Origin of the sequence: Stieleria sedimenti (assembly GCF_025060895.1) — a bacterium.
GTDB lineage: Bacteria > Planctomycetota > Planctomycetia > Pirellulales > Pirellulaceae > Stieleria > Stieleria sedimenti.
Genome location: NZ_JANZKV010000073.1, coordinates 1 through 43,010, shown reverse-complemented (window position 1 = coordinate 43,010; position 43,010 = coordinate 1). Strand labels below are relative to the sequence as shown.

The following is a 43,010-nucleotide window of genomic DNA, read 5'->3' as shown; positions in this document are numbered from 1 at the left end:
AGCGGTCGCAAATGGGCCAAGGGGCACCGGCAAGTCTCCGAGTGCTTCGCTTCCTAATTCTGATTCGGTCGGTGTAGCAAAGGACGTTGAGTCGAGCACACAACAGGTGCTGTTTGGCGTCTCGGCTCGTGGGCAGTTGACAGTTTCGTAAAAATCGCTCGTTACCGCGAACGCAAATATCAGCGACTCCGTCCGCAATGCCCCTGTCAGTTCGTGAGATCGGACGGTGTGCTCACAGCACCAAGTACACTTCTCAATAAAATGATGGGTGGTAGCAAACAGGGGTGCAATGAAGGTGGGTGGCACCAATTAAGCCTTTATTCCCGCACCGGGGCCGGTGTCCTTTAATCGAGACACGACTTTGGACGGTGGTCAGCGCAACAACTCCCACCGGCGACTACACCAACATGTCCTTGAGGACATGCGCCTTTTCCACGCCGGTCAACCGCACATCAAGTCCCTGGAATCGCACGCTCAGTCGCTCGTGATCCAGTCCCAATTGGTTCAAGATCGTCGCGTGAATGTCTCGCACGTGACACGGATTCTCGACCGGACCGAAACCGAACTCATCCGTCTCGCCGTAGACATAACCTGGCTTGAATCCGCCTCCGGCGAACCACATCGTGAAGGCATCGATATGGTGATTGCGCCCCGTCGATTGACGCACTTCACCCATCGGTGTCCTGCCGAACTCACCACCCCAGATGACGAGCGTCTCGTCAAGCAAACCACGCTGCTTGAGGTCCGCAATCAAACCTGCGGTCGACTTGTCGATCTCTTCGCAAATCTTCGGTAGGTGTGTCTCCAGATTCTCCGTCGGCCCGCCGTGATGGTCCCAATTCGTATGATACAACTGCACAAACCGCACACCGCGTTCGACTAACCGACGTGCGAGCAAACAGTTGCGCGCATAGCTCGATTCATTTGCATCCTTGATGCCATACAGCTCAAACGTCTCGGCTTTTTCATCGCTCGTGTCCATCAACTCCGGTGCACTCGATTGCATTCGGTAAGCCATTTCGTAGGCATTGATGCGAGTTCCAATTTCCGGATCACCGGTTTCCACAAGACGCTTGAGATTCAATTCTTTCAGCGTGTCAACAAGTTGTCGTTGCTGGGTTTGGGTGACCGAATCAGGTGTTGAGAGATTCAAGATGGGTTCGCCTTGATTTCGTAGCGGCACGCCCTGATAAGTGGTGGGCAACATACCGCTACTCCAGTGAACCGCTCCACCGCGCGGGCCACGTGGACCACTCTGCAAAACAACAAACCCGGGTAGGTTGTCGCATTCGCTGCCCAAGCCGTACGTCGTCCAAGCCCCCAAACTCGGCCGACCGAACTGGCCGGTTCCCGTGTTCATGAACAATTTTGCCGGCGCATGGTTGAACAAATCGGTGCTGCAAGTTTTCACGATACTCAGCTCGTCAACAACACCGGCCGTATGCGGCAAGTAATCGCTGACCCAAATTCCGTTTTCGCCATGCTGTTTGAATTTCGGTCGAAACCCGAGCAGGTCCGTGCGATGGCTGCTGCTCATGAACGCAAATCGCTTCCCCTTGGTGAAACTTTCGGGGATCGGTTGGCCACTGAGCTCGTTCAGTTTCGGCTTGTAGTCGAACGTTTCAAGCTGTGACGGCCCGCCGGCCATGAACAGAAAGATCACGCTCTTCACTTTCGGCGGAAAATGTGCCACGCGAGGCTCGAGTGGATTCTTGATCGCAGCCATCGGATCGCTGCCGAGTGACTTGTCGGCCATCAAGGATGCCAAGGCGATCGAGCCAATCCCCATCGCGCAGTCGCTGAAGAAATGGCGTCGCGTCGAGGCCTGAAGTTCGGAGTCTTGCTGATGATGCATGTACTTATTCGCGATTGATGGTTTCATCGAGGTTCAAGAGAGCCCGCGCAGCGCCGAGCGAATCGAGTTGTCCGAGCAGTTCCAGTTCTTCCTGCGTCGGCTTGCGTGTGGTGCAGCGGATGAAGGCAGACTCGAGTCCTTCGTCTTCGATCCGCCTTTGTAGAGCCTGGGCGAATTCGTAGAACGCGGCATCATTGAGCAACGTGAGTGCTTGCAGTGGCGTATTGCTGCGAATCCGACGCGTGCAACTGCTTTGCCCGTCAGGAGCGTCGAACACGTTGAGCGCCGGTGGTGGCGTGGCCCGATAGACGAACGTGTACAGGCCGCGACGATAACGATCTTCCCCTTGGCTGGCGTTCCAACTGCGCCGCACTTGCCCCAGTGCCATCACTCCATCGGGAATCGGCGGAAACACCGGGGGGCCACCTAGCTTTGGACTAAACAGCCCACTGGCAACGAGTGCGACGTCGCGAACAATTTCGGCATCAACTCGTAACCGATTTTGCCTCGCCAGCAGTACATTCAGCGGATCGACCTCGCTCAAGTCTTTGCGAACCACCGAACTCCGGCGATAGGTTTGCGACATCACGATTTGGCGGTGCAGCTGCTTCATGCTCCATCCGGACTCGCGAAAAAACACCGCCAACCAATCCAGCAGTTCCGGATGCGACGGCGAGGTTCCCTGCAATCCGAAATCGCTGTCAGTTTCGACGAGCCCTCGACCGAAGTATTGTTGCCAGATTCGGTTCGCAATCACGCGCGACGTCAAAGGATTTTCGTCAGCAACGATCCAACGAGCTAAATCCAGTCGTGTTGCCAATTCCTGATCGCTCTGGAGCGGATGCAGCACGGCGGGCGTGCCCGGTTGGACAGGCTCGGCAGGGCGAGTGAAGTCGCCTTTGATGAACACGGTTGTTTGTCGTGGCGTGGAGCGTTCCGACAGCACCATCGTCGACACACCTTTTGCCAATTCGCGATCGATGGCCGTGATGCGAGCTTTTTTGGTTTTGATTTCGTCTAGCGAATCCAGCACACCGCTGGCGGCAAGGATCGTTAGCTTGTCGCTGAGCTTGCGTTTTTTCGCGTCCACGCCGATGGCTTTTTGAACCTCTTTGGCAAGCTCTTGCTTGACCTTGTCATCGTCATCGAGAACCTGTTCCCAAGTGGCGACCGAATCGGCGTGCTGAGTCACAATGGTTTGCAACTCGTTTTCGATTCGCTTTTTTTCGGCTTGCAGCTTGGGTGCGTCGACGTCGTCGGGATAAACCGTCAGCCTTGGTTCGTCTTGATTGTTCAAGAACGCAAACATCCGGTAGAAATCTTTTTGCGTGATCGGGTCAAATTTATGGTCGTGACACTGTGCACAGCCAATCGTCAAGCCAAGCCAAACGGTCCCCGTGGTGCCGACTCGGTCAAAGATGCTGTCGACACGAAACTGTTCCGGGTCGACGCCGCCTTCCTGATTGATTTGCGTGTTGCGGTGGAAGCCGGTCGCGACTTTTTGATCGGTCGTTGCCTGCGGCAATAAATCACCGGCCAACTGTTCGATGGTGAATTGGTCAAACGGCAGGTCGTTGTTGATCGCATCGATGACCCAGTCGCGGAACTTCCAAATCTGGCGTGGGCCGTCGATAGAATACCCGTGGCTGTCGGCGTAACGCGCTTGATCGAGCCACCATCGCCCCCAACGTTCTCCATAGTGCGAACTGGCAAGCAAACGGTTCACCAGCGACTCGTAGGCAGCATCTGAATCGGTTCGGACCTCCCGTTCAAACGCCTCCACTTCTGCAAGGGTCGGCGGTAAGCCGGTGAGATCCAGGCTGACTCGTCGTAGCAACGTCGCCGGGCTGGCAGGCGGTGACGGTGCGATCCCGTTTGCATCGAGTTTGGCCCGCACGAATCGATCGATCGGATGAGCCACGCCGTCGATGCTCGGCGGCGGCGGCGCGGTCGGGGCCGTGAAAGCCCAGTGCGTTTCGTACTCTGCCCCTTGCTCGATCCACTGACGCAGCTTTTTCTTTTGGGCAGCCGTCAACGTTCGGCCCGATTCGGGCGGAGGCATCATCTCATCGTGATTTGTCGACAAGATTCGCTCGACCAGCAGGCTCGCCATCGGGTCGCCTGGGACGATCGCCCCGCCTTCCTCGATCGCCCCTTGGCGGGTGTCCAGACGCAAGTCCGCCTCGCGTGCGTTGGCGTCGAACCCATGACAGGCGAAGCAGTTTTCCGACAGGATTGGCCGAATGTCGCGATCGAAACTCAGCCTATTTCCGACCGATGGCTCAGCAGCCAGCTCGTCAACCAGAAAGCCGACAAAACAGATCGCAGCGAGCAACGAGAAATTGAAAAACAGGCGATACATGAAGACGGGATGACCTAGAAAACAGGATGCTCAAACGTGGAAGTCCTCAGGTTAACCGAAACCCCACGCTGTTGTCATCTCGTTTGAAAAAACGGAAGCAGGATTGGGGCTTCCCACGCACTCAAGCCGCAAATTGACCTGACTGAGGAAGAAAATTCTGCATTTGCTGCGGCCAGCGACAAACGGATATCACACCAGCTGCTCCCTGCAAACAGTTTTCGATCGACCCGACTCGCTATCGTCGAGTGGTTCGTCGGATTGATTTCCGGCCAGGGCAGGCAGGCTCAGCGGCGAGAAGTCTTCGCGACCACGGGGAGACCAACGCGGACTCGTTTGACGTTCATTGGAATCGTCTGCCCAGAGAGGTAGAAACGCCGTCGGACGCCGTCGGTTGGACGGCCCGCCCCTGTGAGTCACTCATGAATGAGGCCGCCCCCCTTGATGAGATCTGCGATTTCTTTGCTGTTTTGTGCAGCAGCCGACGGCCGCAAATGATTGAGCGTCGCGAAGCTTTCGCGTGGCAAAAATCGTTGTTCAGGGAGAAGGATCGCCGCTTGTTCGTGGCGTGCCATGATCTGTTGAAGTTGTTGCTGCTGTCTTCGCAACGATTCAAGCGTCGCGTCGGTCTTGGCGTATGCAGGGAGTGGATTCGACACAAGGAAAATCGGCACGCCGATACGATCAACGTAGTCCAGCAACGCGTCCAAGGCGGCTTCCTGGCTTTCGGGCATTGCCAAGTTGAGGTCTCTTGGCTCGTCGGTCTCGTCCTCGTTTACCTCCTGCATAAACCCATCCTGATTCAACACCTGTTCGACCATTTCGTGGTGCGATCCGAATCGACCGCGAGGCGTGTTGAGATTCTGTGGACGATCAAAAACAAAGAACAGTCGCCGCTGCACGGCGTCGCGGAACCTCTGGCTCGGCAACACTCGGAACTCATCACGACGATACGATTCTGCCTCGACCGCCTGTCCGTCCGAAGCTGCGAGCCAGAGGTACACGGATTGTCGAAACTTCCAATTGGCAAGATCGTCGGCTGTGTAACGGAGGTCATGGGGCGCATAGTGATAAACAATAACGCTTGGCCGACCATGCGTTCGGATGTACCTTTCCAAGATCGCTCTCTGCCCATCCGCACCAATCAGACTGATGGAGCATAAGTTGAAGACATCCTTGCCGACCCGGCCGGACATGACTCGCGGATCGAGCCCCATCAGGCCGGAGCTATCGCCTAGCAAGAGCACGTCTGGTGCATTACCGATCGAATTCGCAGCTTGGAGTTTGGTTTCCATAATCGTCTCCACCACCGTTGGAGGTCGATCTCTCGGCAAGAAGATCCGGCTCGCGTCAAACGGAATGTCGACGAAACACAGTGCGGCTTCGATGACTGCGACGGCCACGATGGCCAACAGAAGCCCGTGCGGAACCGGCTTCCGCTGCGCACCGCGCGTTGCGGAGTCAGAACTGAAAATAGATGAACTCATGACGTTCCGGTGAACCAAGCAGAACGATGCCGTAAAAGAGCACGACGTAAAACACGACTCGGGTTGTCAACGACCATCCAACCCACGGTTCATGATCGCCTCGTTTGAACTGGTAACACTGAAACAGGATCAGAGGAATGCCCAACAGGGCCAATCGGACGACGAAATTCGGGTCGATGTTCAACAAACTCCAGTGCCAGACCTCTAAGACGCTTCTCAACAACTTCACAATCGAAGCAAACGATTCCGCCCGAAAGATGAGCCACCCCAGACAAGTCAAGTGAAAGAAGCCCAAGACTGACAACCAAAACCCTACCCGATTCAATTTCGGCTCCGGCGGATGCGATCCGGTCGTGCCTTGTTTTTTCACACGAATGTCATGAATGACGGCAAAGATTCCGAGCAGAAGTCCATGATAGAGCCCCCAGATGACAAAATTCCATCTCGCCCCATGCCAGAGTCCGGCGAGGAACATCGTGATGATGAGATTGCGTATCACCCGAAATCGTCCTCCGCGGTTTCCTCCTAGCGGAACGTACAGATAATCCCGAATCCAGGTTGAGAGGCTGATATGCCATCGCCGCCAAAAGTCGCTAGGATTGGTGGCGAAATAGGGCAAGTTGAAGTTCTGGCAAAGCTCAAAGCCGATCATTCTCGCCACCCCGCGGGCGATGTCGGTGTAGCCGGAAAAGTCGCAGTAGATCTGGATCGCAAACGCATAAGTTGCCAGCACCACGGCGAGCCCGTTGCTTGCGCCGCCATTGCCGTAGACCGATTCGATGAACGGTGCCAGGTTGTCTGCGATCACCATCTTTTTGAAGAATCCGACCAAAGCCAGTTGGCACCCTGAGCTGATCTGTTCCCAATCGAACTTTCTTGGCGTGAGGATTTGAGGCAGAAGACTCGTGGCCCTCTCGATCGGTCCTGCCACGAGTTGCGGAAAGAAGCTCACGTACAACAGGAAATCTAAAAACCGACAGGTAGACGACATCTTTCGACGATAGATATCGATGGTGTAACTCAACGTTTGGAATGTGTAGAACGAGATTCCGATCGGAAGCACAAGCCTGAGAAGCGGCGGCGGCATTTCGATCCCAACCGTTGCAACAACCTCACAGAACGAATCAATGAAGAAATCGAAATACTTGAACAGGGCAAGGATTCCGAGATTCACAACCACGCTTACGGCCAACACATCCGACCGCCTTTCTTCGGCGACCCCGCCATCAAGCAACTTGCCGCAAATGAAATCAACGACAGAAGAAAAACCGAGCAGTGCAAGAAATCGCCAGTCCCACCAGCCGTAAAAGACGTACGAGGCGAGCAACAGAAAAGGATTAACGAAACGAAACGGCAGTAGCCAACACGCAAGCCAGACGACAGCGAACAACACCAGAAACGGATAGCTGATAAAGCTCATGTGGAGCTGTCGTCATGAAAGCAGAAGGGAGTCGTTACCGGGCCAAACCACCTGAAGATTCACCAATCGATGAATGCTCCACTCGCAGGCAGCCAGCGAGCATAGCTCTCGCGTTGCCTGATTCCCAGTCCCAGGCGGAAAGACGTGCCGATCGTTTACGCGTCCCGCTGGGTGGACTCGTGCCGCTCGCTTACGCGTCCCGCTGGGGTGGTTGGCGGTTGCGAAACGTTGCTTATGGTTTCCGTCGTCCGCTGCTGATCAAGGCGTCTTCGAGGGTTTCATCGTGGGCCAGGACTTCGTCGGTCGTCTGCGGGTCGGCTTTGCGACAGGTCTCGGTCAAGATGTCCGCGAGGTCGTCCAGCGGGTCTTCCCAAGTTTCCACGGTGGTGTTTTCCGGCGGCACATTGGCCATTTCGTCGAGAAACAAAATCATCCTCAGGCAGTGACGCAGCAGAATGCCTTCTTCCTTTTGCAGTTTCTTTGTCGTCACGTATTTATTGAAATCGCCGTCGTAATTGAGCAACTCTCCGACGATCCAAACCGGTCGCACGCGAACGCCCTGTACCGTGGGATAATCATTCTGAAACAGACGATGAATCTTTTCGCCAATCGTCAAAGGCCAGACACGCGGCTCTTCGAACATCACGCGTCCAAATCCGCGGTCCTTGACGTCCTCATCGTCGTCTTCGCCCCGAGCCCCAAGCTCTTCCGGAGTCGCCAATCCGAGCTTCAGCAACTGGGGATCGAGCCGCGTGGTCGCCAACGTTCCCGGCGGCATGTCTTCAATCCGCGGCATGCGTGTGAAGCGAGCGACGGTGCCGGGAACTTCCAAAACGCTCTCAAGCGCCGCGATCCGTTCTTCGGGATCCGCGGTCGCTAACAGGTCGGCCATGTAGACGCCGAACAACGGGTTGATACTGCGCAGGTGAACCAAACGCTCCAAACGCGAGGTCGGCGTCGCGGTCTGCGGCCGATACGCGTCCAGATCGTACTGCTTGACTCGCGGCTGCTCATCATCATCGCCATCGTCGCTCTCCGGCGGCTCCGAGGACGACTCTGGTGCCTCGTCACGCATTTGATCCAACAGCTCACCGAACAATCCGCCCGTACCGGATTTCGGCTCGGCGACCTTGCCCTTCTCAGCGACGATTTTGTTCGCCAGCGGCGGTTTGGGTTGAAGATCGCTCGCAGACGCGGGCACCGGTTTGGGATCGAGCTGCAAGTAGTCGGCTTGCCACATCGTGATCAGCATCCGATTCAGTTCCCGTTGCCCAACTTCGAGCTGTTTGGGCGTCAGCAAACGCTTGGAGACCAATTCACGTAGCGGCGCCACACTCGAATCTTTTCCCAGCATGTAGGCCAGCAACCGCCACGGCAACTGTCCGCGGCTGGAAAGGTCCGCCGAATCAGCCTGTTGTAGTTGAATGAACTGCTGTTCGGTCCAGTAGGTCTCGCCGGCGCGCCGCTTGGGCATCTTTTTCTTTAGCTTCTTCTTGGCCTTCAACAATCCCGGGTCTTTGGTGTCCTCGGGGATCGAGTCATACTTTTCACGCCACTTGTTCAGCTTGACGTCGTCTTCGTGGGCCAAGGCATACACGAATCCTCGGTCGTCGAATTGTGGTCGTCCGGCGCGGCCAAAGATCTGTTGTGCCGAAGCGGTTTCGACCAGTTTGCGTTTATCCTTGGGTCCTTTCAGCAAACTCGGCAGAACAACACTCCGCGCGGGCAGGTTGATGCCCGCGGCGAGTGTCTCGGTGCAGACACACATCGCCAACAACTTGCGTTGAAACAGCTCTTCGACCATTCGACGATAGCGTGGCATGACGCCGGCATGGTGGACTCCGACGCCACGCATCAGAATCTGTTTCAATTTCGGTCCCGCACCGTCCGCCATGTCGGCCGCGTTGAGGTAGTCGGCCAGTTCGGCTTGACGCTCTTTGTCGATCAGGCTTTTGCCCTTGAGCATCTCGGCGACCGTCCAACATTGCGAACGGGAAAAACAAAACACCAGCGATGGTGTGCGTCGGATCTCGTCATCACCGGCGGCAATCTTCTCGGCAAAGTCGTTTAAGATCTCATCGCCGATCCACTCATACTGCAGCGGCACCTTGCGTTCATCTCCGGTGACCAATTGCAGCCGGCGGTTGTGGGCGCGCGACAGCCACGAGGTGAACTCCAGCGAGTTGCCGACTGTCGCGCTCAACAACATGGTGCGAATGTGCGCGGGCAGCAACGCCAACGTCAGCTCCCAGACGATTCCGCGTTCGGGATCGTTGAACGAATGAAACTCATCCATCACCACCGACGTGACGTCCGAGAAATCAAAGGCCTCGGGATTGAGCAACCGGTTGAGCAGGATTTCGGCGACGACGACCAACACCGGCGCGTCCCCGTTGACGCGTCGATTTCCCGTCACCAGCCCCACGCTGTCGGCGGGAAACCCCCAGCGCACCGCACTCTCTCGCAATTCATCCAGTTTCTGGTCGGTCAACGCGATCAGTGGCGTGGTGTAATACATCCGCCGGCCGGTCCGCAGCGCCTCGTAGACCGCCGCTTCGGCGATCATCGTCTTGCCGGTTCCCGTCGGCGCGCAAATCAACACGCCTTGATCGCCGCGATCGGGGTCGCCGGCAAAGTACGCCAGCATCGCTTCTTCTTGAACCGGGTAGGGCTCATAGGGAAGCAGCGAAAAATACTCGGTGGCAAGCGTATCCCGATCCAGGTCGCGATCGACGGTCGTCTGTTTTGCTGCCGCCGAAGGGTCAACGGCGGCCGGTTCTTCGTGATTCATGCCCCTGTTGTAGCATGGCAGGGCACCGCATTGACACGGGGCAAACAGGATTGCCCCCTCGCTCAATCGTTTTTCATGGCCGTGGTGCCGACGTACAACCAGTCGGTGAACGACTCCTGGACGTGTTGATTGAAATAGGTGATCGGATGCGCCGTCGAGGAGGCAAAAACGTGCTGCATCGCATCCCAAAGCGGCGTGTGTTGATCGTAGGACCACAACGCAAACGATCCTTGCTCGGTTAAATGCGCCGCGGCCCTTCGTAAGCCGTCAACTTGATAAAACGAATCGTGCTTCTTTGCCAGTTGGTCTTCGGGCGAGTGATCGACATCGATCAAGATCGCGTCGAACCGCTGCTCTGTCGGCGACGCGAGCAAGAACTCATAAATGTCTCCCTCGGAAACGTTCAGACGATTCGACGCGTTGAGCTCCTGGGCCAGCGGAGTCATTTCGTCGCGCAACCAGCCGATGACTTGCGGCAGGTACTCGATCACCTCCACGTGGTCCACTTGCTCAAAACTCAACGCGGAGTGGGCGGTGTAGCCGAGCCCCAGTCCGCCGACCAGCACGCGCAGCCCGCTTCCCGCAGCCTGCTTTAAAGGGATGGTTGCCAACGCCCGTTCGGAATCGGTGTGCAAACTACTCATCAGGAACTCATGATTCAGCGTCACTTCTGTGACCCACTGACGCGGCTCGGACAACGTCTTGCGACGCCGCAAGCAAAGGGGGCCCAAGGGAGTCTCTTCATAAGCCAGAATCTTGAGATCAATCACCGTTTCCTACCGTTGGATGGGGAGCATTGCGCCACCCGAACCAGCAATTGGTATGGCGGTGCCGAACGAGTTTAACGCGTCAGGCGCGACAGACGGCGGGTAAATCGCTTAAACCGACGCCTTTGCCGACTCTTCCGATTCCCTGCCGATCAACTTGTTGGCCAACATGCCCACGGTCAACCCTTGAACGATGATCGAGAACACGACCACGGCGTAAGTCACCGTGACCAACAGCCCCCGGTTCATCTCGACTGGCAAACTGAGCGCCAATGCGATCGAGATGCCGCCCCGTAATCCGCCCCACGCCATGATGGTTGACGTGTGCGGCGCAAATTTCAGTCGCTTGGCAAAAAACCAGACCGGCGGAATCAACGACAGGTAACGGGAGACCAGCACGATCACGATCGCGGCCAGGGAGGCGAGGATGTACTCGGGACGCACCTCCAGGATCAACAATTCCAATCCGATCAACACAAACAGAATTGCGTTCATCAGCATGTCCATCAGCTCCCAGAACTTGTCGACATACTGTTCGGTTTGCTTGCTCATCATCGTGCCGCGAACCGTGTCGTTGCCCACGATCAGCCCCGCGACCACGATCGCCAGCGGTGCGGAGAGGTGCAAGGCATGTGCGAGCGAATAGCCGCCCATCACACAGGCCAGCGTGATCATCACTTCGATTTCATAATCGTCGATCGAACGCAGTAGCAAGAACACGACGTAGCCGAGGGCCAACCCCAACAAGATTCCGCCAAGCACTTCTTGAGCGAACAACTGAACGACGCTGCCGACGGTCGTCCCGCCTTCGCCGCCGTGATCGTGGGTTCCGACGCTGGCTTCCGCCGCATCAGCCACGGCAACCACGTTTTCGTTCGCGGCTTCGTGACCGCCGCCGTGGTCCGTCATGCCTCCGCTGGCGATGCTCATGATGGTCAAGAATACGACCACGCCGACCCCGTCATTGAACAACGATTCGCCGACAATCTTTGTCTCCAGCGCCTTCGGCACCCCGGCTTTCTTCAAAATCCCCAGCACGGCAATCGGATCGGTTGGTGAAATCAAGGCGCCGAACAACAGGCAGTGGATCAACGGCACCTCCAGCCCCATCCGTCCGAACACGAAATGGACCGATACCGCGACGAGAAAGGTCGACGCCAGAACTCCCAAGGTCGAAAACACGAGCACGGGCCAGCGTTGGACCCGCAACTGGTCGAAATTGGTGTGCATCGCGCCGGCAAAGAGCAAGAAACCCAGCATCACGTCCAGCAACACCGATTCAAAATCGATCGCGCCGATCAGGCGTTCCGCGCTGGCGAGAAACACGTCGGTGAACATCGAACTGGCGAACAACACGAGAGTGAAGACGATCGCGATCACCATCAAGCCGATCGTGTTGGGTAACTTAAGCAGTTTGACATTGACGTAGCCGAACAACGCGGACAACGCGATCACCGCCGAAGTGATTGTGAACAACTCCATCGTCTGCAGATTCCTATTTACGGAGGCTTCGCACCCGCACGTGCCCGAGACAGGTCAGCGTCGCACATTGATCGCCGGATGGCAAGCAGGATGTTTCCCCCACTGGTTTGAAAGCTAACACTAGGGAGAGACAGGATCGAGTGCGGCATCTTGGGGTGCCGGCCAGAGTAGCACTTTTCCATCTCTGCCAGCGGTCATGACAAGACTTCCGTCCGCGTCACAATCAACCGCCGTGACGCCCTGGGTGTGGCGTCGGAGCACCAGAACCTCGCGACCGAAGATCAAGTCGGAATCCGCCGACAAGTCGTCCTCCAGAACCTCCAACCGCGGATCCCACACCCGCGCGGACTTGTCGCGCGACGCCGTGAGCACGCGGAGCTGGCCGGAATCGTCGTTCAACACCGCAATCGATTCGATCCGATCGGCGTGTCCACGCATCACCCGCGGCTTGACGTCCGTGTCTGCGCTCGTATCCATCAACCAGGCCGTTTTATCCGACGCGCCGACCGCCACGTAACGACCGTCGGCGGAGAATGCGACACAGGTTGGCGCGAGACCCTCAGGCAGTTGCCAGCGGAACGTCGCCTCGGAACCGTCGATGGGGTGTCGTTCGATCGAACCATCGGAACCGGCGAGCAGCAACCGTCCGCCATCGGGCGAAAACCGCAGATGCTTGATTTCGGTTCCTTTGATCCCAAACTCGCGTTCCAAGCGGAAACCTGTTTGGCGGTCCTTCCAAATCCAAAGCCGTGCTGCGGCGCCGGCACCGCAGGTTGCGATTCGATAGCCCTGTTCGTCCACGCGGCTCGAAATATCCAGCCCCGTCATTGCACCGGCGTGCGGGTTTTCAAGCTTGTCGATCGCCGCTCCGGAATCGGTCTGCCACAGACGCACGCTTCGGCTGGCCGTCGCAGCGATCTTTCCATCGGGCGAGAAACACGCATCGATCACTGAGGCGTGGGGACGATAACTTTTCACGTGCGCCATTGCGTTGATCGACCAACGAAAGGCGGCTTCTCCATTGAGTGTGATCAACTGGTCGCTGCCCGACAGCAACCCCGTCTCGGGTGCTCCGATCGTGGCTGGCAAATCGAAGGCCTCGCTTTGTTGGCTGGTCAGATCGATCAACACCACCCGACCGCCGCGTCCATCTTTGGTTTGACGACAGATGACGACTCGGTTTCCCCGATTTCCGAATCGCGCCGATGTCAGTCGCGCGTTGTCACCGGCCGCCTGGCCGTCGGCATCGAGCGGCGCCTCCACTCGATCGAGCCGACGGCTGTCTTGTGTTGCCAGATCCCACCACGTCGCCGTCGTGACGAAGCGGTTGTTTGCGGTTTGCGCCGAAAGCGTGATCGCCTGATCGCCGCGATGTGACAACGAAACGCCGGTCACAAATCCGTCATGATCCAGCCGGCGACGCGGCTGACGCGATGCGAAATCAATTTCCGTCAATTGCCCGTTGTCGCTGGCCACCCAAAGTGATCGGTTGTCCGGCGAAATCGCCAGTTCATTGATTCGGTACCCCCGCAACAAATCGATCGGCGGCCCGATGGGTTGCCCGGTCGCGGCATTCCATTGCAGACAACGGCCCCCGCGATCTCCCGTTGCCGCGAACGCCCCATCGCTGGACAACGCAAACGCGGTCACCGCTTGATCGCCGGCGGTAAAACGATGCACAATTTTGGGAGTTCCGTTGCGTCGATCGACATCCCACAACAAGGCCTTGGCATCCGGTCGGCTGGAACCGGACAACAACCGGCGGCCGTCCTGGGAAAGGGCGAAGGCATTGTTGAGCCCCGTCCCCGGCAACACACCGAGTTGAGTTCCCGAGTCGACGTCCCAAATTCGGATCGTCGCATCCGCACTGCCGACAAACAAACGTGCTCCCGATGCATCCAGCTGCGCCGACATCGCCAAGAACTCGGTCCCTTCCTTCAATTCGCCCGGGGCAACTTCTCTGGTGTTGATCCTCGCGATCTCGCGAAACATCATCCGGCTTCGATCGAGCCCCAGGATCCGCGCGGTGTGGTCGCGGCTGGCGGAAATCAATCGCGATCCGGAGCGATCGAGCCGGGCGGCCAGGATTTCGTCACTGTGCAGCTGTGCCCCGTGCAATTGCGTCTCGGTGGCCCGTGTCTGGTTTGCCGGCGTCGCAGGCCATCGAGTTTCGTCGGCCGCGTCGTCCACCTCGCGCGGAAGCGAGTCGGGTGCCGAGCGATCCCATACCCGAACCGTTCCATCGGCGGAGCCCGATACGACGGCAGCGTCGCCCAAACCGACGGCGTTTGCATTGATTTCTAGCGCCCGCACCCAACCACCATGTCCGCGGAGGGTGTACTGCAGCGATTGGTCGGCAACCTTCCATGCGGCGATGGTGTAGTCATCCGAACCGGTCAACAGCGTTTGGTCGAGATCATCGAATCGCATCGCGGCGATCGCGTCCGGGTGCGCTTTCCAACTCGCAACGGTGGCTTCCGGGTTGTTGCCTGTCGGGGCTGGGTTTTCCGAAGCCGCCTTCTCCATCGCTGGCTGTTCGAACGACTCCGGTTTGTCGCTGATTGAACCGATCGCCTGCTCGAGCGCGGCGTCAAAATCCGTGGGCCGCAATTGCTGGGGACGCCACAAAAAGACGTTGCCGCGGGTGTCTCCGGATGCGGCCAGCCGTCCATCGCGGGAGAGTGTCAGCGCGATGGCCGGGAACGGGTGGCCGGAAAACTCTCCGATCCGCGCGAACTGATCGGCCTTGAGATGCCACGCGACGACTCGTCCCGTGTTCCCGTCGCTGACCGCAGCGATGATGGTCGGCGGTTCATCGGCGTCGGCTTGAGCGGAGGCCAATGAGACAACCGGTGCGATGTGCCATCCGCGAGCGATCCGTTGCTCGTTGACGGGATCCCACAGGGCGACGGTGCGATCGGAGGAGGCGGACAACAACCGTCCGTCGGCCAAGAACTGGAGATCATTGACGGTCGCTGCATGTCCGTCCAAGGTGTGCAGAGTTCGGCCGGTCACCGGATCGACGATCAAGACAGCACCCCGCTGAGTTCCGATCGCACACCATCGGCCATCCATGGCGACGTCCACGCACGTCGCCGCGAGATCATCGCGCGTCCAAGACGGCCCGGCCGGCTCATCAAACCAGGAGCGATGCACCGTCCCATCGCTGCAGATCACGACGCCAGACCGACCGTCCGCGACGGTGGCAAGATCGATGACTCCGGAATCGAATCGGAACGCCGATCGCGACTGGTTGGCCAAGTGCCACAGGTAACGCCATTCCCAGGCCGGCTGCTGCCCGGGGCGGGCGGCGCGAATCGCCGCCAGAATCAACCGCGCATCGTCGAACTCATTGCCATCGACGCGGGCTTTGGCCAATCCGATCTGGGAGAGATACGACTCATACCGTGCCCGCTGGAGTGCGGCGAGCGCTGCTTTTTCACTCTTTTCTGCCTTCAGCTTCTGTTGGAGTGCATCATCGGCATTTTGCTTGGCGATCCGCTCCTGTTCTTTCGCTTTCTGTTCGTTGCGTTCGGCCAAGCGACGGGCATCTTTTGCATCCCGCTCATTTTCCTCGGCGATGCCCTTCTGAAGTTCAACGTTTTCCTTTTCCCGCTGAACCTCGATCAGTCGATTGGCCGCCAACTTTTCCGACGTCTCGGCCCGATCCCGCTGCTCGTTCGCAATCCGGGTCTGTTCCTCCGCCGCTTGCCGCTGGGTGTCGGCGATCTGACGCTGCTCATCGGCTTCCTTTCGTTTGTCGTTAATCACGTACAGCGCGATGCTTCCGCCGACCAGAATGAACAGCAAACTGGCGGTGACCAGACGGCGAAGCAGTCGCAACCGAACCAAACGGTGTTCGCGTTGGTGCAGCCCCGCGTTCAGTTTTTCGATCAGCGGCAGGTGTTTCGAATCGCTGGGATTGAGCAATGACAATCCCAGATCGAAGTCGCCGTTTTCGTAGGCGGCCGCTGCGTGATCGATCCGGCATCGATCCAATCCTTCCGCGGCGGATTGATTGCCATCCCACAGCGCGAGGGCCTGTTCAAAACCGTGACCGGCGCGTGAAAAGGACTCGTAGCGCAACGTTTCCTGGGCGCGTTGATATTCCTGCTGGGCGGCCGTCGAGATCGCGATGCTTTCGGAATGGGATCGGTAGGACCGGATCGCTTGTTGGAACGCTTGCACACTTTCGAAGCGTTCCTTGGGGTCGGTCGCCATCGCCCGCAAGGCGATTTCCAACAATTCGCCGCGCTGCTGCGCCGAGGTGTCTTGAATCTCGTTCTGGGCGACCTTGCGGATGCACTGGCTGACGTTGTCGGCCCGATGCGGTGGAACGCCCGTGATGATGTAAAACAGCGTCGCACCGAGTAGATAAATGTCGCTGTGTGGACCGATCGCTTCGACTGGGCCGAGCGCCATCTCCGGGGCCATGAAGGCTGGTGTGCCGCCCAGGCCGGCGGTGAAAGTGATCGAATCGCGTTTTTCGAATTCGGGTTTGGCGATCGCCAGCCCCCAGTCCATCACCAACACCTCGCCAAAATCCCCGAGCATGATGTTTTCGGGTTTGATGTCGCGGTGGATCACACCACGTGTGTGCGCGAACGCGATCGCGTCACAGACCTTCAGCAAGATCTCCAGGTTTTCATCGCGTGATTTTTCGTTGATCGTCTTCAGCCAAGGCTGACCGACGACACGTTTCATGGCGTAGAACAGCGTGTTGTCGGCCGCCACGGCGATGTCGTGAATCGGAACGATGTTGGGGTGATCCAGATCACCAGTGACGACAGCCTCGGACAAGAATTGCTGACGCCGCTCGTGTTCGACGTCCTTTAAGCGTCCTGACTGGTGGAGCGACTGACGCTTGGCCTTGGGCAGCGGCTTGATCACTTTGACCGCAATCATGCGATCTAGCGATGCTTGACGAGCGACGTAGACATTGCCCATGCCGCCGCGACCGAGCAATCGAATCAAACGATAGTCCGACGGCGACTCGGGGTCGCGCGTCGGAATCGCCAGATCACGCTCGCGAATGTGCAGTTTCGATTCGGTGATGGTCCGTTCAACCGCGGGGCGAAGTTTCGACAGTTCCTCCTTGTTCTGCTTGCTGGCACCGATCGCGGCGGATCCCCAGAACGCCGCATCTTCCTTACTCAGTTCACGCGGATTGATCGTCTGGGAAATATCGCGGCTGTGCATCACCGATGTCGGTTCGACCTCCACCGTCTCTTCATTGAGATCCTTGGCGGTCTGATTTGCCGCCGAACTGCCGGCGAAAACACGTGTGGCCTCCGTCTTGGTCGGCGTGAGATCGGTTGTGGTCTGATCCGACGGTCCGTCAAACTGCAGCGTTTCTTCGATCGCGTCTCCCTTGGTCTCGTCGGAAGACGCCCCACCCTGGTCGAGATCGTTCAACGAATCTTCTCGCTTGTCGTCGCGGTCATCGTCATTCATCACTCGCTTTCCTCCCGACCGTCAGCGGCGTTGAGCCCATCCACACGCGCTCGAAAACGCCCCGCCACCGAGAACCGGCTGAGTCGAGGGGGCTCCCACGCGTCCGGCCCGCGAACGTCAAGGCTGCGGTCCAATCGCATCGGCGGAGCCCAATGCGAGGATCGATCGAGTCCCTCGACCGCGTCGATTTGATCGGCAGCGTCGGAGTCATCAGCGTCCGGATCATTCGCATCTTGAATGTCCAATTGCGCATCCGGATCGACGGGAACCAACCGCAAGGCGCCTCCATCGGGCGAGTCACCCGGCAAAACCGGTTTTCCGTTACGCAAGTCCACGCTCAGAATCGAACGCACGTTACCGTCTCCAAGGACATATTGAATCTGGTAGCGTCCATCGGGCAAGGATTGAAACAGCTTCTTCAGTTGATCACCGCTGATGATGTCATCCGGCAAGCGTGTCGGCGGCACCAAGTCGTCGCCTTCGGGGTCAGGCGAAAGCACGCGGATCTGAAAGAACTCTTCTCGGGTGGTCGTCGTTGACGCGACCACTTCGGTCGTCTCCATCGCACCACCCAAAACGACGACGGAAGTTTCATTGCTGACAAAAACGGGAGCTTGTTCGATGACCGGAATCACATCCCGGACCGGAAAAAACGCCACCGGAATCGACAACGATGGAATGATGAAGCGGGCAGCGCCGTTCTCCAAGATCGGTACGGACGGAGCATCTTCGGTCAGCGGATTATCGGTCGACGAGATCAGCTCTCCCTCAACGACATGAACCACACTGTCTGCCTGCTGAATCGTCGTCCCCGTCACCACGATCGACTCGTGATGTCGCACCGAAAAGCGCACTTCCAACGGATCGGTCGCGGAGGTTCGGCCGTTGAATCGGGCATCCAAAATGTCAGGTTCCAAGTACAAGTGCTCGACTTGCAACGGTGCCGCATCACCGCTCAATGAATCGATCTGTTGAAACCGTTGCGTCGCGGCGCCCCAATCGATATTGATCGTCAATCCGCGTTCGCCGGGGTTGCCGATGTCGACGGTCAAGATTCCGGTCGCATCGTTGACGGCCGCCTGCTCCAGTCGATTCGTCGCGATCGTGGTGGCATCATAAAACGCGGTATCGCTTTGCCCGTCGTCAGGCCGCGTGGCAAACCGACGCGCGACCCCCACGCCGTCACCGGTTTCGATCTGAAAGTCTTTCCCCAAGACAATCTGCGGGGCGTCGATCGTCACCGCCCCTTCGACACTTTGTCGAGCTCGGATCTGAACCGAATCGTCCAACTGAATCAACTGACCGGCCTGCAATCGAATGCGGCCGTTGGCACCGCCGGCAATCAGTTCGACATCGCCGCGCCGTGAGTTCAGGTCGTCTACCCGAAACGAATCGAACACGACGATCGACTCCGCCGCACGGACTCGGATTTCGCCGTTGACCGTTGAAACCGATTCGCCGTCGTCTTGCCGGTCCGACGAGGCCAATCGGATCGAATCGGCCTCATCGATTTGCACGTCCCCCCTCGCCGTTCCCAGGACGCTCAATTCCAAATCATTGACGTTGGTCAGCAACCGAATCGCCACGGCCGCATCATCGGTCGCGTTGCCGCTTGCGACCCGCAGATCGTCCGCGATCAACAGCGAGTCCGCGCCAAAGGACAACACGTCGTCGCCGGCAACCAATTCGACATCGGTCACCTGCCCGGTCGACTCGGCGAAATCGGTCACGATCGATCGGACCAGGATGTCGCTGTCGGCCGCGGTGGCAACCAACCGTACATCGCGGTGCTGGTCTGCGTCTTGGCCGCTGGCATTTTGCGACCGGACTCGCTCGGCCACGATGTTCCCGACGGCGACGATTTCGATTTTCCCATCAGCGGTCAGCACGTCCACCAATTCGATCGCCGAGCCCTCGCTGATTTGGAGCGTCCCGGTTTGTCGCACGGACGCAGCCAACGCCGCAATTTCCGTCTCGATCGCATCCCCGTCACCGACTCCACCGGCAACATCGAGGCGGACCAAACCGGATTCGGCGACCAGATCCACAGCCTGGTCACCGGCATCGATCAACGATCCGAATTGCGACTCGATCGAAATCGCTTGTCCGCGATGTGTCGAGCGGATCGACGAGACGAAGACGTTGCCGGGCGTTTGGATCACGACCGTGCCGGCCCCGGCATCGATCACCGAGCCGTCTTGCAACGCAACCGTGCTGGCGGGCAAATCGGGGGCATTGCCGCCGGACAGAAAAACGCTTCCGTCCAGGGATGTCAAATGCCCGGACGGGGTGACCACCAAGTTTCGTCGTGCCGCGATTGTGACGTCGCCCGAATCGCTGACGATGCCACCCCGGACCGTGATGTCCGACTGGCCGCCGAGGTTCTGCAGCACGATCGTGCCGATGCCTCCGGCTGACAACGCGGTCGGCGACGCTTCTGACAAGACGTCCATCGACGCGGTTTCCGTCAAGAGTGTGACATCGCCATTCGCATTGCCAACGTCGAGGATCGACAAGCGATCGTCGCCGCTGTGGCGGATCAGGATTTCCTCGCCGTTGCCACCGCCGGTCCGGACACGAGACAGTTTGACGGTGCGATCCGCCAGAACGTCCATCCGAATCGCTCCCAGGTCCGTGACCGCTTGGACATCAGCGACGCCAGTCACCGTGATCGTGCCACCGGCTCCGATGCCGGAGCGGGCGCCCAGACGGATCTCGCGTCCGATCAGATCAACCGTTGAATCCAAATCCGCATCATCGATCACGACCGCATCGATCTCAATCCGCCCGTTGCCTGCGTCGACCAAGCCGATCGGCAACATGCCGGTGGACGCGATCACCCCGGAGACTCCAGAACCATTGACAAAGATCGATCCACCGGTCGCCGAGGTGCTGGCTGAAAACGATTGCAGTGCCGAGACCTGGATGGGAACCGAAGCCGAGCCGATGGAGGCCATCGTTCCGGGCACATTGGATTGTCCCGGGAAGATGCCACCTGCCGTCATCTCCACCACATCACCGCCCACGTTGACGTCCGGCTGCCCCGCCTCGGCGACGATATTTCCGGCGGCGATCAGCTTGATCGATCCATTCGTCGTGACGGCCGATTCCAACACCAGATCGCCGGCAACCTGAACATCGATCGTGGCCGTGGCGGAGACAAATAACCGCAGATCGTCGGCTGAATCCCGCACCAACACGCCCTGTTCGGCGGCAACATGAACGTTGTCGATGGTGTTGTTCGTCGATCCCAGGTCCAGCTGCCCGGTCGACGAACTCGTGACCTGAATCGCATCGATCTGCGAACCGGTCACTTGCCCGACCGAACCGATGGTGCCGAACCCATCGTCGCTGCCCAGGACCAAGGTGCCGGTCGACGTGAAAATGTTTCCCAACAGGAAATCGCCGCCATGCAGCGACACCGCGACACCGGCGGCGTTGCTGCGGAGTGTCCCGAGCGACAGATCACTCAGGGACGCGGTGGAGTCAATGATGATTTGACCGGTGTTGGCATCGACGGTCGAACGCACGACAAGCTCGTCGCCGGCATGGATTCGAATATCACCGCCGATCAACGTCAGATCACCATCGATCGTCACCGACTCGGCATCCAGCAAGAATGTGCTGGCCACATGGAGCATTCCGACGTCGATGTCTGCATTCCAATTGACTTCGTCCACCCCCTGACCGCCGACCACCGTCGGCACCGCGTCAAAGTCCTGACCGAAACCGGCGAACGACAACCGATCGTTTCCGTCGCGTCCATCGATCGATAGGCTGTCGGTCGGATTTTCGAAACGCAACTCGCCGCTTAGACCACCGCTGAACAGTTTCCATTGCGTCATGGTGGAGTCAGCGTCGGCGATCACGTCCAATTGATCCGCCGCCGGAGTGAGCTGTCCGGACAGCACCGCCGACGGCAACTGCAGATCAACCAGACGAACGCCCACCATGGTGATCTCGTAAGCAGGCGCACGCGACGGATCATGCTGGACGGTCAAGCCGAGTTCATCAGCGTTGTGATAAATGAAGTCAAATTGTTCGGGGGAATCGAGTGTGCTGCGATCGCTGTCAAAAATCGTTACCGACGCGTCGCCGGGAACTTGCGCGGTGTCAAAAACGATGTCCACATCGAAGTGCAATGGATTGGCGCCGACGTCCACGAAACCGTCGATGTCGATCAACAACGCCGCCTGCTCGGCGGTCGCGTCCAAAACAAGCATGCGTCCGTTTAAACCGGCGATCGGCCGTACGGTCGGATCAGCCGTTTGGGCGTCGGCCAGTGAATCGCCGCTGCGGATCTCTAGATCAACGCCGGCTCGTGAAACGATGGTCACCTTGCCGGCCGGCTGCAGACGATCTCCCGCGGTCACAATCGCGACGTCGTTCCCATCGCCACCGAAGTAAGTGATGAACGCCGGCACCGCGGCGGCGCCCGGACCAAACCGTGTCAACACACGGGCTCCGTCGAACAATTCACGAGGCGTCGCGAGCGGCTGGCCGTTTTCGTCGACGTTCGAAACGAAACGCCCGGTCACCGGTCCATCGGAGTCGTTTTGGACGATCACCAACTCGGTATCGCCGGGCAAGGTGACGGCGACGTCCAACTGCAACGCGGCTCCGTCAATTTCAATCGGTTGCCCATCGATGGCGACGGAGTCCAACGATTGGCCGACGGTCGCTCCGTCCACATCCACCTGGAACGTCGCGCCGGCAGTCAGACTCAAGGTCCCAACTCGCAACTGACCGGTGGGCGAGCCGCTGAAAAACTCGTCGGGTGCGAGCGTACCACCGGCGACTGTCACGGTCCCACGAATCTCGCCGCTGCCGGCGAGCACGGCGCCGTCCCGAATTTCAACGACCGCGGCCGCATCGATGCTTCCGTCCACCCGCAAGATTCCGTCAACAATGACCAGATCCGTGCTGGAGGCGTTCTCGGCCAGCAAAACGAGTTCGCCATCACCTTGTTTTTCGATTGCCGTCTGGCCCTGGGAATCAATCATCACCGCACTGAGTTCGACGATGCGACTTGCTTGGACCGATACCGCATCATCAAAGCGAACGTGCATCGCTTGCAGTTCAGTGTCCGCTGCGAACGTTACAGCGTTCAGAAAGAGCACCGAACCTGTTGCCGAGATTTGCCGCGAGCTCGACGCGGCACCGGCGACTTGAATTGCTCCGTCGGCGGACATTCGGATTCCATTCCAATCGATTAAATCAGCGTCCACGACGATGGAACCGGAGGCGTCGATGGAGAGCTGATCACCGCCTTGGAATTCGCCCCGGATCATGACGGAATTGCCTGACAAAACCATCACACTGTCGTTGGGACCGAGCGTGCGGTGGTTGCCATCGAGCGTCAACTGCTGAGCCGCGTTGAATTCGGTCATCGTTCGTTCGAACACCACGTCGCCGGACAGCTGGATGTTGCCGCCGGCGTTTGACGAGCTGTCACTCGATCGGATCGTCGCACCGGCCAGGCGAATCTGATCGCCGGCCAGAACCACGTCGCCGCCGTCAACGGAGACGTCACGAACGGCCAGATCCCCCGCGGCGACCGCGAAACGCGCCAGATTATCCGGGCCGCCGACCGACGTCCCGCCGATGTTCCCCCGGATCTCGACGCGGCCGCCGGCCGAAGCCCCGATCGCATCGATGGTCAGTTCTCCCGCCGCTCGTGTCCCTGCTGGCATCGAGTCATCCGACGTGATCGGACCAATCCAGACCACGTCGCCGCCGCTGACGGTTAGCCCCAGCGCGGTATTGAGCACAACCTGACCGGCGATCCGCGAGTTACCGCTGACCAGCACATTGGCCCCGTCGGTGGTGATCGACGCATCGGTCAAGAACACATTCGGCGCACTCAGGGTGACATTGCCAGCGGTGCCGGCCGCCGACCCATCCACTCGACCGTCGATCGCTAAGCGGTCACCGGCAATCAGAACGAGCGCCCCGGAATCGGTCGCGATGTTCCCCGCAGCCACGATCTCGCCGGAACGAATCCCCAGGTTCCCCGCGGTCACATCACCCTGCAAGTCGACTTGATCGCGTGAATCGATTGACAAGGTGTTTTGGATCGTGACGTCACCGGCGAAGGTGGTCTCCGTGGCGCTGACGACGCGAACGTCTTCGATCCATTCGCCGGCGGACGCATCGACCTGCCCGACACGGATCAACGAATTTGCATCAGGATCAAACTCAAAGAACAGACTCAAGTCACCCGACGACGCACTGACGGTCGCATCTTGCCACAGCACCTCACCGGAATCGCCGATCACACGAACGCTCCCGTCAAGCGTCACTGTTCCTTCAACTTCGAACACCCCGGCGCCCAGGTCGATCTGCGTCAAACCGGTGGGCAAAGCCGCCCCGAGGATGACGCCTCCGGTCAAAGAAACGATCCGGTCGGCGAATTGAATCGACGTTCCACTCGGCGTCAACTCAATCGTCTCGCCGACGATGTTGATCTCCGTTGGCGGCGCAGGAGACGCGACGGGCTGGAACCCGAGCACGGTTCGGTCGGCGCCTGCGGCATCGATGACATCCAAGTTGATTCCGTCGGGCAACTCGATTTGTAACAGATCGTCACCGCCGCCCAAATCGATCGTCACCTGACCGTTGCTGATCTGAGAAACCGCCAACGGATCGGTTTCGCTGCCGGTCGCACCGCCGTGATGCCCTGCGATCGGAATCACCGTCCCGAAGGCGTCGGTGAGTTGAATGGAGTCGCCGCTGCCGACGGTTTGGAAGTGGATTTCGTCGTCGGCGAAGTCGCCGAAGATCAACAGCCCGCTGGCGGCCGACAATTCTGCCGTCGCGCTGAGGACGATTCGCGGCTCCAGCAGGGTAAGCCGCGGCCCGCCCCACTGAGGGCCCCCCGGGGATTCGACCGGACGTTGAGCCGCAACGGAGCATCTCTCGATGAAGCCTCGCAGCCAGTGCCGGATCCGGCGACCGGCCCCATCATCGTTTTTCGCCCCTCGGCCAAGCATGATTGATCCCCTCTTAGGGCTTGATTCGGAGTCGCCACACTGAGGCTTGATGAGACCACGACGTCAGACTGCGCAAACCAGTCAAGGCCGACAGATCAGGCAGACCCATAGCATCGTGACAGCGGATGTGGGCGTCAAATCTCAGTTTGTTAAATGGGGGAAAATCTTCCGGCCCTAACGATTTTACTGGCAATCGTCGCTCAGGGCAGTCGAAAACTCAGTGAGAGTGGCTTCTTCTCGACCGCCGACCTACCGCAATCCGTCCATGAACTCACCGACTCTCTCGTTGATCGCTGTGCTGGCGATCGGCTCCAGCCTGCCGGGCCAGGAATCTGCGGAACCGCTGCGACTTTCTCCGGTCCAAATCGAAGACGTCAGCCGATCGTCTTCACCAAGCGATTCACCATCGCTATCGCGACCAACCACCGAGCCGCTGCGACAGCCCGACAACACTTCTGAACCGGTCCCGCCCCCGAGCGAAGGCAAACCTGACACCACAGAAACGCAGCTCGCTCGGTTGGACAAGCCGCTTTCGCAAATCCGGCTTTCCGGATTGGCTTCGCCGCCTCAGGTTTCACAGCCGGGTTTCACGCCACCAGGTATGTGGATGACCGCCGGCGTAGTTAGTCCCGGCGACTCGCGCGACTCGGTGACGACCTACACCCGGAGACGATTGTATTTTGAAGACGCGCCGCTGGAACGATGCGGCGAAACCGAATGGATTTTTTCTGGCGGGATCATGACCAATTTGCATTCGGGAGCCAAATTTCTGCTCGATACCGCCCTGCTGCCGTACCGCTTGATGCGACAGCGGCCTGACGAGTTGGTCGGTACGGTGGCCGAATGAACGATGGAAGTGGTCTTGGCGAGCCCGCCTTGACTTTGATAAGTCCCAATGTCCGACGGTCTTGCCGTCACCCACCATTCCCGTTGAAGTCTTGGTTTTGGAAACGGAATGCCGCACCAACCAATCATCGATACTGACATGACACATCGTCGCCGCCTGCACTCCTTCACCTGTGGCGCCTTCGCCGCAGTCCTCTGTGTGCTGGCATCTGGGTGTCACGACGGACCGCTCTACGGTATGAAACGGCTCAACCCGTACTTCCCGATGCGAGAATGGAAACGCGACCAAGAACTCGGCGTGACCGACCACGAACGACGAGAAGAGCTACAAAGGCTTGCCAGTCAGATCGGCGGCATGAGTGCAAAAGAACAAGCGAAATGGGCGACCCATCTGGATCGCATCATCGAAAACGATCCCAGCCCCGAAATGCGACGGCTGTCGATCCTCGCCGCCAGCAAATTAAGGACGCCCGGCGCGATCGACTTGATCGAACGTGGGCTGGACGACGAAAGTTTGAAGGTGCAAATGGAAGCCTGTCGCTCGTTGGGAAAACGGCGTGAACCCGAAGCCGCCCAGTTGCTCGCGTCCACACTCGGCACGACACCCGAATCCGATGTCAAGAATTCGGCGATCGACGCGCTCGGCAAGCACAAGGGCACCGTTCCTGTCGAATCACTCCGCTTGGCATTGGAAGACCGCGACCCGGCGACCATTCATCTGGCGATGCAAAGCTTGAAAGGCGTCATCGGCAAAGATTATGGCAATGACCCGCAACAGTGGATCGCCGCGATCGATGCACAAACCGCGCCCGACGCCACCGGCGCAGAATCAGACGACGTTCGCGTCGCCGAAGGCCAAGGCGACGAGACGACGATCCGGTAAGCCCGTCGGCTGGCGATCTACGGCTGATCGTGCGATTGACATCAGCCGACGCACAGTGGCGATGCCCCACTTCAATCCACGAACACAAACTCGTTGGACAGCAGCAAGGTCTGGGCGAGTTGCGCCAGGCGGCTCAGGGGTGCTGCATGACCCCGTTCAATCGGCCCAGCGAAATCACGTTTCGAATCACCTTCGAAGTATTCGCCACGGTCACTTTCGAGCGACACCTGGCACCGCAAGAAGAACGAATCGAAGCTATCGGACGCTCGCGGGGAGACGACAAAATCGACGGTTTCACCGGCAGCGACGTCGGCGCTCAAGTTACGAAACGGTCGATTGTTGCTCTTCTGGTTTTCTCGCCACAACCGACGATCGCCGACCCAGATCGCCAGTTCGACGCCGTCACCTTGATCGTTTCGATGCCCCACCATGCCGCTGATCGTCACGCGACCGCTGGCCGGTGCGATCCATCGTCGCACGACGGCATGCTGAGGCCCGGGATGCCCATTTTCCGCACCGATCGACGCATAGCCGAGTTCGCTCGACGCAGGCAACTTGTCCTGGTCCTGCCACGTCGCCCCACTGAACACCGCCAGCGGACGAAACTCGGCCACACGGCTCTCCGCATTCGCCGGTGAGGTTCCATAGCGCCAGGCGAGCTGCGGATCAAATCGTCGCTCGCGCTGACCGGCCGGTTGCCGCAAAAACGCAACACACGTCTCACGCTCCCCTGCACTCGGTTGGCGAGACAGAATGCGTTCGAACATGCGATCGACTTGCACCGCATTGTCCCGGTTGTCCGATTCGACTTGCTCGGCCAGCGACCGCGCAAACACGCCGATCTGTGGATGATTCATCAAGAACAGCGCTTGCTGCGGCACAGTGGTAAAGAATCGCTTGGGTGTATGCGCGTCGGGACTGGCAACGTCGAATGTCCGAAACAACGACGGTAAATTCTGGCGATCGATCATGGCATAGAGCGTTCGTCGCGGGCTGGGCGAAGCCAAATGGACCTCGACCGGCGGGCCGCCGATGGTGCGATCGAGTCGCCCGCAAACCGCGAGCACCGAATCTCGCAGGGATTCGAAGTCGCGACGTCGCCGGTTCCCGCGTGCCGCAAGACGATTTTCGGGATCGAGACGCGGCGCCGCGTCATCGGCAGGTGCGGCCGATTGGGCATACACCCGGGACGTCACGATGCGTCGTATCAGCCGCTTGACACTCCAGTGCTCGGCAAACTCGGCTGCCAATTCATCCAGCACACCGACCAGCGGCGGCGCCTCGGTACGGACACCGAAGTCACTGGTCGAATCGACGATCGGTCGGCCGATCAGATGCATCCAGATTCGGTTGACGAACACGCGTGCGACCAGCGGGTTCTCGTGCGACGCAAGCCGCTCGGCCAACTCGAGCCGCCCACTGCCATCGGTGAACCGCGGCTCGTCCGGCTTTCGAAGCGCGGTCAGATATTGGCGTGGCGCCGTTTCACCCCGATTGCCGGGCTGACCGCGCAAGAACACGTGACTGTCGGCGGGTTTCGCCCGGTCGACCAAGGCCAGCGGGCTGGCGGCGTCCTCGGGAGTCTCGCTGCTTTGCAAGATGCCGAGCAACGAGTAGTAATCGGTCGTCGGGATCGGATCAAACTTGTGATCGTGACAGCGTGCACAGGCGACCGTCATGCCCATCAACCCACGCGTGATCACGTCGATCCGGTCGTCGATCGTGTCGTAGCGATTGAGAAACCGACGGCCGACGGTCAGAAATCCCATCGCATCCAAATCACCGTTTTCGTTGGCGGGATCGAATCGATCGGCGGCCAATTGCAGCCGTATCATCTGATCGAACGGGATGTCGGTTGCAAACGCCCGAATCAGCCAATCGCGATAACGATCGCTGCCTTCCAGCCGACGCTCCTTGCCTACCAAGGCGTACCCGATGGTGTCGGCGTAACGCGCAACGTCCATCCAGTGCCTGGCGAATCGCTCGGCAAACTGCGGCGAGGCGAGCAGCTGATCGACCAAGCGGAAATGCTTGTCGGTTTCGGTCGAGGCCACAAAGGCGTTGATCTGGGCGATCGTCGGCGGCAGCCCGGTCAAGTCGTGGTAGAGTCGCCGAATCAACGTCTGGTCGTCGCAACGATCAGCAAGCGAAATCCCCGCCTTGTTTGCCAAGCCTCTGGCGACCGCGTCGATCACATCAGAATCGTCGTCGCCGACAGCGACGTCGCCGCGAAATCGCCGGGGGGCGATGAAGGCCCAGTGGGACCGAGGATCGATGTCCATCGGCGATGTTTGCTTGGGCGGCTCGGCGATCGAATCACGGGGGTCGGGCGCCCCCATCCGAACCCAGTCCTCCAACAGTTTGATTTCGCTTTCATCGAGCTTTCCGGTCGGCGGCATTTCATACTCCGCGTCGTCATACCGGACGGCCTTGATCATCAAACTCGCGTCCGGGTTTCCGGGCACCAGGGCGGGGCCGGAAGTGCCGCCGGTCCGAAGCGAGTCGGCGGCGTCCACGAACAACTCACCCGACGATTCGCCGGATTGGCGTGAATGGCATTCGTAGCAGTGCTCGATCAGCAACGGACGAATCGTTGACTCAAAGAACGCTTCCTCTTCAGCAGTGATCGTCGTGGCCGGTTTCCGATCGGGCGGAGCGGAGGGCGAGTCGTCCGCGGCGGAAGACGAAGCGGTGGTGCACCATGCGACAGCGATGGCTGCGGCAAGGACGAAGGCGTATTTCATTGCGAGTGGTGGGCGTGGTGTTGGTGGGGCCAACAGAATAACCGCACCGAGTGGAAAACGCCAAACCAAACGGCGAGTCCCCGACAGGCTTTCCACATGTCAAAGTTTGCCCAGACGGCGTGTGTGAATCGGAAAATCGTCGACTCAGGCGTTCTCGAGCCGCCAACCGTTTTTCACCCGCGGTTTCTTTCGTTAGCGTGTGCAACCACTGTGACTGGGTCACGAAATTATCTCCACACGACATTTTTACCACTCGGACGCTGATGCCTCAGGACGAACTCTCTTCCGCCAACGAAACGGAATCTCAAGTTACCGACACGATCGCGGAGCCTTCGGCAGGGGCGACGGACCCCGCCGCCTCCGCTGCCCAACCGCCCGTGGACTCTCCCGAAACGGCGGACGATGCGATCCAGGACGCCGATCTGGATGCCGCCAAAGCTGCCTGGGAGGAGCAGACCGACCCCGGCGCGGCGACGGTCAGCGAGGAAGACTTGCTGCGGGCGAGCGAACTGGCCGAGCCGTTTGTCGGTCAATGGAATCAATTGATCAGCACGACCAACTGGGAAAAAGGCCGGATCATCAGCCAGTGGAGAAACGAGTTGATTGAATCGGGTGTCGATGCGACCCAATACTCCGACGACGCCTGGTCGCGACGCGTCGGCGGGGTGACCGCCCCGCACGTCGGGCGACTCCGCCGGGTCTATGAGCGATTCAACGATTCCTATCAAAGCTATCCAGGGCTGTACTGGAGCCACTTTCTGGCGGCACTGGATTGGGAAGACGCTCCGCTGTGGCTGGAAGGCGCCGCGAATGAAAAGTGGAGCATTTCGGTGATGCGCGAGAAACGTTGGCAGGCCGAGGGAGCGGTCGACAGCAACCGCCCGACCGACAGCCAAATCGTGGAAGTCGACACCGACGAAGACGTCACCCTACCGGCTCAAGGCGACGGCAAACACCGCGAATACGATAACGACAGCGGCGGCGTCGAATCCGGTCCCACGTTCGAAGGCCCCGATTTCGGCGACGAAGAAGAACTGCAATCCCTGGCGGGCCAAAACAGGGACGGCGACGCGGGCATTCAAGCCGATGGATCGGAAGCCGAAGCCTCGGCGGCACCGGTTCAACCCTTCATCGGACTGCCCCAGTTGCCCAATGACCTGAACGACGCCATCGAGTCGCTCAAGCTGGCCATCCTGCGGCACAAAGCGGCCGAGTGGCGTGATGTCGAACTGGACGTCGTCGAACGCTACCTGCAAGCCGTCGGTGTCATGCTCCGCAGTTAGACTCGTCGTCAGGGGCGAAAGTTGAATGCTGAGCCGACGGTGCAAGCCCAGTGCCACGTACTTTGACACCCAACGGGGTGTTGTTGGTTAGCGGCAGGGCGCGAGCCCTCCGGTCTTTCACGGTGTCTTTGAAGCGCGACCGGACGGCTCGCGCCGTTCCGCTAACACCTTCGCTGCTAAATTGAATCGACGCTGGGTGTCGCGTCTCGCAGATGCTCTTTTTGGCTGACCAATCGCGCGACCTGCTGCCATCCGGCATCGACTTCACGGACGGATTCGCAGACCAGGTGCGCTTCGTCCCAGTCGTGCTCGTCTTCGATGGCGAACCGCAGACCACAGCGGTCTAGTTCGTCGGGAACGGGCACAAAGTTCAGCTCGTAGTTGCCGGGTGCACCCTCCAGGCATCCGGCAATCGTTTGCCCCGGCGTCAATCGGTCGGCGTTTCGTCGGAGCCGCCGGATCGCATCGGCGTGACACACCTCGCCGGCCAACCCCAGGTGCTCCATTGGGTCTCGACCTTGAGATGTCGAGGTGTAGCCGAAGTAGTCTCCCCGCTGGCTTTTCGACGCCTTGGACAACAACCCGTCGACCAAGGCGGCATCGATAAACGGCCGGTTAGCGGGAACATAGAACACCCATGTGGGCGTCGTGCGATCAACGATTGCGCCGACTCGTTCCACCCAATGGCACGTCGGCAGACTCAGCGGACGGATGACGGCGCTGTTCAGTTGCGTCATCGAATCCGGCAAGTTACAGCCCACTGCGTAGATCTCATCCACCCATTGGCATTCGCTCAACCGCGCCGCCATCCGCAACAGCAGGGGTTGCCCGGCAAGTCGTCGATGGGCGAACCGCTGAATCGCATGCGGCGGATCGACCCTTTGACCTTCACACTCGACCGCCGCACCACCAAACACGCCGTCACCACCCAGCTGGTGATCACCGAGGTCAATGACCGCCACGATACGCTGGCCACACCGCGTCCCTTTGCCTTCTGACATCGCCTTCCCCTCCACTGATTTTCTGATGACTCGATCAGTCGGCGATCGAATCGCCATTGCCACAACCCATTGTGGAGGCGTCCAGAACACCGCGTCTACGGAAATCCGTTGTGACTTTTTGGCAAATCTTAAAATTTCCTCTCAAGTCCGGCTTCCATTGCGATGTCCCCTCCTGCGATCCTGAGCCGCGTAGCGGAATGCTTTTCTTTTTGCTTTTCAATCACTCTGCTGGACGAGGGATCGTCATGCTCGAATTGCCCGAGTTTTTTGCCGTGGTCAATGCAATCGCGCTACCCTTGTTTGGGCTGTGGGCGCTGCTGTCGACCAAGCTGTCTGTCGGCGACGCCTTGCGACGTGCCGAACGCCGGTTCTTGATCGCGTTGGTGATCATCAGTCTGGTGACGCTGCGAACCGTGATGCGTCTGGATGACGTCTGGTTGATCCACACCCTGACGTTGGCTTCGATGGTGTTGGGTGTGTTCACCGTCCCCAGCCGCGAAGGCGCCCTGGCGATCTAACCCGTGGCGTACGCTTCCAGCTTGCGACCCCAAGTGGCGTACGCTTCCAGCTTGCGACCCCACGTGGCGTACGCTTCCAGCTTGCGACCCCACGTGGCGTAAGCTTCCAGCTTGCGAATCCGGGGGCACGCTTCCAGCTTGCGAATTCTGGCCAGCAAGCGATACTGGGCTGCTGTCCCATTTCGCGCGCCCTGAAAATGCAATGCCCGACCAGCCGACGAGCACCCTGAGCCCTGAACCGACCAGCGTTTCTGTCCAACCGGGCGGCGTTATCCGCGGAGCGATTCGACCGCCGGGTAGCAAAAGTCTGACCAATCGGGCGCTGATCTGCGCCGCGATGGCCGACGGTCAGTCCACCCTTTCGGGAGCGTTACGCAGCGAAGACACGGCGGTGATGATCGACAGCCTCCGCACCTGCGGCGTTTCGATCAATGTTTCCGAAGCCGGGCGAACGATCCAAGTCGACGCGTCGACCCGCAGCACGAACGCGGACGTGACCCATGAATTGTTCATCGCCAACAGCGGCACCTCGATTCGTTTCCTGACCGCAGCCCTGTCGGCGGCCGGCGGCAACTACGACTTGTCGGGCGTGCAACGCATGCACCACCGGCCGATCGCTGATTTGGTCGATGCACTTGCCGAGGTCCAACTCGGTTCGATCATCACTCAATCACCTGGCGGCTGCCCACCGGTCGCGATTCGTTCGCGCGGATGGAGCGACAAACCGATACGCGTCTGCGGCAGCGTCAGCAGCCAGTATCTGAGCGGATTGATGATGGCCGCCCCGGTGGCCTTGCACGCTCGACGCCCGCGTGCCAACGGTGGTCCATCGGTCGGCAACGTCCAAATCAACGTGATCGGCGAACTGGTCTCGCGACCCTACATCGAAATGACGGCGGCGGTCATGCGATCCTTTGGGGCGAATGTCGACATCGAAGAGGTCGATTTGGACGCCGTTGAGACGGTCTCGTTGCGTGTCAGTGTGTCCGGTGAAGGCTATCAAGGGATCGAGTACGAAATCGAACCCGATGCGTCGGCCGCCAGTTACTTCTGGGCCGCCGCGGCGATCACCGGAGGCGAAGTCACCGTGCTGGGGCTGACCCCCGGTGCGATGCAAGGCGACGTGGGATTCTGCCGCGTGCTCGAGCAGATGGGTTGTCGATTCGATCATGATGCCGACGGCATGACCCTCTCCGGTCGTGCCTCGCGTGGCATTGACGTGGACATGAATCAGATCAGCGATACCGTCCAGACGCTTGCCGTTGTTGCTCTGTTTGCCGACGGCCCGACACGCGTTCGCGGCGTCGCGCACAACCGATTCAAAGAAACCGACCGCATCGGTGATCTGGCCTGCGAACTGCGAAAACTCGGCGCGACCATCGAGGAACACGATGACGGGCTGACGATTCATCCGCCCGCCGACGGGATCACGCCGGCGACACTGGAAACCTACCATGACCATCGGATGGCCATGAGTCTTTCGCTGGCGGGACTGGCTGCCGAGGGCGTCCGGGTGCTCAACCCATCGTGCACCGGAAAAACCTACCCCGAATTTTTTGCCGATCTGGAAACGCTGATCGGCCGCCCCCATCGCTGGTGTTGAAGACGCGACACGGGCTTGCGCCCAATGCCATCTAATTTGACGCCAAGCGGGGTGTTTCATTATTAGCGGTAGGGCGCGAGCCCTCCGGTCTTTCACGGTGTTTCTGAAGCGCAACCGGACGGCTCGCGCCGTTCCGCTAACACCTTTGGAACCAAACTGGATGGCATTGGGCTCACGCCGCGTGCTGAGATGCTCTCCAGCGGGACGCGTCAGCGACCGGCCCGCGGCGAAATCTGGCAAACGCAGCGATCCCGCGAGCGAATGATCGTATAATACGGCCGTCGATTTCTATCCACACTCTTCGGATTTTCGCTCCATGTCACGACGCGCGCTTCTCATCCTTTTCGCAACGGTCTCGAGTTTTTGCTGCCCGCCGGGTGCGAGCGCAGCGGAGCCTCCCAATATCGTGTTCATCTTCTCCGATGACCAATGTTTCGACACCGTCGCTGCGTTTGGCCACCCGGAAGTCGAAACACCGAATCTGGATCGGATCGCCAAGCGTGCCACCACCTTCACCCACGCCTACAACATGGGTTCTTGGTCGGGTGCGGTGTGCGTCGCCAGCCGCATGATGCTCAATTCCGGGCGGTTCCTTTGGGACGCCGAACCGGTTTACCAAGCCGCCGAAAAGGAACGTGAAGCGGGGCGATGGTGGAGCGAGTACATGAAAGCCGCCGGCTATCGAACGTATATGACCGGAAAATGGCATTGCCGGGCCGACGCCCAAAAATCCTTTGACGTCGCTCGTGATGTCCGCGGCGGCATGCCCAGCCAAACGCCGGCCGGCTACAACCGGCCACTGGTTGACCCGGAAACCGGCGAAGTGACCGATCCGTGGTCTCCCAGTGATCCCAAGTTCGGCGGTTTCTGGGAAGGCGGAACGCACTGGAGTGAAGTGGTTGCCCATCACTCGGTCGATTTCCTCAGCGAGGCCGGTTCCAGCGACCAGCCGTTCTTCATGTATCTGGCCTTCAACGCCCCGCATGATCCGCGGCAATCGCCCGCCGAGTACGTTGCCAAGTACCCTGTCGACCAAGTCAAGCTGCCGGAGAACTTTCTGCCCGAATACCCTTACGCCGAAGCGATGGCGGCCGGACGAAAGCTGCGTGACGAAAGACTCGCCCCGTTCCCCCGCACGCCGCTGGCGGTCAAGACAAACCGACAAGAGTATTACGCGATCATCACGCACATGGACGCGATGATCGGCAGGATCCTGGACGCCGTCAAAGCGACCGGAAAAGAGGACAACACGTGGATCTTCTTTACCGCCGATCACGGACTCGCCTGCGGACAGCACGGCTTGATGGGCAAACAAAACCTGTACGACCACAGCGTCCGGGTGCCGTTGATGGTGATCGGGCCGGACGCCCAAGCGGGCCAATCCATCGATCACCCCGTGTACCTGCAAGACATCATGCCGACGACCTTGGAATTGGCCGGAATCAAGCAGCCCGAACACGTCCAATTCAACAGCCTGTTGCCGATGCTCGGCGGTGCCGATAGCCCCTATGACGTCGTTTACGGCGCCTACTTGGATAAGCAACGCAGTATCCGTACCGAAAACTACAAACTGATCGTCTACCCGGTTGCCAACAAGATCCGCTTGTACGACATGAAACAGGACCCTCAGGAGAGGAACGACCTGGCCGGTTCGGCAGAGCATGCCAAGACGGTCACGCGACTGTTCTCGCGTCTGGAAACACTGCAAGCCGAAATGAATGACAGTCTGAACCTGGGCGAGCTGTCACGCTACACGGGGTCGTGAGAGTCAAAAGGTGTTAGCGGAACGGCGCGAGCCGTCCGGTCGCGCTTCAAAAACACCGTGAAAGACCGGAGGGCTCGCGCCCTACCGCTAAAACCTCAATGTTAGCGGAACGGCGCGAGCCGTCCGGTCGCGCTTCAAAAACACCGTGAAAGACCGGAGGGCTCGCGCCCTACCGCTAAAACCTCAAGAAACTCATGGGGAAAATACTTCACAGCGTTGCCGAACGGGGTTGCAGCGAGTAGCCGGAGGTGTCGCGATGCTCACCTCCGGCTACTCGCTTTCATCCCTCCGGGATCTCGATTGTCTAGCGGCAGCGTTTGGAGATTCTCTCCCTCTGGGAGAGACGGCGTTTGCGCAGCAAGCAAACGCCAGAGAGGGCACACGCTGCAAAAGTCTTGACGCCTCGCGCTCCAATCAAATCCGTCGCTTAACAACGCACTTCAAGAGATCAAACACTTAGATTCCGCTCGTTGCTTATACAATTGACGTCCCATGGGATCTCGGGCGGACCGACCGCGACGGCCCGTTCAATCGTCGACGCCCCGAATGCTCACCCCACCACTTCCAACTTGGCGAAGGCGAGTCGAAAGTTGTGCTCTCCGTCGGCGAATTGGACGCGGGCCATGCGTTTGGGGCCGAGACCGCTGACGGCCAGGATCGTCCCTTCGCCGTAATCGTAATGTCGCACTGTGGTGCCTTCGCGAAACGCCGTCAGCGGCGGTCGATTGCCCGACATCAAATCCGCGGCCGTCTTGAGCGCACCGATCTCGGGGATCGATTTGGTTTTCGCCTCCGGCGGAGCCGATTCGGCGGTGACCGAATCAAATGCCGGCGAAGACTCTCGGGCTTGGTCATCGGACGAAAACACGTCTTCGTCTTGATTGGCTCCGAAATCAAACGACACGTCTGCCTGGGCTTCTCCCTGGGCTTCCGCGTTGATTTGGATTTCCGGCAAATCCCAATCGCCGCCGCCACTCTGGTCGATGTCGTGATCAAAATAATTTCGTTGCACCGTCGACTCGATGCGTTTCATCTCCTCCAACGGCAGCTCGTTCAAAAACGGGCTGGCAATCACCGGTCGCGTGTCGCCGCGAATCATGCGACGTTTACAACAACTCAGTTGCAACCACTGCTTGGCACGAGTGATGCCGACGAACAAGAGTCGCCGCTCCTCTTCGAACTGCGCATCGTCTTCTTTGGATCGTTTGTGGGGCAGCAAATCGTCTTCGACGCCGATGATAAAGACTCGCGGAAATTCCAGCCCCTTGGAGGCGTGCAGGGTCATCAGGGTGACGCGTTGGTCGTTTTCTTCGAAGGCGTCGGTGTCGCTGACCAGTGCGACTTGTTCCAGAAACGCTTCCAGCGATCCGTCGTCGGGATGTCGCCGATCAAAGTCCACCGCGGCACTGATCAATTCGTCAACGTTTCCCAACGGGCTGGAATCGTCCGCTTCGTCGCAGTTCTTTTTCAAAAACTTGTCGTACCCCGACTCTTGAACCACGCACCGCATCAACTCCTCCAGCGGAGCGGTCGCGCGGGCGGCGATCCGGTCGTAGATCGTGACAAATTTCTTGACCATCGTGACGCTGCGTTTGGCCAGCGATTCGATCTGCTCGGCGCGTCGGGCTGCTTCCAGCATGGGGATGTTGTGGCTGTCGGCAAACGCCTGGATCCGTTGCACGGTCTTGGCGCCGATTCCTCGCGTCGGAGTGTTGATCACACGCATCAATGCGACGTCGTGGCCGGGATTGTTGACCAGATGCAGGTACGCCAGGACGTCCTTGATCTCTTTCCGCTGATAGAATTCGACGCCGTTGACGATTTGATAGGGAACGCCACGGCCGCGGAGTGCGTGTTCGAGTGACCGCGTCAGCGAATTCATGCGACAAAAGATTGCAAAATCGTTTGGCCGGGCGAGGTCAGACGAAATCGCCGCGACGATCTCGTCGGCGATCGAATCGGCTTCCTCATAGCCGTTTTCGAACCACCGCAGGATCACCGGTTCTCCCTCATCGTTGTCGGTAAACAGGTTCTTTTGTTTGCGGCGTCGGTTGTGACGGATCAATTGGTCGGCGACCCGCAACACGTTGGGCGTGCTGCGATAGTTTTGTTCCAGCCGAACCGTTTTGACCGCCGGATAATCTTTTTCGAAATCTAGAATGTTGTTCAGGTCTGCACCCCGCCAGCCATAGATCGATTGATCCGGGTCCCCGGTGACCGACAGGTTGGGGTGATCGATCGAAAGCGCCCGGACGATCGCGTACTGAGCCAAATTCGTGTCCTGATACTCGTCGACCAGGATGTAGCGAAATCGCTGGTCGAGTTCGCCCCGCAATTCAGGACTGTGCCGCAGCAGGTTGGCCACGTGCAATAGCAGGTCATCAAAGTCGACCGCGTTGGCCGTCAGCAACTGGCGCTGATAAACCGGATACACCTTGGCGGCGACGGTTTCCTTCGGCGACAACATCTGGCCTTCCATGACGTCCGGCGTGATCAGCTTGTTCTTCGCCTTGCTGATCACGTTGGCGATCTGATCCGGAGACGCATGCGTCGTGGAAACCCCGGCGGCTTCGATCGCACGCTTCATCGCCTGCTTCGAATCTGACGTGTCGTATATCGAATAATTCTCTTGCAGCCCCACCATCGACGCATAACGCCGCAACAACTGGGCACAGAAACGGTGAAAGGTGCCCATCCAAACCTTTTGTCCAGGCGCCAGTTTTTCCAACCGCAATCGCATCTCGTCGGCAGCTTTGTTGGTAAACGTCAACGCCGCAATTTGCCAGTCCGGGATGTTTTGGGACAACAAATACGCGATCCGATGCGTGACCACCCGCGTCTTTCCGCTGCCCGGGCCGGCCAAAATCAACATCGGGCCTTCGACGTGCTGAACCGCTTCGCATTGCGGGGCTGTCAGTTCGCGGAGCAAAGCGTCGCTGTGGGGAGCATCCATGGCAGGTCGACTGGCGGGAAGAGAAAGCGGAACAAACGCCATCATCATATAGCGAAAAACCGCTTCAAGGCCATGACGCTAAAACCCACGGGTTGTTCCTCGCTTCGGCGGGATCCGAGCATTTGCCTGCTCGGTCCGTTCCCCCCACGCCGCAGCGACCGACTCGCTACAATCAGATCCGTAGTGTGATGCGCGACAGCTGGCCCGATCCCTTGAACCTGACCCCATGGCAAAAAACGTTATTGGAACTGACCTCGAGACCTGCAGCACCGACCCGATGACCGGCTTTTATCGTGACGGATGCTGCAACACCGGCGCTTCGGACGCGGGGCTGCACGTGATCTGCGCGGTGATGACCGCTGAATTTTTGGAATTCAGCAAATCGCGTGGCAACGATCTCAGCACCCCCAATCCGCTCTACCGGTTCGCCGGACTGCAACCGGGCGACCGCTGGTGCCTGTGCGCGGCGCGTTGGAAAGAGGCCTATGACGCCGGCCAGGCCCCACAGGTGGTCCTCCGCGCCACCCATGTCTCGGCCTTGGAATTCGCCTCGCTGGAAGAACTGCGTGAGCACGCGGTGGACGAATCCGAGCGGTAGCATCGGCTAGCTGGGGTACTTGCGGCAAATGGCATGGATGTCGCCGCGTCTGCGGCGCCTTCTATTGACGATAAGTTTTTGTCGCTCCTATACTTCGCGACCGACACTTGTGCGACATTAACGCTCGCCCAGCCCCACGCTTCCAACTCGTTCCCTCACCGCAATCGGCTCGTCTCGCTTAGACAACGCGGACAAGACCACTCATGAAAGATCGCCAGGCACAACTGGAACAGAACATCGTCGCCGAAAATTTGGCCGGCTTTTACAAGAAGATTGAGCCCTATTCCAAGCTCATCCTGACGGCCGTGGTGATCGTCATTGTGGCCTTGATCGCCGTGGGGCTTTATTCCAGCGGCGAAGTTGCCAAACGCAGCGACGCGACGTTGCAATTGCTGATGGAAAACCCCGAAGTTGCGTCCCAGTACCCCGATACCGTCGCGGCCGCTTGGTCGTTGCTGTTTCAGGGCAACGACAGCTTGGCCCAGGGCATCAATTCGCTGTACCAGGACCGCGACGAAGCCGAAACCTTGCTGTCGCAGGCAAAAGATCACTTCAGCGACGCCCGAGCGGCATCCAACGAAACGTTGTTGCTGTCCCGGGCGAATTTTGGCCTGGGCATGGCCGCCGAATCGCTGGGCGAAATCGATGAGGCGATCGACGCTTACAAGCGAACCGTCGACGCTAACGAGTCCGAAGCCATGGTCGCGGTGGCTCAGGAACGCATCGACCGCCTTTCCAACCCGGACACCGTCGAGTTCTTGGCGTGGTTCTCCGACCAAGACTTCTCGCCGGCCGACCCCTCGCTGCCGCCAGAACTTCCCGGTGCCTCCTCGCTGCCCGATCTGCCCGATTTGGACCTTCCCGATCTGAACATGGGCGACGATTTGAAGTCGTCCGACGAGCCCAACGCCCCGATCGAAGGTGGGCTGGAACTGCCGGAAACGACCGAACCGGAAACGACCGAACCGGAAACTGCCAGCGACGAGACGGTGGACGAGAACTCCGAAGACACGGCCGACGAATCGGCCGAGTAACCGAATTTGATGCAGTGGGAGCAGCAGCGCGATGATGCCAGCCCGACGCGTCAGCGAGNNGTATTGGGCTTCAGCCGCCAGGCAACGAGCCGTTCCACTGACCATCGGCTCCGCCGCGATACTCAAACCGAATCAAAGATCCATTGATCCACCTCGCGTGAAGTCCGAGTCACTTTCTAACGAAGACGCTGCCATCAGCGACGAGCCCCCCCGCGACGAAGCCTCGAATGACGAGGCTCTCGACGACGAATCGAGCGATCCGGTTTTCCGGGATTTCGTCGTCCCTGCGTCGGCGGCCGATCAACGCATCGATCTATTTCTGACCAGCGCCTGCGACGGCTACAGTCGCACGCAAATCCGTCAGGCGGTTCAAGAGGATCAAGCGGCGGTGGATGGGCGAACGGTGCGTCCCAGTTTTCGGATCAAGGCTGGACAGACGATCCGCTTTCAGCTGCCCGAAGCGTTCTCCGATGAAGTGGTCCCGGAGAACATTCCGCTGGACCTGTTGTACGAAGACGACGGGTTTGTCGTCGTCAACAAACCGCCGGGGATGGTAGTGCACCCGGCCCGCGGCAATTGGCAGGGAACGTTGACCAGCGCGCTCGCACACCGCTTCCAGTGCCTGTCCGACGTCGGCGGCCCGACGAGACCGGGGATTGTTCACCGGCTGGACCGGGACACCAGCGGCGTCATCGTCGTCGCCAAGACCAATGCCGTTCACATGGCGCTGGCCCAGCAATGGCATGATCGCGAAGTCGAAAAAGAATACTTCGCCATCACCGTGGGACGACTCGACCGCGATCGCGATGTCATCGACGCACCGATCGGACGCCATCCATACCAGCGTGACAAAATGGCGATTCGGGAAAATCACCCGACCACCAAGCCGGCCAGCACGTTCTACGAAGTGATGGAGCGGATTGGTCGCTTCACTCTCGTTCGGGTCCGCCCCAAAACCGGCCGCACCCACCAGATTCGCGTCCACCTAGCCCACCTCGGCTGCCCGATCCTGTGTGACCGGCTCTACGCGGGACACGCCGTCGCGGCCGAATCTTGGCTGCAGGGACAGGGCACCGTCGCGGGTAGCCCCCAGGTCCTCGATCGACAGGCGCTGCACGCGCGTCGCTTGACACTCTGTCATCCCCAAAGCGGCGAATCGATGACGTTCGAAGCCCCCCTTCCGGATGATCTTCAGCGGGCGATCCAGGTGATCCGCCAGCGAGAGCACCGATGACCCCGGGGGTGACGACCGGTTACAATAAACACTTCCGATCAACGACACCGTTGACCGAGAACACCGTTCACTGATTTCTACGCTCTTTGAAATAGTCTGCCCATGTCGTCCGCCGCTAGTGATTCGAAAACTGAAGTCGGCAGCTACTTTATTTCGAACTATCCGCCCTACAGCCAATGGAAGAAGGATGCGTTGGAGGCAGTCGTTTCGGCGCTGCATAGCCCCGCGGTCGAAACCACGCCGCTGGGGCTGTACCTGCACATCCCGTTTTGCCGAAAACGTTGCAAGTTCTGTTACTTCAAAGTTTTCACGGATGTGACCGCGCCGGAAGTCCAGCGTTACGTCGATGCCCTGTGCAACGAAATTTCAATGGTCAGCGAAACGGAGGTGATGAAGGACCGCCCCTTCCGCTTCGTCTACTTCGGCGGCGGCACCCCCAGCTTCCTCTCGCCAAAGCAACTGACGAAACTTGCCGAACGACTCCGCCAACACATCACCTGGGACGGCGCCGAGGAGGTGACGTTTGAATGTGAACCGGGAACGCTGAGCGAAACGAAGGTCAAAACACTTCGCGAAGAACTCGGCGTCACGCGGCTCAGCCTGGGGGTCGAAAATTTCTCGGACAAGCTACTCGAAGAGAACGGCCGTGCTCACCTGTCCAAACAGGTTTTCCGGGCCTGGGAATGGATCGCCGAAGCCGAGTTCCCGAACGTCAACATCGACTTGATTTCCGGGATGGTCGGTGAAACCTGGGACAACTGGAAGGATAACATTCGCCAAGCCATCGACATGTCGCCCGAGAGTGTGACGATCTATCAGATGGAATTGCCGTTCAACACCGTGATCAGCAAGGACATGTTGGAGAACCACACGACCAGCCCCGTGGCCGATTGGACCACCAAGCGTGCCTGGGTGGATTACGCGTTCAACGAATTCCTCGATGCCGGCTACAGCATCAGCAGCGCCTACACGGTCGTGAAAGATCCGTCCAAGGTGAATTTCTCGTACCGCGATAATCTCTTCAAAGGCGCCGACTTGCTGGCCACCGGAATCGCCAGCTTCGGCCACGTCAGCGGCGTGCATTATCAGAACGTCGCCGAGTTGGAACAATACCTTTCGACGGTCGAATCGGGTTCGCTGCCGCTGGGACGCGGCTATGTCCCGACCGATCATCAGCGTCTGATCCGCGAGATGGTTTTGATGCTCAAGCTCGGTTACCTGGACGTGAATTACTTCCAAAGCAAATTTGGCGTCAACATTCTTGAGCGATGGAAGTCGGAATGGGAGAAGTATGTCGAAGACGGTTGGGCGACGATCAGCGGGGACCGCATCGAATTGACCCGCTACGGGTTGCTGCGAGTCGACGCCATGCTGCCCGTGTTCTTTGAGCCGGAACATCAGAATGTCCGATACACGTAGCACCGAATCATTCACCTTTGCGATGGGTGAATTCGAAGCCACGTTTCCGCGGGACCGTCAATACGCCAAGAACCACATGTGGGCTCGATGCATCGAGCCCGGCTCAGGTTCTCAGGACAGCACGTGGCGGTTCGGGTTGTCGGCCTACGCCGTTCGCTTGTTGCAAGACGTCTACTTTCTGGACTGGGAAGTCGAAGCACCGACGGCGGTCGAGCACCGTCAGATGATCGGCGCGATCGAGAGCAAGAAAGCGGAAAGCGATCTGTATGCGCCCATCGCCGGCACGCTGTCGGCGATCAACGAACACGTTCTTTCGGACCCCTCGCTGATCAACGCCGATCCCTACGGCGCCGGATGGATGATCGAACTGGACTTCGCCGAAGACGGCTCGGGCGTCCTGCTGTCGCCCGATCAGTATGCCGATCACCTGACCGAAGCTTGGCAGGTCGCCCAGCGCACGATCAAGGGTCAAGCGAACTTCTAGGCAGGCACTATCAGCGGTCTGGCGCGAGCCTACGGGCC

Annotated in this window: 23 protein-coding genes; 11 read left to right on the top strand and 12 right to left on the bottom strand. The window is 59.2% G+C overall.

What is annotated here, in order from left to right:
• Positions 1 to 397: 397 nt before the first annotated feature.
• From NZK35_RS11485 to NZK35_RS11445, 9 genes are all read right to left on the bottom strand, one after another.
• On the bottom strand, positions 398 to 1,882 hold the full coding sequence (locus NZK35_RS11485) for a DUF1501 domain-containing protein (RefSeq protein WP_259632675.1): 1,485 nt from the start codon (positions 1,880 to 1,882) through the stop codon (positions 398 to 400).
• Complete coding sequence (locus tag NZK35_RS11480) at positions 1,860 to 4,217, bottom strand: PSD1 and planctomycete cytochrome C domain-containing protein (RefSeq protein WP_259632674.1); 2,358 nt, start codon at positions 4,215 to 4,217, stop codon at positions 1,860 to 1,862. Before NZK35_RS11480 ends, NZK35_RS11485 begins: the two co-directional genes overlap by 23 nt.
• Positions 4,218 to 4,630: 413 nt before the next feature.
• A complete protein-coding gene (locus NZK35_RS11475; protein ID WP_259632673.1) occupies positions 4,631 to 5,626 on the bottom strand; it encodes a hypothetical protein in 996 nt (331 codons plus the stop codon).
• Positions 5,627 to 5,675: 49 nt separating this feature from the next.
• Positions 5,676 to 7,121 carry an MBOAT family O-acyltransferase gene (locus NZK35_RS11470; RefSeq protein ID WP_259632672.1) on the bottom strand — a complete coding sequence of 482 codons (1,446 nt, stop codon included), beginning with the start codon at positions 7,119 to 7,121 and terminating at the stop codon, positions 5,676 to 5,678.
• A 232-nt stretch (positions 7,122 to 7,353) separates the two neighbouring features.
• On the bottom strand, positions 7,354 to 9,912 hold the full coding sequence (locus NZK35_RS11465; protein ID WP_259632671.1) for a DEAD/DEAH box helicase: 2,559 nt from the start codon (positions 9,910 to 9,912) through the stop codon (positions 7,354 to 7,356).
• 62 nt (positions 9,913 to 9,974) lie between these two features.
• Positions 9,975 to 10,682, bottom strand: coding sequence for a spermidine synthase family protein (locus NZK35_RS11460; RefSeq protein WP_259632670.1), 708 nt, complete (start codon positions 10,680 to 10,682; stop codon positions 9,975 to 9,977).
• 108 nt (positions 10,683 to 10,790) lie between these two features.
• On the bottom strand, positions 10,791 to 12,161 hold the full coding sequence (locus tag NZK35_RS11455; protein WP_259632669.1) for a cation:proton antiporter: 1,371 nt from the start codon (positions 12,159 to 12,161) through the stop codon (positions 10,791 to 10,793).
• Positions 12,162 to 12,281: 120 nt separating this feature from the next.
• On the bottom strand, positions 12,282 to 17,615 hold the full coding sequence (locus tag NZK35_RS11450; protein ID WP_259632668.1) for a WD40 repeat domain-containing serine/threonine protein kinase: 5,334 nt from the start codon (positions 17,613 to 17,615) through the stop codon (positions 12,282 to 12,284).
• A complete protein-coding gene (locus NZK35_RS11445) occupies positions 17,615 to 24,607 on the bottom strand; it encodes a beta strand repeat-containing protein (protein WP_259632667.1) in 6,993 nt (2,330 codons plus the stop codon). The genes NZK35_RS11450 and NZK35_RS11445 overlap by 1 nt, the downstream gene beginning before the upstream one ends.
• 265 nt (positions 24,608 to 24,872) lie before the next feature.
• On the opposite strand from NZK35_RS11445, the gene NZK35_RS11440 reads away from it, so the two are divergent.
• Together NZK35_RS11440 and NZK35_RS11435 are read left to right on the top strand one after the other, a co-directional pair.
• Positions 24,873 to 25,454: a hypothetical protein gene (locus NZK35_RS11440; RefSeq protein ID WP_259632666.1), complete on the top strand. Its 582-nt coding sequence runs from the start codon at positions 24,873 to 24,875 to the stop codon at positions 25,452 to 25,454.
• Positions 25,455 to 25,592: 138 nt separating this feature from the next.
• A complete protein-coding gene (locus NZK35_RS11435) occupies positions 25,593 to 26,336 on the top strand; it encodes a HEAT repeat domain-containing protein (RefSeq protein ID WP_259632665.1) in 744 nt (247 codons plus the stop codon).
• A 71-nt stretch (positions 26,337 to 26,407) separates the two neighbouring features.
• Here the strand turns inward: NZK35_RS11435 and NZK35_RS11430 are convergent, their stop codons facing one another.
• Complete coding sequence (locus NZK35_RS11430; RefSeq protein WP_259632664.1) at positions 26,408 to 29,080, bottom strand: PSD1 and planctomycete cytochrome C domain-containing protein; 2,673 nt, start codon at positions 29,078 to 29,080, stop codon at positions 26,408 to 26,410.
• A gap of 263 nt (positions 29,081 to 29,343) precedes the next feature.
• Here NZK35_RS11430 and NZK35_RS11425 point away from each other — a divergent pair, with 263 nt between their 5' ends.
• Positions 29,344 to 30,363 (top strand): hypothetical protein, encoded by a 1,020-nt coding sequence (locus NZK35_RS11425; protein ID WP_259632663.1) that lies wholly within the window; start codon positions 29,344 to 29,346, stop codon positions 30,361 to 30,363.
• Positions 30,364 to 30,539: 176 nt separating this feature from the next.
• On the opposite strand, the gene NZK35_RS11420 is transcribed toward NZK35_RS11425, so the two are convergent.
• Positions 30,540 to 31,364 (bottom strand): hypothetical protein, encoded by an 825-nt coding sequence (locus NZK35_RS11420; protein WP_259632662.1) that lies wholly within the window; start codon positions 31,362 to 31,364, stop codon positions 30,540 to 30,542.
• A 245-nt stretch (positions 31,365 to 31,609) separates the two neighbouring features.
• Here NZK35_RS11420 and NZK35_RS11415 point away from each other — a divergent pair, with 245 nt between their 5' ends.
• From NZK35_RS11415 to NZK35_RS11405, 3 genes are all read left to right on the top strand, one after another.
• A complete protein-coding gene (locus NZK35_RS11415; RefSeq protein WP_259632661.1) occupies positions 31,610 to 31,882 on the top strand; it encodes a hypothetical protein in 273 nt (90 codons plus the stop codon).
• Between the two features lie 202 nt (positions 31,883 to 32,084).
• Positions 32,085 to 33,485, top strand: coding sequence for a 3-phosphoshikimate 1-carboxyvinyltransferase (gene aroA / locus NZK35_RS11410; RefSeq protein WP_259632660.1), 1,401 nt, complete (start codon positions 32,085 to 32,087; stop codon positions 33,483 to 33,485).
• A gap of 406 nt (positions 33,486 to 33,891) precedes the next feature.
• Positions 33,892 to 35,250 (top strand): sulfatase-like hydrolase/transferase, encoded by a 1,359-nt coding sequence (locus NZK35_RS11405; RefSeq protein WP_259632659.1) that lies wholly within the window; start codon positions 33,892 to 33,894, stop codon positions 35,248 to 35,250.
• 550 nt (positions 35,251 to 35,800) lie between these two features.
• On the opposite strand, the gene NZK35_RS11400 is transcribed toward NZK35_RS11405, so the two are convergent.
• The gene (locus NZK35_RS11400) at positions 35,801 to 38,203 is read right to left on the bottom strand and encodes an ATP-dependent helicase (RefSeq protein WP_259632658.1); all 2,403 of its coding nucleotides are present in this window, start codon (positions 38,201 to 38,203) and stop codon (positions 35,801 to 35,803) included.
• A gap of 226 nt (positions 38,204 to 38,429) precedes the next feature.
• Between NZK35_RS11400 and NZK35_RS11395 the strand changes: the two genes are divergently transcribed.
• The 5 genes from NZK35_RS11395 (at position 38,430) to NZK35_RS11375 (ending at position 42,972) form a co-directional block, all read left to right on the top strand.
• On the top strand, positions 38,430 to 38,801 hold the full coding sequence (locus NZK35_RS11395) for a DUF2237 family protein (RefSeq protein WP_095742366.1): 372 nt from the start codon (positions 38,430 to 38,432) through the stop codon (positions 38,799 to 38,801).
• Positions 38,802 to 39,004: 203 nt separating this feature from the next.
• On the top strand, positions 39,005 to 39,835 hold the full coding sequence (locus NZK35_RS11390; RefSeq protein WP_259632657.1) for a tetratricopeptide repeat protein: 831 nt from the start codon (positions 39,005 to 39,007) through the stop codon (positions 39,833 to 39,835).
• Positions 39,836 to 40,142: 307 nt separating this feature from the next.
• On the top strand, positions 40,143 to 41,069 hold the full coding sequence (locus tag NZK35_RS11385) for an RluA family pseudouridine synthase (protein WP_323379634.1): 927 nt from the start codon (positions 40,143 to 40,145) through the stop codon (positions 41,067 to 41,069).
• Between the two features lie 102 nt (positions 41,070 to 41,171).
• Positions 41,172 to 42,488: a coproporphyrinogen-III oxidase family protein gene (locus NZK35_RS11380; protein WP_259632655.1), complete on the top strand. Its 1,317-nt coding sequence runs from the start codon at positions 41,172 to 41,174 to the stop codon at positions 42,486 to 42,488.
• Positions 42,472 to 42,972: a glycine cleavage system protein H gene (locus NZK35_RS11375; RefSeq protein ID WP_259632654.1), complete on the top strand. Its 501-nt coding sequence runs from the start codon at positions 42,472 to 42,474 to the stop codon at positions 42,970 to 42,972. The genes NZK35_RS11380 and NZK35_RS11375 overlap by 17 nt, the downstream gene beginning before the upstream one ends.
• Positions 42,973 to 43,010 lie beyond the last annotated feature (38 nt).

Coding starts and splice junctions, on each gene's coding strand:
- NZK35_RS11395 (WP_095742366.1), top strand. CDS start 38,430: ATGGCAAAAAACGTTATTGGAACTGACCTCGAGACCTGCAGCACCGAC.
- NZK35_RS11480 (WP_259632674.1), bottom strand. CDS start 4,217: ATGTATCGCCTGTTTTTCAATTTCTCGTTGCTCGCTGCGATCTGTTTT.
- NZK35_RS11430 (WP_259632664.1), bottom strand. CDS start 29,080: ATGAAATACGCCTTCGTCCTTGCCGCAGCCATCGCTGTCGCATGGTGC.
- NZK35_RS11425 (WP_259632663.1), top strand. CDS start 29,344: ATGCCTCAGGACGAACTCTCTTCCGCCAACGAAACGGAATCTCAAGTT.
- NZK35_RS11435 (WP_259632665.1), top strand. CDS start 25,593: ATGACACATCGTCGCCGCCTGCACTCCTTCACCTGTGGCGCCTTCGCC.
- NZK35_RS11485 (WP_259632675.1), bottom strand. CDS start 1,882: ATGAAACCATCAATCGCGAATAAGTACATGCATCATCAGCAAGACTCC.
- NZK35_RS11445 (WP_259632667.1), bottom strand. CDS start 24,607: ATGCTTGGCCGAGGGGCGAAAAACGATGATGGGGCCGGTCGCCGGATC.
- NZK35_RS11375 (WP_259632654.1), top strand. CDS start 42,472: ATGTCCGATACACGTAGCACCGAATCATTCACCTTTGCGATGGGTGAA.
- NZK35_RS11380 (WP_259632655.1), top strand. CDS start 41,172: ATGTCGTCCGCCGCTAGTGATTCGAAAACTGAAGTCGGCAGCTACTTT.
- NZK35_RS11420 (WP_259632662.1), bottom strand. CDS start 31,364: ATGTCAGAAGGCAAAGGGACGCGGTGTGGCCAGCGTATCGTGGCGGTC.
- aroA (WP_259632660.1), top strand. CDS start 32,085: ATGCCCGACCAGCCGACGAGCACCCTGAGCCCTGAACCGACCAGCGTT.
- NZK35_RS11400 (WP_259632658.1), bottom strand. CDS start 38,203: ATGGATGCTCCCCACAGCGACGCTTTGCTCCGCGAACTGACAGCCCCG.
- NZK35_RS11390 (WP_259632657.1), top strand. CDS start 39,005: ATGAAAGATCGCCAGGCACAACTGGAACAGAACATCGTCGCCGAAAAT.
- NZK35_RS11440 (WP_259632666.1), top strand. CDS start 24,873: ATGAACTCACCGACTCTCTCGTTGATCGCTGTGCTGGCGATCGGCTCC.
- NZK35_RS11465 (WP_259632671.1), bottom strand. CDS start 9,912: ATGAATCACGAAGAACCGGCCGCCGTTGACCCTTCGGCGGCAGCAAAA.
- NZK35_RS11415 (WP_259632661.1), top strand. CDS start 31,610: ATGCTCGAATTGCCCGAGTTTTTTGCCGTGGTCAATGCAATCGCGCTA.
- NZK35_RS11470 (WP_259632672.1), bottom strand. CDS start 7,121: ATGAGCTTTATCAGCTATCCGTTTCTGGTGTTGTTCGCTGTCGTCTGG.
- NZK35_RS11455 (WP_259632669.1), bottom strand. CDS start 12,161: ATGGAGTTGTTCACAATCACTTCGGCGGTGATCGCGTTGTCCGCGTTG.
- NZK35_RS11450 (WP_259632668.1), bottom strand. CDS start 17,615: ATGAATGACGATGACCGCGACGACAAGCGAGAAGATTCGTTGAACGAT.